Source organism: Streptomyces sp. 35G-GA-8, from assembly GCF_023534745.1.
Lineage (GTDB): Bacteria > Actinomycetota > Actinomycetes > Streptomycetales > Streptomycetaceae > Streptomyces.
The window spans coordinates 113,702-158,250 of record NZ_JAMHJQ010000018.1; the positions used below are offsets into that span (position 1 = coordinate 113,702).

The 44,549-nt window shown below is 70.9% G+C and carries 42 protein-coding genes and 1 tRNA gene (1 of these 43 cut by a window edge); 19 read left to right on the top strand and 24 right to left on the bottom strand.

Going from position 1 to position 44,549, the window contains the following annotated elements:
* On the bottom strand, nt 1-258 hold the 5' portion of the coding sequence (locus M1203_RS32945; protein WP_374404577.1) for a response regulator. Its footprint begins 225 nt before the window's first position; the window shows 258 of its 483 coding nt (coding positions 1-258); it begins with the start codon at nt 256-258; the stop codon falls past the left edge of the window.
* A gap of 138 nt (nt 259-396) precedes the next feature.
* On the opposite strand from M1203_RS32945, the gene M1203_RS32950 reads away from it, so the two are divergent.
* Both M1203_RS32950 and M1203_RS32955 read left to right on the top strand, forming a co-directional pair.
* Nucleotides 397-831 carry a hypothetical protein gene (locus tag M1203_RS32950; protein WP_249953506.1) on the top strand — a complete coding sequence of 145 codons (435 nt, stop codon included), beginning with the start codon at nt 397-399 and terminating at the stop codon, nt 829-831.
* Between the two features lie 132 nt (nt 832-963).
* Nucleotides 964-1,620 carry a response regulator transcription factor gene (locus M1203_RS32955; RefSeq protein WP_249953507.1) on the top strand — a complete coding sequence of 219 codons (657 nt, stop codon included), beginning with the start codon at nt 964-966 and terminating at the stop codon, nt 1,618-1,620.
* Here the strand turns inward: M1203_RS32955 and M1203_RS32960 are convergent.
* From M1203_RS32960 to M1203_RS33010, 11 genes are all read right to left on the bottom strand, one after another.
* Nucleotides 1,587-2,924 (bottom strand): hypothetical protein, encoded by a 1,338-nt coding sequence (locus M1203_RS32960; RefSeq protein WP_249953508.1) that lies wholly within the window; start codon nt 2,922-2,924, stop codon nt 1,587-1,589. The genes M1203_RS32955 and M1203_RS32960 overlap by 34 nt on opposite strands.
* Nucleotides 2,917-4,110: a sensor histidine kinase gene (locus M1203_RS32965; RefSeq protein WP_249953509.1), complete on the bottom strand. Its 1,194-nt coding sequence runs from the start codon at nt 4,108-4,110 to the stop codon at nt 2,917-2,919. Before M1203_RS32965 ends, M1203_RS32960 begins: the two co-directional genes overlap by 8 nt.
* 218 nt (nt 4,111-4,328) lie before the next feature.
* Nucleotides 4,329-6,410 (bottom strand): AfsR/SARP family transcriptional regulator, encoded by a 2,082-nt coding sequence (locus tag M1203_RS32970; protein WP_249953510.1) that lies wholly within the window; start codon nt 6,408-6,410, stop codon nt 4,329-4,331.
* A 312-nt stretch (nt 6,411-6,722) separates the two neighbouring features.
* Nucleotides 6,723-8,525: an ABC transporter ATP-binding protein gene (locus tag M1203_RS32975; protein WP_249953511.1), complete on the bottom strand. Its 1,803-nt coding sequence runs from the start codon at nt 8,523-8,525 to the stop codon at nt 6,723-6,725.
* On the bottom strand, nt 8,525-10,411 hold the full coding sequence (locus M1203_RS32980; protein ID WP_249953512.1) for an ABC transporter ATP-binding protein: 1,887 nt from the start codon (nt 10,409-10,411) through the stop codon (nt 8,525-8,527). Before M1203_RS32980 ends, M1203_RS32975 begins: the two co-directional genes overlap by 1 nt.
* Before the next feature lie 112 nt (nt 10,412-10,523).
* Entirely contained in the window at nt 10,524-10,646 is a 123-nt protein-coding gene (locus tag M1203_RS32985; RefSeq protein ID WP_249953513.1) for a keywimysin-related RiPP, read from the bottom strand.
* A 44-nt stretch (nt 10,647-10,690) separates the two neighbouring features.
* Entirely contained in the window at nt 10,691-10,819 is a 129-nt protein-coding gene (locus tag M1203_RS32990; protein ID WP_249953553.1) for a lasso RiPP family leader peptide-containing protein, read from the bottom strand.
* The gene (locus tag M1203_RS32995; RefSeq protein WP_249953514.1) at nt 10,758-11,291 is read right to left on the bottom strand and encodes a lasso peptide biosynthesis B2 protein; all 534 of its coding nucleotides are present in this window, start codon (nt 11,289-11,291) and stop codon (nt 10,758-10,760) included. Before M1203_RS32995 ends, M1203_RS32990 begins: the two co-directional genes overlap by 62 nt.
* A complete protein-coding gene (locus tag M1203_RS33000; RefSeq protein WP_249953515.1) occupies nt 11,288-11,545 on the bottom strand; it encodes a lasso peptide biosynthesis PqqD family chaperone in 258 nt (85 codons plus the stop codon). Before M1203_RS33000 ends, M1203_RS32995 begins: the two co-directional genes overlap by 4 nt.
* Nucleotides 11,526-13,376, bottom strand: coding sequence for an asparagine synthase-related protein (locus M1203_RS33005; RefSeq protein ID WP_249953516.1), 1,851 nt, complete (start codon nt 13,374-13,376; stop codon nt 11,526-11,528). Before M1203_RS33005 ends, M1203_RS33000 begins: the two co-directional genes overlap by 20 nt.
* A gap of 286 nt (nt 13,377-13,662) precedes the next feature.
* Nucleotides 13,663-14,292, bottom strand: a complete 630-nt coding sequence (locus tag M1203_RS33010) for a TetR/AcrR family transcriptional regulator (RefSeq protein WP_249953517.1) — start codon at nt 14,290-14,292, stop codon at nt 13,663-13,665.
* Between the two features lie 120 nt (nt 14,293-14,412).
* On the opposite strand from M1203_RS33010, the gene M1203_RS33015 reads away from it, so the two are divergent.
* Nucleotides 14,413-15,159 carry an SDR family NAD(P)-dependent oxidoreductase gene (locus tag M1203_RS33015; protein ID WP_249953518.1) on the top strand — a complete coding sequence of 249 codons (747 nt, stop codon included), beginning with the start codon at nt 14,413-14,415 and terminating at the stop codon, nt 15,157-15,159.
* A 250-nt stretch (nt 15,160-15,409) separates the two neighbouring features.
* Here the strand turns inward: M1203_RS33015 and M1203_RS33020 are convergent.
* The 3 genes from M1203_RS33020 to M1203_RS33030 form a co-directional block, all read right to left on the bottom strand.
* Nucleotides 15,410-15,481, bottom strand: a tRNA-Arg gene (locus M1203_RS33020).
* 112 nt (nt 15,482-15,593) lie between these two features.
* Nucleotides 15,594-16,226, bottom strand: a complete 633-nt coding sequence (locus tag M1203_RS33025; protein ID WP_249953550.1) for a response regulator transcription factor — start codon at nt 16,224-16,226, stop codon at nt 15,594-15,596.
* Nucleotides 16,227-16,293: 67 nt separating this feature from the next.
* Nucleotides 16,294-17,388, bottom strand: coding sequence for a Ku protein (locus M1203_RS33030; protein ID WP_249953519.1), 1,095 nt, complete (start codon nt 17,386-17,388; stop codon nt 16,294-16,296).
* Nucleotides 17,389-17,438: 50 nt separating this feature from the next.
* Between M1203_RS33030 and ligD the strand changes: the two genes are divergently transcribed.
* Nucleotides 17,439-18,323, top strand: a complete 885-nt coding sequence (ligD, locus tag M1203_RS33035; protein WP_249953520.1) for a non-homologous end-joining DNA ligase — start codon at nt 17,439-17,441, stop codon at nt 18,321-18,323.
* A gap of 39 nt (nt 18,324-18,362) precedes the next feature.
* Here ligD and M1203_RS33040 read toward each other — a convergent pair whose 3' ends face one another.
* Nucleotides 18,363-19,259: a nuclease-related domain-containing protein gene (locus M1203_RS33040; RefSeq protein WP_249953521.1), complete on the bottom strand. Its 897-nt coding sequence runs from the start codon at nt 19,257-19,259 to the stop codon at nt 18,363-18,365.
* 174 nt (nt 19,260-19,433) lie between these two features.
* Here M1203_RS33040 and M1203_RS33045 point away from each other — a divergent pair, with 174 nt between their 5' ends.
* The 4 genes from M1203_RS33045 to M1203_RS33060 all read left to right on the top strand — a co-directional run bounded on the left by M1203_RS33045 (nt 19,434) and on the right by M1203_RS33060 (nt 24,139).
* Complete coding sequence (locus M1203_RS33045; protein WP_249953522.1) at nt 19,434-19,769, top strand: zinc-ribbon domain-containing protein; 336 nt, start codon at nt 19,434-19,436, stop codon at nt 19,767-19,769.
* Nucleotides 19,770-19,891: 122 nt separating this feature from the next.
* Nucleotides 19,892-21,289: an FtsW/RodA/SpoVE family cell cycle protein gene (locus M1203_RS33050; protein WP_249953523.1), complete on the top strand. Its 1,398-nt coding sequence runs from the start codon at nt 19,892-19,894 to the stop codon at nt 21,287-21,289.
* Nucleotides 21,286-22,743 carry a penicillin-binding transpeptidase domain-containing protein gene (locus tag M1203_RS33055; RefSeq protein ID WP_249953524.1) on the top strand — a complete coding sequence of 486 codons (1,458 nt, stop codon included), beginning with the start codon at nt 21,286-21,288 and terminating at the stop codon, nt 22,741-22,743. Before M1203_RS33050 ends, M1203_RS33055 begins: the two co-directional genes overlap by 4 nt.
* A 223-nt stretch (nt 22,744-22,966) precedes the next feature.
* Nucleotides 22,967-24,139 (top strand): amidase, encoded by a 1,173-nt coding sequence (locus tag M1203_RS33060; protein ID WP_249953525.1) that lies wholly within the window; start codon nt 22,967-22,969, stop codon nt 24,137-24,139.
* Here M1203_RS33060 and M1203_RS33065 read toward each other — a convergent pair.
* A complete protein-coding gene (locus M1203_RS33065; RefSeq protein ID WP_374404587.1) occupies nt 24,102-25,001 on the bottom strand; it encodes an ADP-ribosylglycohydrolase family protein in 900 nt (299 codons plus the stop codon). The two genes, M1203_RS33060 and M1203_RS33065, sit on opposite strands and share 38 nt — an antisense overlap.
* Nucleotides 25,002-25,243: 242 nt before the next feature.
* Between M1203_RS33065 and M1203_RS33070 the strand changes: the two genes are divergently transcribed.
* The 4 genes from M1203_RS33070 to M1203_RS33085 all read left to right on the top strand — a co-directional run bounded on the left by M1203_RS33070 (nt 25,244) and on the right by M1203_RS33085 (nt 28,679).
* On the top strand, nt 25,244-26,179 hold the full coding sequence (locus M1203_RS33070; RefSeq protein ID WP_249953527.1) for a diiron oxygenase: 936 nt from the start codon (nt 25,244-25,246) through the stop codon (nt 26,177-26,179).
* 39 nt (nt 26,180-26,218) lie between these two features.
* On the top strand, nt 26,219-26,977 hold the full coding sequence (locus M1203_RS33075; protein WP_249953528.1) for a TetR/AcrR family transcriptional regulator: 759 nt from the start codon (nt 26,219-26,221) through the stop codon (nt 26,975-26,977).
* 14 nt (nt 26,978-26,991) lie between these two features.
* Nucleotides 26,992-27,294, top strand: a complete 303-nt coding sequence (locus M1203_RS33080; RefSeq protein ID WP_249953529.1) for a hypothetical protein — start codon at nt 26,992-26,994, stop codon at nt 27,292-27,294.
* 110 nt (nt 27,295-27,404) lie between these two features.
* Nucleotides 27,405-28,679 (top strand): C40 family peptidase, encoded by a 1,275-nt coding sequence (locus tag M1203_RS33085; protein ID WP_249953530.1) that lies wholly within the window; start codon nt 27,405-27,407, stop codon nt 28,677-28,679.
* Nucleotides 28,680-28,729: 50 nt separating this feature from the next.
* On the opposite strand, the gene M1203_RS33090 is transcribed toward M1203_RS33085, so the two are convergent.
* From M1203_RS33090 to M1203_RS33110, 5 genes are all read right to left on the bottom strand, one after another.
* A complete protein-coding gene (locus M1203_RS33090; protein ID WP_249953531.1) occupies nt 28,730-29,968 on the bottom strand; it encodes a styrene monooxygenase/indole monooxygenase family protein in 1,239 nt (412 codons plus the stop codon).
* A gap of 106 nt (nt 29,969-30,074) precedes the next feature.
* Entirely contained in the window at nt 30,075-30,731 is a 657-nt protein-coding gene (locus M1203_RS33095) for an ATP/GTP-binding protein (RefSeq protein ID WP_374404600.1), read from the bottom strand.
* A gap of 4 nt (nt 30,732-30,735) precedes the next feature.
* The gene (locus M1203_RS33100; protein WP_249953532.1) at nt 30,736-31,149 is read right to left on the bottom strand and encodes a DUF742 domain-containing protein; all 414 of its coding nucleotides are present in this window, start codon (nt 31,147-31,149) and stop codon (nt 30,736-30,738) included.
* Nucleotides 31,146-31,628: a roadblock/LC7 domain-containing protein gene (locus M1203_RS33105; RefSeq protein ID WP_249953533.1), complete on the bottom strand. Its 483-nt coding sequence runs from the start codon at nt 31,626-31,628 to the stop codon at nt 31,146-31,148. The genes M1203_RS33100 and M1203_RS33105 overlap by 4 nt, the downstream gene beginning before the upstream one ends.
* Complete coding sequence (locus M1203_RS33110) at nt 31,625-34,714, bottom strand: nitrate- and nitrite sensing domain-containing protein (RefSeq protein WP_249953534.1); 3,090 nt, start codon at nt 34,712-34,714, stop codon at nt 31,625-31,627. The genes M1203_RS33105 and M1203_RS33110 overlap by 4 nt, the downstream gene beginning before the upstream one ends.
* 417 nt (nt 34,715-35,131) lie before the next feature.
* Between M1203_RS33110 and M1203_RS33115 the strand changes: the two genes are divergently transcribed.
* Nucleotides 35,132-35,914, top strand: coding sequence for a protein phosphatase 2C domain-containing protein (locus tag M1203_RS33115; protein ID WP_249953535.1), 783 nt, complete (start codon nt 35,132-35,134; stop codon nt 35,912-35,914).
* A gap of 58 nt (nt 35,915-35,972) precedes the next feature.
* Here M1203_RS33115 and M1203_RS33120 read toward each other — a convergent pair whose 3' ends face one another.
* A complete protein-coding gene (locus M1203_RS33120) occupies nt 35,973-36,467 on the bottom strand; it encodes a MarR family transcriptional regulator (RefSeq protein WP_283959283.1) in 495 nt (164 codons plus the stop codon).
* A gap of 215 nt (nt 36,468-36,682) precedes the next feature.
* On the opposite strand from M1203_RS33120, the gene M1203_RS33125 reads away from it, so the two are divergent.
* Nucleotides 36,683-37,534: a lysozyme gene (locus M1203_RS33125; RefSeq protein WP_249953537.1), complete on the top strand. Its 852-nt coding sequence runs from the start codon at nt 36,683-36,685 to the stop codon at nt 37,532-37,534.
* A gap of 144 nt (nt 37,535-37,678) precedes the next feature.
* On the opposite strand, the gene lon is transcribed toward M1203_RS33125, so the two are convergent.
* A complete protein-coding gene (lon, locus tag M1203_RS33130; protein ID WP_249953538.1) occupies nt 37,679-40,090 on the bottom strand; it encodes an endopeptidase La in 2,412 nt (803 codons plus the stop codon).
* 163 nt (nt 40,091-40,253) lie between these two features.
* Between lon and M1203_RS33135 the strand changes: the two genes are divergently transcribed.
* The 5 genes from M1203_RS33135 to M1203_RS33155 all read left to right on the top strand — a co-directional run.
* Nucleotides 40,254-40,964 (top strand): flavin reductase family protein, encoded by a 711-nt coding sequence (locus M1203_RS33135; RefSeq protein ID WP_249953539.1) that lies wholly within the window; start codon nt 40,254-40,256, stop codon nt 40,962-40,964.
* A gap of 126 nt (nt 40,965-41,090) precedes the next feature.
* Nucleotides 41,091-41,795 carry a spermidine synthase gene (locus M1203_RS33140; protein ID WP_249953540.1) on the top strand — a complete coding sequence of 235 codons (705 nt, stop codon included), beginning with the start codon at nt 41,091-41,093 and terminating at the stop codon, nt 41,793-41,795.
* Between the two features lie 103 nt (nt 41,796-41,898).
* Nucleotides 41,899-42,636, top strand: coding sequence for a response regulator transcription factor (locus M1203_RS33145; protein ID WP_030355662.1), 738 nt, complete (start codon nt 41,899-41,901; stop codon nt 42,634-42,636).
* A 221-nt stretch (nt 42,637-42,857) separates the two neighbouring features.
* Nucleotides 42,858-43,913 carry a HAMP domain-containing sensor histidine kinase gene (locus M1203_RS33150; protein ID WP_249953552.1) on the top strand — a complete coding sequence of 352 codons (1,056 nt, stop codon included), beginning with the start codon at nt 42,858-42,860 and terminating at the stop codon, nt 43,911-43,913.
* Between the two features lie 269 nt (nt 43,914-44,182).
* The coding region (locus M1203_RS33155) for a hypothetical protein (RefSeq protein ID WP_249953541.1) at nt 44,183-44,549 on the top strand (367 nt) is incomplete at its 3' end.

Sequence of the window (44,549 nt, forward strand, 5' to 3'; positions counted from 1 at the left end):
CCGCTGGGCGGTGCGGACCCCGTCGAGGCGCGGCATCACCACATCGAGGGTGATGACATCGGGCATGACGTCGTGTACTACTTCCAGGCACTCGGCACCATCGGCCGCGGTCACGACCTCGAACCCCTCAAGTTCGAGATTGACCCTGATCAGCTGCCTGATGACCCTGTTGTCGTCGACAACGAGCACCCGGCCGGACTCGCCCGACACCACTTGAGAGTAGGTCCGAACGCGCTGCCGCGTCCGGGTTTTCCCCACTTCCACCTCGTGCGGGGGACACCGGCACGGCGCCCGAGCGGGCATCCAGGTCTTGGCCGGCTTGGCCACGTCTTGACCTGACCATGAACAGCGGCCGACCGGCCCACGGATCGTGGTGCCCCGCCATAGGCTCTGGGTATGGAGCAGAGCGAAGTCGTTCTCAGGGCCATCGGCATTCTCACGCAGTCCGCCGAGTGGATCAGAACCGCCAACCGGGACTCGGACGGAAACGTCGGAGCGGAGGGCGGCGCGGAGGACGGCGAGCGGGCCTCCGGCGAGGGAGGCTCCGGCGAGCGGGCCTCCGGCGACGGGGGCTCCGGCGAGGGGCAGATCGGATCGCTGCTCGCGGAGGTCTTCCCGTCGTTCACGGTCTCCCCGGAGTCCACCCCGCTCGAAGCGGCGCACGCGGTGACCGCCGCCGCGCTGCCCCCGATGATGCAGCTGATCGGGGCGTTCACCTACGTGTTCGCGCAGCTGGCCGAGGTCCATGACAGCGGCCGTACGGACATCACCTCGGAGGAGCTGCTACGGGAGCTCGCGCTGCGGATGTCCCGCTCGAACGACGCGGTGTAGACGACCGGGGCGGTGCGCAGCGGGGCGCCGAGGCGGGAAGACCTGCTCGTCACCAGTGGTCAGACACTGTGGGCCCGGGTAACGCCTGGCGAACCCATGGCGGAACGCCCGCGGTTGGGGAGAGGATGAGGCATGCCGGAAAACGAACCCGTGAGCGTGGCGTTGATCGACGATCATCCCGTGGTGCTCGCCGGGATCGAATCCTGGTACGCCGCGTCGGAACGGCCGATCACCGTCACGGCCAAGGGCCCCGACCTCTCCGTCGCCATGAGCGGGCCCGGCCTGGCGGCGGATGTGGTGGTGCTCGACCTCCAGCTCTCCCAGGGGGTACCCGCGTACCCCGAGCTGAAGCAACTGGTCGCGCGGGAGCGCCAGGTGATCATCTACACCATGCAGGAGAGCCAGGAGACGGCCCTCACCTGTCTGGATCTGGGCGCGTTCACCTATCTGACGAAGGCCGAGGGCGAGCGGCATCTCATGGCCGCCACCCTGGCCGCCGCCGACTGCCGGCCCTATACGCCGCCCGCGCTCGCCGGTGCTTTCGGCAGCGATGCCAGAAAGGGGCGCCCCGCGCTGACCCCGCGTGAGGTGGAGGTGCTGCTTGAGTGGTTCCAGTCGGAGTCGAAGGCCATGGTCGGCGAGAGCCTGGGCATCTCCGTACGTACGGTGAACACCTATCTGGAACGGGTACGGATCAAGTACGCCAACGCGGGGCGGCCCGCGACGACCAAGGCGAATCTGGTCGCCAGGGCCATTCAGGACGGGCTGACCTCGCTGGACGAGCTCTGAACGCCCCGGGTGCTGGGGGTGCTCTGGGTGCTGTGGGTGCTGTGGGTGCCTTCGCCGGTCTGGGTGCCCTGGGCGTTCGGGACGTTGCGCGTACGGGTGTCCCCGGCGGGAGACGGCGCGAGCAGCGTGTACGAGGCCTCGACGAGAAGCCGGCCCTCGCTGTGCACCGTCCGTACGCGGACACCGCGCTCGGTCGGTTCCGGGATGTCCGTCTCGGGCGCGTCCGTCACCACGCTGACCCGTACCTGCCCGCCGCCGCGCACGACGGTGGCTCGCGCGCTGCGCTCAGCGGTCGCGAGCGCGGCGAGTACGGGCTCGGTCAGCGCGCGGCGCAGATGCCGGGGCACCGGAGCGGACACGCCCCGTACGGCGAGCTGCACATCGACCCCATGGCGTTCCGCCACCCCGATACCGGCCCGTAGTTCATGGAGCAGCGGGTCCGAGGCGTGGTCCCGTTCGGCGAAGAGGCGTCGCAGCCGGGCGGCCTCGAAGGCGCATCGGCGGCGTACCCGCTCGTCCCCGGGGTCGAGCGTTCCGTCGGCCAGCCCGGTCAGCAGCGGCAGCACCGAGCGGCCGAGATCGCGGTAGCGCGACCGCTGGTCGGCGTGGACCTGGGCGGAGACCGCCGCCTCGGTACGTACCCGCTCCTGCTCCCGTGCCGTGGCACCGGCGGTCGTCGCGCAGCCCCGCAGCAGCTTGGCCATCACGGCGGCGGCGATCTGGAACGCGCAGATGGCCAGGGCGCTGACGGCCATCCCGGCCGCGGCCTGCCGGGACGGGATCCCGGCGAGCGTCAATTGTCCGAGTGTCACGACGACATGGATGCCGAGGAAGAGCAGCGTCGCGTTCAGACCGGCGTCGAACAGCAGCAGGACACCGAACCAGCCGATCTCCAGAAACGTCCAGTGCGGTGTGGCGAGGTAGTGGTCGCCCGGCAGTTGGCTGGTGGCGACAACGGCCGCCACGAGCGAGCACACCAGCCCCGCCGCGACCCAGGGGCGCGGTCTGCGCCGGCCGGCCACCCCGAGGAGCGCGTCGACCACGATGATGAGCGTCAGCAGTCCGAACGCGGTGAGCTGCACCCAGGCGTGCCGGTAACCGTCGAGGTTGGCCAGCAGGGCGGGGAGCGCCAGCCCGAAGTGGACCGCGGAGAGAATGGCGAGCCCCGCCAGCCGTAGCGCGCCGAGCATGCCGGCGGCGATACGGTCCGTCAGCGGATCGGACGCCGGTGGTTCGCCGTCGAGGGGATCGGGCGGCCGTGCGGCGAGCGGCTGTGGACCGGGAGACCGAGGATCGTCAGACATGGGGCCACTCCAGGCGTACGGCGGTGCCGTGGCCCGGCCGGGAGTCGACCGTCGCCCTGCCCCCGACGGCGGCCATGCGCTCGACCACCGAGCGGGCCAGCCCCTGACAGTGCGGCGGAACCCGCGTCACATCGAATCCGGCGCCGTCGTCGCTGATGACGACTGTGACGGTGTCACCCTCCCGGCTCGCGGTCACCGTCGCGGAGTTGACGCCCGCGTGGCGCGATACGTTGCGCAGCGCCTCGCCGAGGCTGCCGCGCAGCGCCGCGACGGCCGGGCGCCACATCAGGTCGAGGGTGCCGTCGAACTCGGTGCGTACGACGAGCGGGTGGTCGCCGACCTCCGCGAGCAGTTCCCGCGCCACATCCGTCTCACCGGACGTGGCCCGCTCGGACGCGAGGCGCCGCAGGTCCTTGGCGGCCTGGGTGCGCAGTATTTCCGGCCGGAGGGACTGGCCGTGGGCCGAGACCATCAGCATGGTGGCGCACGCGGTGTCGTGCAGGGTCGCGAGATGTTCGCGCTCCGCCGAGCGCTGCGCCTGTGCCACTTCGTGCCGGCGCCGGGCGGCGGCGGCCTTCGTACCGACCGCGTCGGCGGCCCTGCTCGCGCGCAGCACCAGCCGGTAGAGCCCCTGGGCGAGCAGGCTCTGCACCAGCACCCAGCTGACATTGGGCACCGCGTAGTCCCAGCCGTCGGGACGGTCGAGCATGGCACCTGCCAGATCCACGGCGGCCAGCAGCAGCGCCGTCGCCAGCGCGAGCCCCGCCGGATACATCATCTGGTACCCGACCGCCACGATGCTGACGACCACCAGCAGCCAGGTGTTGCCGTACCTGGTCTGGCTGTCCGGAATCGTCAGATCCTGGGAGAGGCAGAGACCGGTCAGCACCACCACGTCGGCGGCGAGCAGCCGACGGGGGTGGGCCCCTGTCATCCCCAGCCGGTAGTGCAGAACGCTCCAGCCGAGCACGACGCAGGAGATGGCCGAGGCGACGGCCATCCGGTCGGCGGGCATCGCCGGAACGGCCAGCACCGCGCAGGAGCAGACCACCACCAGTCGGATGCGGTACGCGTAGCGGTACGCGAACCGTACGAACTCCCGCTCCGCGGGCCCCGGGCGCCGGGCGACATCCGTTCTCCCGGCGCGTTCGGGCGGGGCCTGGGAGTCATCCGGCTCATGTGCCACTCGGTGCCCCACCTGTCGCTGTCCCGCGTCGGTTTGTCGGTCGATTGACCGTCACACGTCGAGGTGCTCCAGCGATAGCGTTTCTTTGGTCACTGTGCGGACGCTTCCGGACGGGGCGGAAGCGGTCCCACCGACCGTGCGCACACCTGCCTCATGGGGGTGGGCAGGGGCGCGCGGGACATGTCCGGCGGGGCCGGGGGCCCCGCCGGACAGTGGTGTCAGGGCACGGGGACGGGGACGGGTACAGGAGCGGGTACGCGCACAGCCCCTGGACCGGTCAGTCCCCGTACGGTCAGGGCCGATACGGGCAGGGCCGATACGGGCAACACGCCGGCAAGCGTCCGCGGGACGCGGATCAGACAGCCCGCCGGAAGCCGGAAGCGATCGGATCCGCACCTCTCCACCAGATGAACCTGTACGAGTTCATCGAGCAGACATAGGGCCTCTTCCCGGGAGACGCCGAGCAGCCCAGCCGCCTCAGCCGGTCCGATCTCCTTCTCCGCGGCGTCCGGGGCCGGGGCCGTGATCGTGGCCGGGGCCGTGATGGCGGCCGGGGCCGCGAGGGGCCGCGCGCTCGCCGCCGCCGCCGCCGCGAACACCCCGTACAGCCCGGCCGCCGCTTCGGTCAGCCCCTTCAGTGACCAGGAGAGCACGGTGTCCAGGTCGGTGCCGTCCTCGCTCAGCCGGAACGCGTTGAGCGGCTCCTCACCACGGATCTCCGTCACCAGTCGCCGCAGGCTCACCTCCGGCTGGCGCGCGGCCCGCTCGGCGAGAATGCGCAGGGCGAGCGGCAGACCACCGCAGAGCGCGGCGAGTTCGTCCAGCGCGGCGCGTTCCGCCGGTTCAGAGCGGTCCGGTCCGGTGCGTTCGGCCGGTCCCGTGCGTTCGGCCGGACGCCGGGCGCCGAGGAGCCGGTTGAGCAGATCGGCGGATCGTTCGTGGTCGAACGGGGCGAGCGTCAGACGCCGGGCGCCGTTCCTGACGACCAGACCACGCAATTGGTTGCGGCTGGTGACCAGCGCGGTGCCCGCCGGTCCTGGCAGCAGTGGTCTGATCTGCTCGGGGCACATCACATTGTCCAGGAGCAGCAGCGTACGGCGGCCGGCCAGTTCGCTGCGCAACAGCGCGCTGCGCTCACCAACGCTGCCGGGCACCTCGTTGTCGGCCACCCCGAGCCCGATCAGCAGGGCGCGCAGGGCATCCGCCGGGCTCAGCGGATCGCGGGTGCTGAACCCTTCGAGATCCAGATAGATCTGGCCGCCGGGATAGCGCTCCTGCCGCCCGTTGGCCCAGTGGATCGCGAGCGCCGTCTTGCCGACCCCGGCGGGGCCGTCGAGCAGCAGCACATTGCCCGTACAGCCCGGCACATCGCGCCGCATGTCCGGGAGCTGCCGGTCGAGCGCGGCGAGTTCATCCACCCGGCCGGTGAACGGAACGTCGCCCGCCGGAAGCTGGCGCGGCACATACCGGCTCGGCCCGCCCGTCCGCAACCCGACCGGGACCCGGGTCCTGACCCCGGCCCGGCCCGCCGACGCGGTGAGACCGGGGCTCGCGACCAGCATCTGCTGGTGCAATTCGCGTAGTTCGGGGCCGGGATCGACACCGAGCCGGTCGCCCAGCAGGCGCCGGCAGCGCTCGTACTCGCGCAGCGCCTCGGCCGAACGCCCGGTCCGGTAGAGCGCCAGCATCAGCTGTGCCCAGAACCTCTCCTGTAGCGGATCCAGAGCCAGTGTCTGCCGCAGCAGCGGAATATGGTCGCCCGGGTCCTCCAGCTCCAGCCCGATGGCGATCCTGCGGTGTACGGCCAGGAGCCTCGCCTCTTCCAGGGAGGGGAGAACGTCGCGGTGCAGCGTAGGACCGTGGATCCCGGAGAGAGCCGGGCCGCGCCAGAGGGCGAGCGCGCTGTCGAGCGCCGCGGCCTCGGCGTCCGGCCCGGCCGTGACGGCCACCGCCGCCGCGTGTTCGGTCCGTTCGCGGAACTCGGTGCTGTCCACGGAGACCAGCTCACGGCTCAGCCGGTATCCGCCCCGCTGCGCTTCGATGACGGACTCTTCGGTGCCGCGGGCCTCGTCCAGCACGCGGCGCAGGCGTTTGATGTAGCTGCGGATGGTTGTCCGCGCGGATGCCGGAGGGTCGATCCCCCAGAGGCATTCGGCGATGTGGTCCACCGGCACGATCTGCCCGTGGTGCAGTGCCAGCGCGGCCAGCAGTGTCTGCTGCCGGCCGGCCGAGACGGTGAGTCGTGCGGTCCCGTGCGTCACTTCAAATGCGCCGAGCAGGCGCACATCGATCCTGTGCACTCGGTATTCCCCCTTGTGTGTGCGCCCGGCGTGTGCCGCCGTCCGCACGTCGTCTGCCTGACGGCCGAGCCGGGGTCAGCGGCTCCGCCATCCAGGACACAACGAAATTTACCGTTTGCGATCCGGAGAGTGTGACGGCCATTCGACCCACATGGCGCATAGTGGCCATACCCGCATGGAAGCGGCTCCTTGGGATAGCCGTCCCGGATGGCATGTCACATCCCCTATCCCGAGCAACGTCCCGTATCCCGAGCAACGCCTCACGCCGGCCCCGCCGGCCCTCTGCCTTCCGACGCTTCAGGCCCGGGCGCTTCAGATGAGCGGGCGGGGGATGGCGGCGGGCTCCGGGCTCTCTCCGGCGGAGGACCAGTAGCCGATCAGCTCGGCGTACTCGGCCGACATCCCCAGGAGTTCATCATGGCTGCCCACGGTCAGTGAGTCCTGCCCGACGACGGCGATCCGCTCGGCGCGCAGAGCCGAGGTGATGCGGTGGGCCACCACGATCAGCGTGCCGGGCCGGGCTATGAACGCGTCCTCGACCCGTTCCTCTCCCACCCGGTCCAGATGACAGGTCGCCTCGTCCAGGATCACGACCCACGCCTCGCTGACGTACACCCGTGCCAGCGTGATCAGTTGACGCTCCCCCTGGGAGAGCAGCCCGGGTGAGCCGATCACCGCGTCGTAACCGCCCAGCCGACGCACCGTCTCCCCCAGCCCCAGCGCCACGGCCGCCGCGTCCAGTTCGCTGTCCGACACGTCGGGGCGCAGGAGGGCGAGGTTCTCACGGAGCGTGCCGGCGAAGACGTACGACTCCTGCGGTACGAGGGCGACCCGTCGGCGCAGTTCCTCCTCGGCCAGCGCCGCCACCGGTATCCCGCCCATCGTCACCTCTCCGCGACGCGCCTGTTCCAAGCCGCCGGCCAGACAGGCCAGGGTGGACTTGCCGATACCGCTCGGCCCGACGATCGCCAGATGCGAGCCATCAGGGATATCCAGGCTGATACGGGAGAAAAGCGGCTCGGCGCGCGGCCCGTAGGCGAAGTGGACATCCCGCAGCGCGATATCGGTGCCCGTGACGATGCCGGCTCCGGCGCCCGCCCCCGGGAACGAGCCGGTGCCGGAGGGCGGGCGGGGCGGGACGTCGATGAAGTCGGTGAGCCTGCGCAGCGTGACGGAGAGTTGAAGCCCCATGTTCGACACCGTCTGCACCATGGCACGCAGCGCCGGCTCAATTCCCTGGAGCAGATAGACCATGGCCCCGACCAGCGCGCCGGGGGTCAGTACGGCCGAGGAGACGAGCCAGGACGAGGAGAGAAGGATGATCGCGAATGGCAGTCGGGTGCCCACCGCGACCACGGCGATACGCCCCGCGCCCGCACGGGCACTGGCCACGGCCGCCGCGGCTTCGGCGTCCACCCCCGCGCCCGCTGTCCGCCCTGCCGTCTCCCAGGCGCCGCATGTCACGACGTCCCGGATTCCGGTCAGTTGCGGACCGGCCCGTCGCGCCAGTTCCTCCTGCGCCCGGAGCAGAGCGACATGGCGTCGCCGGAGCACCCGGGAGAGCAGAGCCGTCAACACGACGGCGGTGAGCACCGCCCCGCCCGTGATCAGCGCGAGCAGCGGATCCAGGGCGAACAGACCGATCATGGCCGCCACCATGGCCAGCGCGACCCCGCGCAGGGAGAGCAGCAGCCCACCGGAGATCTGACGGACTGTCTCCACCTGGCGGGTGAGCCGGGCGACGGTGGAGACATCGGCCGTCGCCCCGCCGGAGTAACCCGCCCCGCTTTCCGGGTAGACGGCGCGGTGCAGTCCGGCGTGGACCACCCGGCTGATGAGCGCGTCCCGCAGCGACTCGACTATGGCAGCCGTGTGCGGCATGGCCTGTCTGGTCCCGAGCGTCCCGATCACCATCGTGACGCCGTACGCGAGCAGGAGCGCCAGCCCGTACGGGGCCCGGCCGGCCAGGAAGCCGCGGTCAAGGGCCGCCGCCACCAGAGTCCCGGAGAGCAGCACCGGCAGCGTCTCGACGAGCGACCAGGCGGCGAGCGCGCCGAGATTCCGGCGATGGGCTCGCACAACGGGCCGCACGAGCCGCAGGGACTCCGACGCCATCACATCGCCCCCGAACGTTCTCGGCCGATGTCACGCGCCGGGCCGCCCGCCGGGCCATGTGCCACGCCGCCCGCCCCGTACGACCCGTCTGACCTGCCCGCTCCGTCCGCCGCGTCCGCCGTGTGCGCCGTGTCCGCCCCGTCCGCCGCGTCCGCCGTGTCCGAACCGGGCTGGTCCGTTCCTGCCCGGTCCTGGTCCCCCCGGTCCCCGCCGGTGCCGAAGACGGCCCGGTAGGCGGGGTCGGTCCCCAGCTTCCGGTGCGGGCCCACCGCGCGGACGCGGCCCCCGTCCAGCCACGCGACCAGGTCGGCGCTGGCGGCGGTGGTGATCCGATGGGCCACCACGACGCGGGTGGTGCCGCGCAGGGACTCGTCCATGGCCCGGCCGATCTCGTTCTCGGTCGCCGTGTCCACGCTGGACATCGCGTCATCGAAGATCACGACCCGGGCGCGCCCGCAGACCGCGCGCGCCAGCCCGAGCCGCTGCCACTCCCCGCCCGACAGACGCAGTTCGGCGAGAGGTGTCTGATAGGCGAGAGGCAGTCGACTGATGAAGCCGTCGGCGTGGGCCGCCCGCGCCGCTTCCCGTACGGCGGTCGCGGTCACCGGCCGGTCGCCGTATCCGATCAGATCGGCCACAGTCTCACCCAGCGGATGAGGGCGCTCGAAGGCGTACGCGATGGCGTCGCGGACCTCGCCCCGGTCCGTCTCGGCCAGGTCGGCACCGTCCAGTCGTACCTCTCCCCCGTCCGGTGGCAGCGCCGCCCCGGCGACCAGCGCCAGCGTGGTCTTGCCCGACCCCGAGGCCCCGACCACCGCCAGGGTGGAGCCGGCGGGGATGTCGAGCGTCAGCCCGTCGAGTACGAGCCTGTCGTCGGCCCGTACGGTGATGTCGCGCAGCGCGAGAGCGCCCTCTCCCGGCGGCAGTGGCCGATCCCCTCGGCGGGGCAGCGGCGCGGCGAACACCTCCCGAAGCCGCTCGGCCGAACCACGCGCCCTCCCCAGCTCGGCGAAGATGCCGACCTGGGACAGCAGCCGCATCGCGTACGTCAAGTAGAGCTGCGCCGCCAGCATCTGGCCGGGGGTCAGCCTCCCGGCCACCACCCCGTAGCCGGCCGTGGCCAGCACACCGATCTGCAGCCCGGGTGAGAGCAGTGACAGATACCAGCCGGCTCGGCGCTGCGCCTCCCAGAAGCCCGTTCCGGCGGCGTGGAGCCGGGGCACCGGGCGGAGCACGCGCTCCACCTCCCGGTCGAGGGTGGCGGACGCGCGGATGGTGCGGGCCCCGCCGACGGCGTCGACGAAGCGGTCGGACAACTCTCCGAGGGCTTGCTGGTATTGGCCGGTGAGCGTGGTGGTCCTGCGGATGAGCATCCGTGCGAGCAGCCAGACGGCGGGCACGCCGAGGGCGAAGACGAGCACGAGTCGCCAGTCGATGAGGAAGAGCGCGACCAGCCCGCCGCAGGCGGTCAGCGCGGCGAAGACCGCGTTGAGAAGATTCAGCCCCGCGCCGCCGGCCTCCGCCGTGCTCTCCAGCGAGCGGCTGAGCAGATCACCCGGCGTGAACCGATTCCGGGCGGACAGTCCAAGGCGGAAGATCCGGGAGAACGTGTCATGCCGCAGCCGTGCGGTGGCCGTGGCCCTCATCTTGGCCTCGGCGATCTGCCCGGCGATCTCGGCGACCGTCATCGTCAGCAGCAGGGCGCACACCAGCAGAAACGGGACCCTGTCGCCGGTCTGCCCGAGGACCACGTCGATCGCGTCGGACAGTACGAGCGGCAGCAGCAGACCGGCGGCGCTCTGGAACAGGTGGAGCGCCGCCACCACGGCGAACAGTCCTTTGTTCCGCCCTACCGTTCCGGCCAGCAGTCGGTCACTCTCGCGCACCTGTCCCTCCCTCCCGTTGCTCTGTCCTGTCCGTCGTCGCCACCAGGCGCGGCGAGATGCCCTCGCGAACGCTCGCCGCACCTGGTGATCCGTTGACGCCGACGACCGATGATCAGTCGTTCTGGTTCTGGAAGAAGAAGTAGGCCTCGTTCGCTCCGTTACGGAAGAAGCCCGTCTCCTCGGTGAATTCCCCGAGCTCGATCAGCGCGGGAACCTCGTACATTTCCTTCTCCATGGTGGTCACCTCCCTCCCCCGTTTTCCGGTCACACCATGGGCGATTACTGCCAGGTGTCGAAGAACCAGGCAATCTCGTCCCCGTTGCGGATACCGAAAACTCCGGTCTCCTCACCGAACGAACCGAGCTCCATCACGACGGGAGCCTCGTAGCTCTCCTTCTCCATCTCCATGGTTGTCACCCCCTCCCCGCTTTCCGTGTTCCTTTCCTGGCGAGGGAAGTTCGCCAGAAGCCTCGATGGTGATGAGCCGGGTGTAGTAACCGGCTTCCGTGGCCTCGTCGACCATGCGGCCCTCCGCCTCCACCCAGGCGTGCGCGGCGAAGGGGGGCGCCTTGAGGACGCCTACGCACCAGGTCGGCCAGACCGAGCGGGTACGGCACAGGAGGGCCGTGGCGATCGACCGCACAAGACAGGCGCGGGCACCGCAGCAGCGCGGGCTGACCGTGAGAACGGTGTCGCGTGCGAGTCCGGCCTCCGCAGCCGTCGCCGGCCGCGCTCCCCGTCGTACCCGTATCAGTACGGCCCTGATGTGCCGGGGCTGCCGACGGGCGAGAACTCGGGCCGCACCGACCACCGCGCGGGTCACCAGCCGCTGCCCAAGGGACACCGTCACCGCGTCGGCCGGCAGTACGGGGATGCTCATCGCTTCACCAGCCCGGCGGAACGCAGCGAGTCCAACAGGGCGTCGATGTCCTTCCGCGCACGCGCCTCGCCGACGTCGTATCTGCCGGTGAGCGCGGTGACCGCGTCATCGACCGAGGCTCCCTGCGCGAGGGTGGAGAGCACGAGCCCCGCGGAGGAACTGAGCTGCCAGTAACGGCCGGTGCGCTCGTCCAGTACGACCACTCCGTATTCGGTCTCTGTCGTGGAGACATGGTCATGCAGCCGCAGTCCCATGAACCGACTCCTCCCTGTCATGGCGGCGGTCGCCCGCCGGCTGATTCCTGGCGAACACCGCGCAATTGACGGTGGCGTCGAGGAACGCGTCCCGCGTCCCCATGTGCTGTGGTGACTCACCGGCGGCGAGTGCGTCGAAGTCGATGACGCCACGTGTGGTCAGCGGCGACTGCTCACAGAGTTCGAGAAGGGTGGGCCAGTGATCCCGCAACCCGCGCGCCGCTTGGACGCTCCCGCCCATCTTCGAGCCGCGCCGAAGAAACTCGTCGGGCAGCAATCCGCGCATCGCCGCCTTGATCAGGGGCTTGAATTCCATAGGCGAGTCGCGTTCCTCGTGGCGTACCGCGAAACACGCCTCCACCACTCGGTCATCGAAGAACGGTGCCTCGAAGGGCATTTCGAGGGTGGCCGCGTACTGCTGGGTGCCACGGATGATCCTGCTGCCGTCCCGCACCATGGCCAGCTCGGCGTGCAGCGCCCGGTCGGCCCCGAGCGGTTCTGCCGTCGCGGCCAGCTCCCCCAGCCTGGCCAGCAGCGCCGTCGCGGCGTCCCCGCTCAGCCAGCGCGGCAGCGCGACGGGCTGGTCCCACTCCATGCGCAGGTCCGACTTCACCTCGCGGACGCGCCGGGCCTCCCTCACGGTCCGCCGTAGCCATGCGCGATAGCTCTCGGAGTCCAGCAGCTCGCGCAGGACGGGGATCAGCGGACGGTCATCGAGCGCTCGGGTGGTTCTGACCCGCCGTAGGGCCGCCAGCGGACGTCGCCGGAAGAGCGCGTGGTCCCACACCGGCAGACCGTGCAGCAGATGGTCGCCGCCCAGACCATTGAGGTAGGTCGTGGCACCTCGCGCGATCGCCGCCTCGATGCTGTAGCGGATACGGGGCGCGGTCAGATACGCCTGCGACGGCTCGTCCAGCCGCTCCCGCACATCGCCCATGCCCTCGAAGAACTGCGGCATGTCATCGAGACGGCCCACGTCGTGCCGGACGTTCGGCATGCTCGGCAACGCACGACGCGCCCAGATCAGGTCCTCCATGCCGCCCGGGTCGTCGTTGTACATCGTCGTCGCGACGATCTCGGCCGGTCCCCTCGCCGCGAGACGGCAGAGCGGCGTCGAATCGAGACCTCCGGACAGATCGCAGTGCACCGTCCCGCCGGCCCGCGTCCTGACGTCCACAGCGGCTTCGAGCGCCCCCCGCAACCGCTCGGCACCTTCCCGCCTGGACAACTCGGGCGCGGGCCTGCGCCACCAGACGACCGTACGTACCCGCCGTCCCCCCTCCTCCACGAGCAGCGCCGACCCGGGCGGTACGGCCTCGACCTCCCGCCACATCGGTTCCTCGGCCAGCGGATGCGGCAGCACCCGCAAGAGCCTGATGGCCAACGCGGTGTCGTCAAGGGCGAACCCGCCGAGCCCGGCCAGGACATCCGCCCGGTCGGACACCACGCGCACCCCGTCGATCACCGCGTGGAACACCCGTCGCAGCCCGCTCGCGGACCCCTGCACCCGCAGCCGCTCCCCCTCGGCGGCCACCAGATGGAAGCTGCCGGCCAGGGAGTGCCCGAGCCCATCCAGCAACCGGACACCCCCCGGCCGCCCCAGCTGCCCCCGCAGCCCCTCCTCCGTGGCGGAGGATCCCCCGACAACGGCGACCCGCACGGCCCCCGCCTCCGCCACCACCCGCTGCCGCTCCGGCCCGCGAGCCAGCAGCAGCGGTCGGCCCGACGCATGACGGCAGATCAGCTGAGCATCCGAACCCACCCGTCGGGCCACGCGCTCGCCCCCCGCGCAGTCCGGAAGCGCGATGAAATACCAGCCATCACTGTTCACTTGCCCTCCTGCCGTCCAAGTCGCCGTTTTGCCGATGACTTCATGTTGGACGGTGGCCGTGGCAATGGAGTGGCACTCCCGTGGCAGATCAGTGCCACCCCCCTGACCTGCAAAAACGCCCGCCACCCGCGACCCGGTGTCAGGCGGGTACGGGCAGGCGGGCGTGGGCGTACGGGAGGTGAGGGGCCCGGGCTAAGGGGTCGGGTCCGGTCGCTCGGGCGGCCTCCGCGGCGTGCCCGGCGGAACGCCGGAATCCTTGCCCTCGCGGGAGCCTTCTCAGGCGTGTTCAGCGGGCGGGCGCGTGCGAAGACCGCTGGGCGGTCACGGCCTCCCATGCCCACATCGCGCGTTCCGCGAGCATCTCCAGGTCCTCGCGCGATGCGCCGTCGCGGGCCTGGACGGACATGCCCTGGAGTACGGCGGTATAGAAGGAGGCGACGGCGTAGGTGTCGGTGCCGGGGGCCAGATCCCCGTCCCGCACACCCTGTTCCAGTCGTTCGGCCAGTTCTTCGATGCCGGCCTTGCGCAGCCGGGCGAGATGGTCACGGACCGGTGCGTTGGACTCCGAGCAGTTCGTGGCGGCCAGCACGATCATGCAGCCGCCGGGCGTGTCCGCCTCGGTGTACGCGTACGCCCTCGCGCGGAGCACGGCGTTCACGGCGGCGCGCGCGGTGGGCTCCTCGGTGAGCGCACCGGCCACGGCTTGGCCGGCGTTGGTCGTGTACAGCGCCACCGCCTCGCGGAACAGCTCCTCCTTGGAGCCGAACGCCGCGTACAGGCTGGGCGAAGCGATCCCCATGGCCGAGGTGAGGTCGGCCATGGACGTCGCCTCGTAACCGGAGGCCCAGAACACCTTCATCGCCTGTTCCAGAGCCGTGTCCCGGTCGAACCCTCTGGGGCGTCCACGCGTGGTCACCTTCCCCACCTCATCCTCTCCCCGGCCTTTCTGTGTCGTTCGTTCAATATATGCCTTGACCTGCCGGGTGCCTCCCTGCGAGTCTTTCTGTGTCGATCGACACAGAAATCAGGGGATGGCATGAGCGAGTTGGCGGGGAAAGCTGCGCTGATCACGGGCGGCAGCAGGGGCATCGGGGCGGCAGTCGCCCGACGGCTGGCCCGTGAGGGTGCGGATGTGGCGTTCACGTACGTCAGCGCCGCAGGAGAGGCGAAGGCCGCCGATGTGGTGGCCGACATCAAGGAGATCGGACGGCGCGCGCTGGCGATCCGTGCCGACGCGGCGGACGACGGCGCCGTCGCGGACGCGGTGCGGCGGACGGCAGACGAATTCGGCCGGCTGGACATCCTCGTCAACAACGCGGGGATATTCACCAACGGGCCGATCGAGGACGTCACTCCGGAAGAGGTCGACCGCACCCTGGCCATCCATGTCCGCTCGGTGTTCCTCGCCTCGCAGACCGCCGTAGGGTTCCTGCCACGTGGCGGACGCATCATCAGCATCGGCAGCAATCTCGCCGACCACGTGCCCTTTCCGGGCATCACGCTGTACGCGATGAGCAAGGCGGCGCTGAGCGGCTTCACCAGAGGACTGGCACGCGAACTGGGCCCACGCGGCATCACCGCCAACGTCGTGCACCCCGGATCGACCGACACGGACATGAACCCGGCCGACGGTCCTGGCGCCAACACCCGAAGGGACCTGACCGCATTGGGCCGCTACCTCGACCCGGATGACGTCGCGGCCACGGTCGCGTTCCTCGCCGGCCCCGGCGGCCACAACATCACGGGCACGGCACTGACCGTAGACGCGGGCACGAACGCGTAACGACACCGCGCAAGGGACCGGAGGGGCCGGGAGACGCAGGGACTGGGGGGCGGGGGGGCGGGCGCCGCGGCGGGGGCCGAGGACGTGAGCGTCCGCCTCCCGCTGATGGCGCGCGAACGACGGGCCGGCGCCGACGAACGGCGACGGTCCGTTGCCGCGCGCCTGGTCGACGCGACGGGTTCGGACCCACAACAGGACACAAGAAAGGCCCTGACCGACATTTCTGCTGGTCAGAGCCTCTGTTCCGGAGTGCCCCCGGCAGGATTCGAACCTGCGCACACGGCTCCGGAGGCCGTTGCTCTATCCCCTGAGCTACGGGGGCGAGTCGCCGTGGTGCTTGGCGACGAAGGAAACCCTACCAGCTTCCGCGGGGTGGCCGTGAACAGGTATTTCCGGGTCCGGCGGGGTGAGGTGGGGTGGGGTGGGGGCGGGGGTCAGGCTCGGAGGTACGTGAGGACCGCCAGGACGCGGCGGTGGGTGTCGTCCGCCGGGGGGAGGTTCAGTTTGGCGAGGATGTTGCCGATGTGTTTGCCCACGGCCGCCTCGGAGACGACGAGTTGGCGGGCTATCGCCGCGTTGGACTTGCCCTCGGCCACCAGGGCCAGGACTTCGTGCTCGCGGGGGGTCAGGTGTTCCAGGGGGTCCCTGCGGCGGCGGAGCAGTTGGCGGACCACTTCCGGGTCGACGACCGTGCCGCCGGAGGCCACGGACTGGAGGGCGGCTTCGAAGTCCTCCACCTGGCCCACGCGGTCCTTGAGGAGGTAGCCGACGCCGGAGCCGTCGCCCGAGTCGAGGAGTTCGGCGGCGTAGGCACGCTGGACGTACTGGCTGAGGACGAGCACCGGGAGGGAGGGCTGCCGTTCGCGGAGGCGGACGGCCGCGTGGAGGCCCTCGTCCTGGAAGCCCGGGGGCATCCGTACGTCGGTGACCACGATGTCCGGGGTGTGCTCCGCCACCGCCGTCAGCAGGGCGGGCGCGTCGCCCACCGCCGCGGCGACCTTGTGGCCGAAGCGGTCCAGCAGGGCTGTCAGGCCTTCTCGGAGCAGCACGCTGTCCTCGGCCAGCACGATACGCAGCGTTCGGTCCACTCGCGCAGTGTGCCATCCGGAGCGAGGGCCGCGCCGGGGACGCCGGTCAGGCCGAGGCGCGCTTCCGGGCGCCGGAGGCCGTCTTCGACGCCGTCGCGGCCGTTTTCGAAGCCGTCGCGGCCGTTTTCGACGTCGACTTGGCCGCCGTCTTCCCGGCCGTCTTCGACGACGCCGATTTCGACGCGGTCTTCCTCGCTGTCGTCTTCCGCGCTGTCGTCTTCTTCGCCGCCGCTTTCTTCGCCGCCGGCTTGGGCTCGGTCCCCGCCGGCCTGGGCCCGGTCCCCGCCGCCTTCTTCGCCGTCGCCCTCTTCGCCGTCTTCTTCGCCGGGAGCTGGGTCACCTCCGCGACCTCGCCGCCCTCCGCCCGGCCCTCCTTCGCAGCGCGCACGCTGTTCTCCAGCGCCGCCATCAGGTCGAGGACCTTCCCTCCCCCGCCCGCCGCCGGCTCCCGCTCGGGTGTCGGCACACCTTCCGCCTTCGCGGCGATCATTTCCTCGACCGCCTCCCGGTAGTCGTCGTGCAGCGAGTCGAGATCGACCGAGCCGAGCGTGTCCATCAGGGCGTCGGCCAGGTCGAGTTCGGCCTCCCTTACGGTGACGTCGGTCTCCGGCGCGACGCCCTCAGGGACGCGGATCTCGTCGGGCCAGAGCAGGCCGTGCATCGCGATCACATCGCCGACCACCCGCAGCATCCCGAGCCGCTCCCGCCCCCGCAGGGCGAACTTGGCGACGGCCACCTTCTTGCTGCGCTTCAGCGCCTCGCGCAGCAAGGTGTACGGCTTGGCCGCGGGCACGCCGCCCGCGGAGAGGTAGTACGCCGTGTCCATCTGGAGCGGATCGATCGAGTCCGCCGGGACGAACGCGACGATCTCGATCGTCTTCGCCGTCGGCAGCGGCAGCGCGGCCAGATCGTCGTCGGTGATCGGGATCATGGACCCGTCGGCGTCCTCGTACGCCTTGCCGATCTCCGGCGTCGACACCTCCTCGCCGTCCAGCTCGCAGACCTTCCGGTAGCGGATACGGCCGCCGTCGGCCTTGTGGATCTGCCGGAAGGAGATCGAGTGGTTCTCGGTGGCGTTGACCAGTTTGATCGGGATGCTGACCAGCCCGAAGGAGATCGCGCCGTTCCATATGGATCGCACGTTCCATCCCTTTCATCCGAAATTCACGAAATATATGGGATTCTCATCGTATGACGCCGATCACAGAGGTGGAGGGGCGACGCCTGGCGCTCAGCAATCTGGACAAGGTCCTGTACACCGCCACCGGCACCACCAAAGGCGAGCTCCTGCACTACTACGCCCGTACAGCGGCCCCGCTGCTGACGCATCTCGCCGACCGCCCCGTCTCCTTCCTGCGCTATCCGGACGGGCCCGACGGGCCGCGCTTCTTCACCAAGAACCCGCCGCCCGGTACGCCCGACTGGGTACGGATCGCCGATGTGCCCAGAAGGACGGCCGACACCGGCAGACAGGTGGTGGTGGAGGATCTGCCGTCGCTGATCTGGGCGGCGAACCTGGTCGTGGAGTTCCATACGCATCAGTGGCGCGCCATCGCGCCCGAGCACGCCGACCGGCTCGTACTCGATCTGGACCCCGGGACGCCCGCCACCGCCGTGGAGTGCTGCGCGGTGGCGCTCTGGCTGCGCGAGCGGCTGGGTACGGACGGGCTGGAGGCGTACGTGAAGACCTCGGGGTCGAAGGGCCTGCATGTCCTCGTGCCCCTGGAGCGCGCTCCGTCAGCCGATGTCTCGGCGTACGCGAAGGCTCTGGCCGTCGAGGCGGAGGCGGCGATGCCGGAGCTTGTGGTGCACCGGATGCGGCGCTCGTTGCGGCCCGGGAAGGTCTTCGTCGACCACAGCCAGAACGCCGCCGCGAAGACCACCGCCGCGCCCTACACGCTGCGCGCCAAGGCGGAGCCGACCGTCTCCACGCCCGTGACCTGGGACGAGGTCGCCGACTGTACGGACGCCGATCAACTGGTCTTCCGGCTTGGGGACATCGAGGGGCGGCTGGAACGGTACGGGGACCTCCTCGGCCCGCTCACCGACCCGGCCCGCGCCGCCCCGCTGCCCTGAGGCCGGCAGAATCCAAAAGATCCACACGACAGGCCCTGGCTAGACGCGCAGCCAGCTGTGGCGGTCGCGCGCCGTCGCGTACAGGGACTCGATGTCCGCCGGTTTCAGTACGCCCCCGAGCGACGCCAGCGCCGCGATCTCCGTGTCGCGCAGGATCCGTACGTCCCGTGGCGTCGGCAGCGCGTCCAGGCGTACGGGTTCGACCACCGCGAGTACGGGGCGCACCTCCGCCGCCAGGGCGCGCGAGGCGCGTTCCGCGGCGCGGCGGGCCCAGCGGAGGTGGGGCGCGGGCGCGGCGCGCCCCACGCGGACCATCGGGTCGGCGACCGTGACCCGGCGCTTCCGGGCCGGGAGTGTCCGTACGGCCAGGACCCCGGCCGGGCCGATCGCCAGATGGTCGATCCGGGCGGCGCCGGGGAGCGGTATCGAGTGCAGTACCCGCCAGCCCGCGTCTTCCAGCCGGTCGAGCCGGTCGCCGACGGTCTCCTGAGCGAGCAGTTCCGCCTGCCGGGGGTCCTGGCGCTCCCATCGGCGCCGCAGGAGAAACGAAGAAGCCCCGGACGACCGGCCGGCCCCGGAGGATTCGGGCAACCGGCCGGACCCGGCGTCCCTCAGCGCATCCCCCAGCGCGTCCCCCAGAGCACCCAGCTCCGCGTGCAGCCCCTCGCCCGGACGGTTCGGGGCCAGATCGTCATCGGGGTGGAGCGAGAGCCGGTCGAGATCGGCCGGCGTCGGCACCCTGGGCGGCCCCACGGCCACCTCGCCGGTGAGATACGGCGCCAGCGCGGACAGCACCTCCTCGCGCCCCGCCCCGGAGAGCACACTCACCCGGCCAATGTCCTTGTCGTACCAAGCGACGGTCGTACCGTCCCGCAGCGTGACGTACAGCCGGTCGCGGCCCTGCCCGCGCATCGGCGTGACGCGTAATCGGCTCATGCCCCACCACCCCCACGACCATGGGAACAGCACCCGGGCCACGGGGCAATAGCCCTCGGCCCCCGGCCCGGCGTCCCTCCCGGACCATTCCGGTCCCCTGTCGCGGGCCAGTTGTCACCGACGTGCGGCAGACTCTCCCTCAGCACGCGCCGGCCTCCCCAAAGGATCTGACTCATGATCATCTTCGGCACCAAGGGCTACCTCTACCAACTGGCGATACTGACGCTGGTCTGTGGCCAGTGCGGCAATCCGTCCGCGCACACGCTCCGCAAGCGCGTCAGCAAATTCACGCTGTTCTTCGTGCCGCTGTTCCCGTTCTCCACCAAGTTCGCGACCCAGTGCACGTTCTGCGGCGCGGAGCGGCAGGTGACCAAGGAGCAGGCCGACCAGCTCATGGCCCAGGGCACCGGGCAGCCGAGCGGGCAGGGTCAGGGCTATGGGCAGGGCGGCGGTCAGGCGTACGGGCAGCCGCAGCCGCCGCAGCAGCAGCGGAACCCCTATCAGCAGTGAGCCCCCCTCCCCGCACACAGATCAGTCCGGCAGGTGAGTCCGAGCCCGGCAGGTGAGTTCACCGTGCGTTATGTCCCTACATAAGCGGACATAACGCACTTTGCCTTGCTACGTTTCGACGCATGACCGCAACGACGGCGGACGCTCCCCTGCCCGGACTTCGCCACCCCAAGCGCCGGGGTGTCGAATTCTCGCTCCTCGTCTGCGCCGTCCTCATCTCCGTCTTCGGCTACATCGCCGTCGGTCTCGGCAGGAACCACGCCGTACCCCCCGACGCCGCCGGATACGGCGCCGGTCTGGGCATGCTCGCCCTCCTCGCGCATATCGCCGTCCGGCTGCGCGCCCCGTACGCGGATCCCCTCCTGCTGCCCATCGCCGTCCTGCTCAACGGTCTCGGACTGGTCCTGATCTACCGCCTCGATCTGGAGACTCCGGGCGACAAGGCCGCGCCCACCCAGCTGGTCTGGTCCACATTCGGTGTCGCGCTGTTCATCGCGGTCGTCGTGTTCCTGCGCGACCACCGGCTGCTCCAGCGCTACGCCTATCTCTCGGTCGCCACCGCCCTGGTGCTGATGATCGTGCCGATCTTCTTCCCCGCCGTGAACGGGGCCAAGATCTGGATCCGGCTCGGCGGACTCTCCTTCCAGCCCGGCGAATTCGCCAAGATCCTGCTCGCGGTCTTCTTCGCCGCGTACCTCGCCGCCAACCGCAACGCCCTCGCCTACACCGGCCGCAAGGTCTGGCGGCTCCAACTGCCCACCGGCCGCGTGCTCGGCCCGATCGTGGCGATCTGGCTGCTCAGCGTCTTCGTCCTGGTCATCGAACGCGATCTGGGCACCTCACTGCTCTTCTTCGGGCTCTTCGTGATCCTGCTCTATGTCGCGACCGGACGCACCGGCTGGATCGCCGTCGGCCTGCTGCTCGCCGCGGTCGGCGCGTTCGCCGTCGGCTCGTTGGAACCACATGTCCACAGCCGCGTACAGGACTGGCTCGACCCCTTCGCCTCCATCGCCGCGGGCCGCGGCCCCGGACAGCTCGCCCAGTCCCTCTTCGCGTTCGCCGCGGGCGGGATGCTCGGCACCGGGCTCGGGCTCGGCCGGTCCGTCCTGATCGGGTTCGCCGCCAAGTCCGACTTCATCCTGGCCACGGCCGGCGAGGAACTGGGCCTGGTCGGCCTGACCGCCCTCTTCCTGCTGTACGCCCTGCTGGTCGCCCGCGGATACCGCGCCGCCCTCGCCCTGCTCGACCCCTTCGGCCGGCTGCTCGCCGTCGGGCTCTCCGCGATCCTCGCCCTCCAGGTCTTCGTCATCGCGGGCGGGGTGACGGGGCTGATCCCGCTGACCGGCATGGCGATGCCCTTCCTCGCCCAGGGCGGCTCGTCCGTCGTCACCAACTGGGTGATGGTCGCGCTGCTCATCCGGCTGAGCGATTCGGCCCGCAGCCCACGCCCGGAGGAAGCGGAGCCCGGCGTCATCGCGCCGGCCGAGGAGAACGGGAACGCCTGGAGGGATCAGCGATGACCCGCTACATCAGGCGGACCGCCTTCTTCAGCCTCCTCCTGCTGGTCGCCCTGCTGGTCAACACGGCCAGGATCCAGGTCATCGAGGCGGACTCCCTCAATCACAACCCCGCCAACCGCCGCGCCACCGTCGCCCGTTACTCCCAGCCGCGCGGCGACATCCTCATCGACGGCAGAGCGGTCACCGGCTCCAGGGACAGCGGACAGCAACTGCGTTACGAACGCACGTACACCCAGGGTCCGCTGTACGCGCCCGTCACCGGCTACGCCTCCCAGACGTACGGCACGACGCTGCTGGAGAACGCCGAGGACGACATCCTCTCCGGTACGGACCCGATGCTCGCCCCGTTCCCCTTCTGGAACGAGATCACCCGCGGCCGGCGCCCCGGCGGGCACGTCGCCACCACGATCAAGGCGTCCATGCAGCGGGCCGCCTACGAGGGACTGGCCGGCAGACGCGGCGCGGTGGCCGCCGTCGAGCCGTTCAGCGGCCGGATCCTGGCGCTGGTCAGCAGCCCCTCGTACGACCCCGGACAGCTGTCGGGCACCGGCGGAGCCGTCAATGACGCGTGGGCCCGGCTGACCGGCGCGGACGCCCAGCCCCTGCTCAACCGGGCGATCCGGCAGACCTATCCGCCCGGTTCCGCCTTCAAGATCGTGACGGCGGCGGCAGCGCTGGACTCCGGGACGGTCACCGATGTCGACGCCCCGACCGGCATCCCCGAGCCGTATCTCCTGCCGGGCACGCGGACCGAGCTGCCCAACGAGGCGGACGGATGTGACAAGGCGTCACTGGACTACGCGATCAGATGGTCCTGCAATACGGTCATGGCCGGGCTCGGTGTGAGGACCGGGCTGTCCGCGATGGTGGAGACGGCGCGGAAGTTCGGCTTCAACGACTCCGGGATCACGATCCCCGCGGGGGTCTCCGCGTCCCGCTTCGACACCCGCATGAGCGACGATCAGCTGGCCCTGTCCTCGATCGGGCAGTTCGACACACGGGCCACCCCGCTCCAGATGGCGATGGTCGCGTCGGCGGTCGCGAACGGCGGGGAGCTCAAGTACCCCTTCCTGGTGGACCGGACCACGGACGCGCACGGCGACATCGTCTCCCGTACCGGCGAACGCTCCTACCGGCGGGCGGTGAACCCGACCACGGCCCAGCGGCTGCGCGAACTGATGATCGGGGTCGTCGAGGACGGTACGGGATCGAACGCGGGGATCGACGGGGCGACGGTCGGCGGGAAGACAGGGACGGCGCAGCACGGGGTGGGCAACGCCGGAACGCCCTACGCCTGGTTCATCGCCTGGGCACAGGCGGGCAATTCGAGCCGCCCCGCGGTCGCGGTGGCGGTGGTCGTGGAGGCCGCGGAGGCGAACCGGGCGGATGTCAGCGGCGGGGGCGACGCGGCGCCGATCGCGCGGGCGGTGATGCGGGCGGCGCTGCGAAACTAGTGCCGGGAGGGGCACTAGGGCGTGTCTTCAAAGTAGCGCCGTCCGCCCGCAGGGCGGGCCCGGCGGCGTCCGGTGCGTGCGATCGCAAGGCGGAGGGTCTCCCCCGTACTGGACGTACTGGGGTGACCCGACAACGCGGCGAGCGTGCGTGCCGGACGCCGCCGGGCAGGCGGGACTTTGAAGACACGACCTAGCTCTGTCCGATCGGTGGGGGCTGGGGGGGATGTCTGTGGCGGACAGTGTCGCGGAGGCGCTGGCGCGGATCGAACGGCTCGATCCCGCGCTGTGCGCCTTTATCGAGGTGTGGGACGCGGAGGCCAGGGAACGGGCGCGGACGGTGGACCGCCGGCTGCCGCTCGCCGGCGTGCCGTTCGCGGTGAAGGGGCCGTCCGGCATCCGGTCGTACGCGGCGGGGCGGCTGATCGCGGCGGGCGCGGTGCCGGTCGGGTCGACCGCGGTACCGGGGCCGGGCACGTACTGGCAGACCTGGGGGCAGGGCAGGCACGGCCGTACGGTCAACCCCTACCGCGCGGACCGTACCCCCGGCGGGTCCTCCGCCGGGTCGGCGGTGGCGGTCGCGGCGGGCATGGTGCCGCTCGCGACCGGCAGCGACGGCGCCGGCTCCGTCCGGATCCCGGCGGCCTGGTGCGGGGTGTTCGGGCTGAAGACGACAAACGGGCTGCTGCCGTCCCCGGACCGCACCGGGCTGGCCTCGGCGGGTCTGCTGGCGCGGTCGGCGGCGGAGGCGCGGGCGTATCTGCGGTGCCTGCTCGGCGGTGCCGAGGAGCCGCCACCGGCGTTCCCCGTGCCCGCCGTCTTCTCCCCCGACCTGGGGTACGCGCGGCCGGACCCGGAGGTGGCGGCGGTGGTACGGGCGGCGGTGGACCGGCTGGTGGCGGCGGGCGTCATACGACTTGAGCCGACACGACGGCCGTTCACGCTGCTGGATCCGCGCGAGGCCTGGATGGCGATACGGAGCGACAGGGGAGACGGGAGCGGCAGGGCGCGTACGGCGGCGCACGCGTACGGCGCGCCCCCGCCGGATGCGCGGGTGTCGGACATCCGGGCGGAGAACAACCGGCGGCTCGACGCGTTCTTCGCCCGTACCCCGCTGCTGCTCACCCCCGTCACCCCCAACAGGCCACATGGCCACGAAGGGCCGGGCGAGCTGTACTCCACCGCGCTGACCTGGGCGTTCAATCTGAGCGGGCATCCGGCGGCCAGCATTCCGGCCGGTTTCACGGCGGACGGATGTCCGGTGGGACTGCAACTGGTGGCGGCGCGCGGCGCGGACGCCTCGCTCCCCGAAATCGCCCTGGCCGCCCCGGACCCGGACCCGGGCCCTGCTCCCGCGCCGCCTACGTCAGCGCCTCCCGGCGCTCCCGCCACGCCGTAGGGACCGAGCCCGTTCCGGTGCGGGCCGCGACGATGCCCGCCGTGATCGCGCAGGTCGTGTCGACATCGCCGAAGCCCTCCGCCGTCGACCAGAGCGCGGCGGCCAGATCGTCGCGGTGGCGGGCCGCGGTCCATACCGCGAACGGCACGGTGTCGTCGGCGCGGATCCGCTGGCCGTTGCCGAGCAGATCCGCTGCCTTCCAGGGCTCGGTGGTGAGGGGCAGCTCCGCCGCCCGCGACAGGCCGTCCCGTACCGGACCCTCGGGTGTGGCCTCCGCCACCGCCGCCACGGAGAGTTCGGACCGTACCGACAGCGCCGCCGCCATCGCGATCGCCACCGCGCCCGCGATGCCCTGCGGGTGCGCGTGGGTCACCTCGGCCGAGAGCACGGCCTGTTCGACCACGCGGTCGAGGTCGGCCGCGAACCAGGCGCCCAGCGGCGCCACCCGCATCGCCGCGCCGTTGCCCAGGCTGCCGCCCTCGAACAGCCGGGGGGCCAGGGTGCGCCAGCTCGCCGGCTCCGCCAGCAGGGCCGGCAGCAGCATGTGCATACCGTGCCCGTAGCCCCGCGCCGGATCGGCGTCGTACGTGAGCGCGAAGCAGAGGGCGAGCCGGTCCTGGTCGATGGCGCCTCGTTCGTCGAGGACGCGCTGTATGGCGAGAGCCATCGCGGTGTCGTCCGTCCAGTGCCACTCCAGTTCCGGTGGGGTGATCCTGGCCTTGATCTCCGCGTACGCGCGCTGACGTTCGCGGAAGAGGGGGAACCAGCGTTCGCCGAAGGCGTCGCCCAGGGCGAGCCCTTCGAGACTGCGGCGGGCGGCCGCGCGGTCGGCACCGGGGTGTGGGGCGGTCATACGCGCCATCGTGCCGTGCGGCACGGTGTTACGCGGCTGGTTTTCGCGTATATCAGGGGCGTTGACCGGACTGCCGACGGACTCACCCGCTGGTAGACGCGGAGTCAACAAGTCACGCACAAGGGATTGACGTCCTTGTTGACGAGCGGTCTCATAAGGGTGACCGGCGGTAACCCGACCCGATGTCCGGCCTGTCGACGGGATCCGCCGCGTCACACAGCCCGCAAACCAGCCATGAGGTGCGCTCAGCCATGACGACCGTGTCCGAACGCGACGTACAGCTGCTCCGCGACGCACTCGGCCCGCTCCGGGACCGCGAACAGGTCGCCGAGCGGCTGCTCGAATCCTCCGCCAGGCACTCCTTCGACCCCGACAAGGAACTCGACTGGGACGCACCGGTCGAGGACGGCAAGTGGTTCTGGCCGCCGGAGCTGGTCTCGCTCTACGACACCCCGCTCTGGCGGACGATGTCCGAGGGACAGCGGATGGAGCTGGCCAGGCACGAGGCCGCCTCGCTGGCCTCGCTCGGTATCTGGTTCGAGATCATCCTGATGCAGCTGCTGGTCCGGCACATCTACGACAAGCCCGTGACCAGCAACCACGTCCGCTACGCCCTCACCGAGATCGCGGACGAGTGCCGGCACTCGATGATGTTCGCGCGGCTGATCGGCAAGGGCGGGAGCCCGGGATATCCCGTGCCGCGCTACTACCACAATCTCGCGCGCATCCTGAAGACCGTCTCCACCACCCCCGGTTCGTTCGCCGCCACCCTCCTCGGCGAGGAGATCCTCGACTGGATGCAGCGGCTGACCTTCCCGGACGAGCGGGTCCAGCCCCTCGTGCGCGGGGTGACCCGTATCCATGTCATCGAGGAGGCGCGCCATGTCCGGTACGCCCGCGAGGAGTTGCGCCGCCAGATGGTGACCGCGCCGCGCTGGGAGCGGGAGTTCACCCGGCTCAGCTGTGGTCAGGCCGCCCGGGTCTTCTCGGTGTGCTTCATCAATCCGCGGGTGTACGAGAACGTCGGCCTCGACCGGCGGCAGGCCGTCGCGCAGGTGCGGGAGAGCGGCCACCGCCGGGAGGTGATGCAGTCGGGTGCCAGGCGGCTCACCGACTTCCTGGACGACATCGGTGTACTGCGCGGGCCGGGGCGCAGGCTCTGGAAGTCCTCCGGCCTCCTCGCCTGACCGGCACCCCGGCCGCCGTCCGGCGGTTACGCTGCGGACATGACCGCGCCCGCAACGCCCGCGTACCGAAGGCTCAGTGTCGAGGAGCGCCGTACGCAACTCCTCGACGCGGCCCTCCGCCTCTTCGCCCACCGGGCGCCCGAGGATGTCTCGCTCGACGATGTCGCCGCGGCTGCCGGGGTCTCCCGGCCGCTCGTCTACCGCTACTTCAGCGGCGGCAAGCAGCAGTTGTACGAGGACGCGCTGCGCTCCGCCGCCGACGAGCTGGAACTGTGCTTCACCGAGCCCCCGGTGGGGCCGACGACCGAGCGGCTCGGGCGGGTCCTCGACCGCTATCTCGCCTTCGTCGACCAGCACGACGCCGGGTTCAGCGCGCTGCTGCGGGGCGGCAGCGTCTGTGAGACGTCCCGGACGACCGCGATCGTCGACGAGGTACGGCGTGCCGCGGCCGAACAGATCCTGCTGCACCTCCGGACGGATGGAACGGACGGGACCGGCGAAGCGGGTGCCCCGGCCACCCCCGGCGGGCGCCTGCGGATGCTGGTGCGCACCTGGATCGCCGCCGTCGAATCCGCCTCGCTGATATGGCTGGACGAGGGGAAGCGCCCGCCCGCCGACGAGCTGCGCGACTGGCTGGTCGACCATCTGATCGCGCTGCTGGTGGTCACGGCCGCCACCGACGAGGAGACCGCCGCGGCGGCCGGCGCGCTCGTGGCGTACGAACACCCGGACGGCCCCGTGGGAACGCTGGCCCGCCGGGTGCTGCCCCTGGTGAACGCGGCGGCGCACCTCCCGTAGGCGAGACTGGGGGCGTGAGAAGCGAAGACACCCTCTTTGTCGGCGGGCCGCTGGACGGGCGCGTACTGCCCGTACTGACCGGACCGACCGGGCAGCCGCCCAAGTGGTACGAGGTCCCGGTGCCGGACGCGGACGGCGGACCGCCCACCGTCCTCACCTACCGGCGTGCCCCGGCCGGCTACACCAAGCGGCTCGGGATCCAGCGCGGCTGGAAGTACGAGTACGTGGCCGAGGGCCGCGAGCGGCGGGCGCTGAAGTGGCCCTGGTCGAAGCCCGGCGACGGTACCGAGCGGGGCGACCGTCCCTCACAGGGATGATGCTTTTCCGCCACTGAGCCTATTAATGCACTCTTCACAATCCATATCACCTCATCATCGCGATCATCACCTAGGGCTGGACCACCCGTCCCCTAACCGGAGGTGATGACGTGTCAGGCAAATTGTTGCGGTCCGTCGGTACGGCGGCGCTGGCCACCGCGACAGTCTTCGCGGCGGTGCCGATCGCGTCGGCGTCGCCGATTCCCTCTCCCGCCCCCGCCCCCTCGGCCTCCCCCTCGGCCTCAGCCTCCGCCGGGCTCGGCGATGTCACCGATGACGCCCCGCCCCACACGGTCGCGGAGATGCTGACCCGGCTCCAACAGCTCTACCGCGAGGCCGAGAAGGCCACCGAGGAGTACAACGCCACCGCCGCCGAGCTGACCCGGCAGCGCGCCGAGACCAAGAGGCTGGACTCCGAACTCGTCCGGGCCCGCGCCGCGCTGGCCCTCAGCCGTGTCAACGCCGGCCGGCTGGCCCGCGAGCAGTACGAGGGGCAGAGCGGTCTCTCCGGCTATCTGCGGCTATTGCTCGCCCGCGACCCGCAGAGCGCGCTGGACGAGACGTATCTGCTGGCGCGCGCGGCGCGCGGCAGAGCGGAGACGCTGAACCGGCTGACGGGCGGCGAGCAGCGCGCCCGCGCCCTCGCCACGGCGTCCCGCGAAGCCCTCGACCGACAGCAGGCGCTCGCCACGAAGCAGAAGAGACAGCGTGACATGGTCAGATCCCGGCTCCTGGAGGTCGAGAAGCTGCTCGCCTCCCTCAGCCGCGCTCAGATCACCGCACTGAACGATCTCGAACGGGCCATTACGGACAAGGCCCAACGGGAACTGCTCGCCTCCGGCGCCCTCGGTGACGACGCGACGCGCGGCGCGGGCGGACCCCAGGGCGCGGCCGGTCCGGCCGGCACAGCGGTCCGTAAGGCACCCTCACGGGCGGGTCAGGCGGCCCTGGAGTACGCCGTCGAGCAGATCGGCAAGCCGTACGAGTGGGGCGCCGAGGGGCCCGATTCGTTCGACTGCTCCGGGTTGACCTCGCGGGCCTGGGCGCGCGCCGGCCTCACCATCCCCCGTACCAGCCAGGAGCAGTGGAGCGAACTCCCCAAGGTCTCGCTGCGCGAGCTGCGCCCCGGCGATCTGGTGGTCTACTTCCCGGGTGCCACGCATGTGGCGATCTATCTGGGCGACGGGATGGTGATCCAGGCGCCGCGCCCCGGGACCAATGTCAAGGTCTCCCCCATCGCGGCCAATCCCCTGCTCGGCGCGGTCCGTCCGGACCCGGAGGCCGGGGCGCTCGACCCGGCGGCCTACGAGCCGCCCCCACTGCCCCCGGGCGCCCTGGACGGCTCGGACGCCGGTTATGGCGAGGAAGCCGCACCGGAGGTCTGAACCGGCCCAGGGCCTGGAGTCCGGGGGACGGAGGGCGGGAGGGCCGGGCGTCAGGCGGCGCCCGCCGCCTCCTTCAGAAACGCGTTCGCCTTCTCCGGCTCGTAGAAGAAGTTCTCGAAGTCCGCCGGGTCGTTGAAGCCGTTCGCGAACCGGTCGGCGACCGGCCGCAGCTGGCCCGCCGCGCCGATCAGGTTGAGGACATGCTCCGGCGGGACACCGAGCATCGCGTTCGTCCACTTGGTGACATGCCGGGCGGTGTCCCAGTAGCGGTCGAACGCCGACCGCATCCACGCCTCGTCGAACGGCTGGTCGCCATGGCTCACTATCGAGTCCAGATAGGAGGCGGCGCACTTGGCCGCCGAATTGGAACCCTGGCCGGTGATCGGGTCGTTGGCGACGACGACATCGGCGACGCCGAGCACGAGACCGCCGCCCGGCAGCCGCCCGATCGGTTTGCGCACGGTCGGCGCGTACCGCCCGGACAGGGTGCCGTTGGCGTCCGTCAGCTCGACCTTCGTGGCGCGCGCGTACTCCCAGGGCGTGAAGCGCTCCATCAGCTCCAACGTCAGCGAGAGATGCTCGGCGGGGTCCTTGATGCCCTGGAAGACATCGAGCGGGCCACCGGGAACGCCCTCCCAGAAGAGGATGTCCGCGCGGCCCGAGGTGGTGAGGGTGGGCATCACGAACAGCTCGCCGACGCCCGGCACCAGATTGCAGCGGACCGCGTCGAACTCCGGGTGCTCGGGGCGCGGCCCCAGACCGTGGACATACGAGACGGCGAGCGCGCGCTGCGGCGCGTCGTACGGGGAGCGCGAGGCGTCCCGGCCGAACATCGAGACCAGCTCGCCCTTGCCCGCGGAGACCAGCACCAGGTCGTACGTACGGGAGAAGAAGTCCAGGTCGGAGACTGCCGCGCCATGGATCACCAGTTGGCCGCCGCGCTGCGCGAAGGTCTCCATCCAGCCGGCCATCTTGACCCGCTGGTCGACGGACTGGGCGTAGCCGTCCAGGGTGCCGACCCAGTCCACGGCCCGGGTGGAGTCGGGGGCGGCGACGGAGACGCCGAGCCCCTCGATCCTCGGTGCCTGGGACTCCCAGAAGCCCAGCTGGAGATCGCGCTCGTGCTGGAGCGCGGTGTGGAACATGCACTGCGTGGACATGACCCGGCCGGACCGGATCTCGTCCGCCGTGCGGTTGGACATCAGGGTGATCTCGTACCCCCGCGACTGAAGTCCGAGGGCGAGCTGGAGCCCGGACTGGCCTGCTCCGACGATGAGTATCTTCCGCATGGCGGGTTCTCCGTTTGCGCGCGTAGCGACGACTGACGTGGCCTCAAGTGGCTGATAACTGACGTCGGCTCAGGCTACCGGCCATGTCCTCTCCGGCCGGACCGGGCTACTCCGGAGAGGTTTCCAGCGCATGCCGCACCAGCGCGAGCAGTGACTCGACCGCCGTGATCCGTTTGCGAGCGTCCATGATCAGTACAGGCACGCCCGACGGAATCGTCAAGGCCTCACGCACATCGTCCGGCTCGAACGCCGGTGTTCCCTCGAAGTGGTTGACGGCGACGACATACGGCAGTCCACAGCTCTCGAAGTAGTCGAGCGCCGGGAAGCAGTCGGGCAGCCGTCGGGTATCGGCCAGCACGACGGCGCCGATCGCACCGCGCACGAGGTCGTCCCACATGAACCAGAAGCGCTTCTGGCCCGGGGTACCGAAGAGATACAGGACCAGGTCGTCATCGAGGGTGATACGCCCGTAGTCCATCGCCACGGTCGTGGTGACCTTGTCGGGCGTCGCGCTGAGATCGTCGACCTCGGCGCTGGCCTGGGTCATCAGCGCTTCGGTCTGGAGCGGCGGAATCTCCGAGACCGCCCCGACGAAGGTCGTCTTGCCGACCCCGAAACCGCCCGCGACCACGATCTTGGTGGCGATCGGCGCGCGTGTGCGGTCCAGTTGCCAGGGCCGCAGATCCTCTTCACGTTCGGGCTCGACCTCAGGTGCGGGCCCGACGCCGGTCGGCGATGAGCCGGCGACGCCGAACGCGGCGATGACGTCAGAGGCGGCGGAGTCCACTCAGCACCCTTTCCAGCAGTGCGTGGTCGGGCTGGCCGGTGTCGTGCCCGGTCCCGTACACACGGATCTTTCCCTGGTCGGCGAGGTCGCTGAGCAGCACCCTCACCACCCCCAGCGGCATCTTGAGCAGCGCCGACACCTCGGCGACGGTACGCATGCGCCGGCACAGCTCGACGATGGCCAGCATCTCCGGCATGACGCGTGCCGCGCCCCCGCCGTCCGTCAGTTCCTTGCGCTCGTCGGCCGCTTCGAGGGCGGCGACGAAGGTCTCGACCAGCAGGACATGGCCGAATCGGGTCCGTCCCCCGGTGAGCGAGTACGGACGGACCCGCGCGGGCCTGCGGTCGGCGCCGCGCACGGGCAGCCTCCGGGCCGGATCGGCGGACGGCGTCATGTGGCGCTCTCCATCGATTTACGCAGCTCCTCGCGGAGCTCGGGCGTCAGTACATGTCCGGCCCGGCCCACGAAGAGCGCCATGTGGTAGGCCACCACGCTCATGTCGCAGTCGGGGGTGGCGTGCACCCCGAGCAGCGAGCCGTCGCTGATCGCCATGACGAAGACGCTGCCCTCCTCCATGGCGACCATGGTCTGTTTGACCCCGCCGCCGTCCATCAGCTTCGCCGCTCCGACGGTGAGGCTGCCGATGCCCGAGACGATGGTGGCCAGATCGGCGCTGGAGCCGCGGGGGCCCTCCCTGCGCACGGGGGTGGCCGCCTCGGTGTTCAGCCCCGGGTCGGAGGAGAGCAACAGGAGTCCGTCGGACGAGACGACGGCGACCGAGTGCACCCCTGGCACCTCCTCGACGAGGTTGCTCAACAGCCAGTGCAGGTTGCGGGCTTCGCTGCTCAGTCCGAATGTGCCGGTCGCAGTCAACTGCGTGCCTCCTCGACTGTCTCCCCCGTGTCTCCGGTATGTACCTCGGTCCGTGCCGCGGAGCCCCTGGGCTCCGCGTGCTCAGCCCGGTCAGACTGCTCCGACCTCTCGGTCAGTTCGGCCTCGACGTCGCGCCGGCCTTCCTTGGCCCCCTTGTGGAAGCCGCCGAGTCTGCGGCGCAGCGCTTCGGCGTCCACACTGCCGGTACGCCCGGTGGGCGCGGCGGCAGGCTTGACGATTCTCGGGGTGCGCTTGGGCAGCCCCTTGTCGGTGATGCGTTCCGGTCCTGCCGCGTCGGTCGTCGCGGCAGGATCCGCCTCGGCGGAGCCGGGCTGCCGGGGCAGCCGCATCGCGAAAGTGTCCTGGTCGGGGCCGATGGTCAGCGGCTCACCGTCATGGACACGCTCATGGGAGTCGGGGCCGATGGCGTACGGGCCGACGGCCGTGTCCGGGTCCGGGGTGGTCGTCCCGTACGCGGCCAGGGCGCCGGTGTCGGCCGCACGTTCCCGCTCGGCCGTCCGATCCCGCTCGGCCGGGCTCGCTCCGTGGGCCTCTTCGGCCTCGGCCCGGCGGATCGCCGCCTCGGCGGCGACCACCAGCGGGTCGACTTCCGGGGCCGGGGCTTCGGCGGGAGCGGCGGGCGCGGCGGGCCGCGCCGGGCTCCCGGCGTCCGCCGGCGGTCTGGCCGGCTCGGAGCGGCCGGGAAGGGCATTGGAGTTGGCCTCCGCAGTCGAGCCCGGCAGATTGAGCGCGGGGGCGGCGCCCGCCGCCCGTGCCCGGTGCGGCGAGGCGGCCGGAGACGCCGGCAGCAGCGCCTGCGGCAGTACGACGACCGCGGCCACGCCGCCCTGCTGGTGCTCGCGCAGCTCGACCCGTACGCCATGACGCGCCGCGAGCAGCCCGGCGACGCGCAGCCCGAGTCCCTCGCCCTCCGGGTCGCTCACGAACGGCTTGCGCGGAGTGTCGTCGAGCCCCTCGGGGCCTTGCGGCTCGGCGAGCCGCGCGTTGAGCGCGGTCAGCCGGTCCGCGGACATGCCGATGCCCTGGTCCTGTACGGAGAGCATCACCTCGCCGGTCTCCAGCAGCCAGCCGGAGAGCTGGACCTCCGCGTCCGGCGGCGAGAAGGAGGTGGCGTTCTCCAGCAGCTCGGCGACGAGATGGCTGAGATCGTCCGCGGCGAACCCGGCCACCTGCGCGTGCGGCGGCAGGGACTGGATCGTGATCCGCTCGTACCGCTCGATCTCGCTGACGGCCGCGCGCAGGACGTCCACGAGCGGTACGGGCCCGGTCGAGCCGTGGCCGTGTTCATGGCCGGCGAGCACGAGCAGATTCTCGCTGTGCCTGCGCATGACGGTGGCCATGTGGTCGAGCTTGAAGAGGGTGGCCAGCTGCTCGGGGTCCTGCTCGCGCTCCTCCAGGGCCTCGATCACCCCGAGCTGGCGCTCCACGAGGCCGAGGTTGCGCAGCGAGAGGTTGACGAAGGTGTGGTGCACGGTGTGGCGCAGCCGCTGGAGCTGGGCGGTGAGTTCGGTCGTACGCTCCTGGAGTTCGGCGCGCTGGGCGACGATCTTCTCGCGCGCGCCGATCAGACCGAGCCGTTCCCTGTCCAGCTCCCCGGCGCGGGTGGAGAGGTCGAGCAGCTTGCTGTGCAGGCTGTTGAGGGACCGTACGACCTGCGCGAACTCGTCGTTGCGGCCGGTGAACCTGACCGGGTCCTCGGTCTCCGGCGCCGCCGAGAGGCGGGCCGCTCCGATCCGTACGACCGCGAGCGGCCGGGTGAGCGTACGGGCGACGGCGGTGGAGACCCCGACAGCGATCAGCAGACAGCCGCCGAGCAGCGCGATCCGCAGTTCGAGGCCGGTGACGGCGTCGTCGCGCAGGCCCTCCAGCCGCTCCAGCTGGCTGGTGCCGAGGCCCGACTCGACGCCGCGCATCTGGTCGATCCTGGCGGAGAGCGCGGATTCGACCTTCTCCTGGTCGGCCTCGCGGTCGGAGTCGGAGAGCTGGGGCCGGTCGGTGAGCCGGGTCAGATACCCCTCGGCGGTCTTGATCTCGGGCCCGGTGACGGTGCCGGTGAGCGATTCGCGCGCCTCGGTGTCCGCGCTCTGGTCGAAGTCGGCGAGCGCGCCGAGTTCGCGTACGTGCGCCTTCTGCGCGTCGGCGCTGAGGTCGTCGCGGAGCTGGTCGTTCTTCTTGCTGTCCGCGTCGGTCCCGGACTCGACCGGGAGGCCCGTGATCGGGTCGTACTGCGGCGCGGTGTCGGTGGGGCCCGGCACGGCGAGCGCGGCCAGCAGCAGTCCCCGGGTGGCGGAGGCCTGCTCGACGGCGCGGGAGAGCGCGCCGGGGGCGCGGGTGCCGTCGGCGGCCTCGGCCGGGGTCCGCTCGGCCAGCTCGTCGGCGAGTGCCTGGAGCTTGGCGATGACCTCGGAGTACGCGCGGTAGGCCTCCAGCGCGGAGCCTTCGCCGGTGAGGGCGGTGCGGCGGATGGAGGGGACGGTGGAGAGGTCGCGCAGCAGGCCGGGAGAGGCCGACGCGGTGGCCCGCATCTCGTCGATCTGCCGGTCGACCCGGGTGCTGCGGGTGTCCGAGATCGTGTGCTTGTCCTTGTCGCCCTTGCCGCCGGAGCCGTCGGGCTGCTCGGCGCGGCCGGCGGCGATATAGACGATGACCTCGTCGCGCTCGTCCGCGAGGGAGTGGCTGAGGATCACGGCCTGCCGGTTCAATTCGGCGAGGACGACCAGGTTCTGGGCATCGTTCAGCTCGGTGGAGGCGGTGAGTACGGCGGGGGTGCCTGCCGCGATGACGGTGACCCCCAGGACCGCGACACCGGCTACCAGCCGGTTGCGTACCCGCACTCGGCGTCCTTCCTGAGCCTTGCCGGTATCGGTCGTGACACTCCCGGCCGTGGCGTTCGCGCCCGGCGTCCTGTCGGCCTTCTTCTTGCCGCCCTTGGTGTTCCCGGCCTTGTTCTTCCCGGCTTTCGTGGCCGAAGTGACCGAACTGGTCCCGGGCGTGGTGACCGAGGTGGCCTCGTCCCGCCCGACACCGTTACCCCGAGGCCGCTTCTTCTGCACCGGTGCTCGCATTCTTGACTCGTCCGCCCATGAAGCAGAGGTGACGACCGGTCACTACGTGAGAACCCCCACCCCTGGCACGGCTGTCGACCATTCCAGCGCCCTTGGGAGGAAGGCGCGCATCGGCCGCTCCGCCACCTGAACGAGTGAACAGCAAGAAGGAGTTGACGAACAACTCTTCCCACTGGAGACCCGTCGTGAACATGGCGTGCCGGGTGGACCTTACGCGCGGGCTTTGGCAGGATGCGCGCCCGCAGCTTCCCCGACCCCCTCAATCCGGCCTCCTTCGGGCCTCCGTCCGGCTTCGTCCGGGACTCATTCTGACCGAATGAGAGCGGTTGACCTGGCAGAACGGACCGATCGGCACGACGTGCAGACACCGTGAAGAGTTCATGCGGATAGCCTGGAAAGTCATGCACACTGGTGCGCATGCGTATCGAACTCGCCACCACGCCCGGCGCCGCCGTACGGCCCAATGAGGACTGGACTTCCGTGGTCCTGCCCGCCGAGGGCGAGGGCGGCGTACTGGTCGTGCTGGACGGGGTGACGCCCCCGACCGGGGACGACGGATGTGTGCACGGCGTGCCCTGGTTCACCGCCAGACTGGGCGGCGCGCTCGCCGAACTGTCCGGTTCACGACGGGATATGCCACTGGCAGAGATCCTCGCGGCGTCGATCGCGCGTACGGCGGACGCGCACCGTCAAACCTGTGACCTTTCTCACGTGCGTACGCCACAGGCGACCGTCGTCCTCGCGCGTTGGGGTTCGGACACCGTCGAACATCTGGTGCTCTCCGACTCGACGCTGCTGCTGGAGTCGCCCGACGGCGCGGTGCGCGCGGTGCTCGACGACCGGCTGGACCGCGTCCCGCGCGAGGCGCTGCGCTCGGTGGTCACGGCGGACGCGCTGCGCAACGCGGAGGGCGGCTTCTTCACCGCGGCGGCGGATCCGGCGGTCGCGGAGAAGGCGGTGACGGGCCGTACGCCGGCTTCGGAGGTACGCGCCCTGCTGGCGCTGACCGATGGCGCGGCCCGCTGGGTGGAGGTCTTCCGGGAAGGCGGCTGGGCGGACTGTCTGGCGCTGGTGCGCAAGAACGGCGCGCAGGAGCTGATCGACCGGGTGAGGGCGTCGGAGTCGGCGGACCCGGACGGGGTGGTGTTCCGGCGGGGGAAGGCGAGCGATGACGCGACGGTGACGTACGTGGAGCTCTAGCCGCCGCTGTAGCTGTCGCTGTCGGGGGCTGCCCGTCGGGTGGCGGGCGCCCCCCTGGTCAGCTCTCGGCGCGGGCGTTCAGATGGTGGAGCAGCCTCGCCAGTTCGGCGATCTCGGAGCGGTCCCAGTCGGCCAGCTTCTGTACGTACCGCTCGCGGCGCGCGTCGCGCACCCGCCGGAAACGGGCACGGCCCTCATCGGTGATCCGGACGAGCGAGGCGCGTCCGTCGGCCGGATCGGGCTCGCGCGTCACCAGTCCCAGTTCCTCCAGGGCGCGCAGCTGACGGCTTATCGTCGCCTTGCCGACCCCGAAATAGGCGGCGAGTTCGGTGGCCCGCTGGCAGCTGTTCTCGTCCAGCCGTACGAGCAGTCCATAGGCGGCGGGCTCCAGCTCGGGATGGACCTCCCGTGCCATTTCTCCGGAGCTGGCCCGAGCACGGCGCAGAAACACCGCCAGTTCCCGTTCCAGCGCGAGGAATTCGTGGTCCACACCACTGCCTCCGGCGAGTCCGGGATCTTCCGCCGTATCATTTCCGTGCACGTCAGCACCCATCGCGCGCTTTTCCGCCCCTGAAAGTTTCTTTCGCCGACGACCGTTGCCGCAGCTCCGTCAGTATTTCGCAGGTTTATACCAACGGAAGCAGCGTGGCGCTCTTCCTTCATCAGGCTCTACGTGCGTAGCGTCAATGCTGGCATGTCCATTGCACTACATGTCGACGTGTCCGACCCGTCATGAGATCCCCCCACCGAGGTCTTCGGAGGCACGCAATGCCCGTGCACAGATCCGGAACGACCGGCCGTTCGTTCGCCGCCGCGGCCGGCGCTCTCCTCGCAAGTCTCGCGCTCCTGCTCACCCTCCCGGGTGCGGCGGGCGCCACCACCACCCCGGCCGACCCACCGGCCGGCAGCACCCCCGTACGCGGCTCGGCCCACATGGGCATGGGCGTCATCGAGCACGACGGCCAGGGTCCGCTGCCCCGCGCGGACCGCGTCGTCCAGACAGAAGGCGTGGACGTCTCCGGCCATCAGGGGAACGTCGACTGGGCGTCCCTGTGGAACAGCGGCGTCAAGTGGGCCTACGTCAAGGCCACCGAGGGGAACTACTACAAGAACCCCTACTTCACACAGCAGTACAACGGCTCGTACAACATCGGCATGATCCGGGGCGCGTACCACTTCGGCACGCCGAACGACTCCAGCGGCGCCAACCAGGCCAACTACTTCGTGGACGGCGGGGGCGGCTGGTCGCGCGACGGCAAGACCCTGCCCGGCGTGCTGGACATCGAGTGGAACCCGTACGGCGAGCAGTGCTACGGCAAGACGCCGGCCCAGATGGTCGCCTGGATCCGTGACTTCCTGACCACGTACAAGGCCCGGACCAGCCGCGACGCGGTGATCTACACGGCCACGAGCTGGTGGAAGACCTGCACCGGCAACTACGCGGGCTTCGGCTCCACAAACCCGCTGTGGATCGCCCGCTACAACACCACGGTCGGCGAGCTGCCGGCGGGCTGGGGCTTCCAGACGATCTGGCAGTACACCTCGACGGGCCCGATCGTCGGTGACCACAACAGGTTCAACGGCGCCCTGGACCGCGTCCAGGCCCTGGCGAACGGCTGACCGCACCGCCTCGCGACACCACGCGGTCCCGACCGGAACGGAGGGCCGGTCGGGACCGCGCTGTCATGGGCTCGTTGTCATCAGGAGCCGTCCGCGAAGGCGCGTGCGCGGCTGTCCGCGCAGGTGCCCGCGCGGGTGCCCGCGTCACGCCGCCGCTGAGACCAGGACCTCCGCCGGGGCCAGCGCGATGTCCAGGACCTGGCGGACATCCGTCACCGGGTGGACCTCCAGCTTGTCGAGGATCTCGGCCGGGACATCGTCCAGGTCCGGTTCGTTGCGCTTCGGGATCACGACCGTCGTGATACCCGCGCGGTGCGCCGCCAGCAGCTTCTGCTTCAGGCCGCCGATGGGCAGGACACGTCCGGTCAGCGAGACCTCACCGGTCATGGCGACGTCCGTGCGGACCAGCCGCCCGCTGAGCAGCGAGGCCAGGGCCGTCGTCATCGTGATGCCCGCGCTCGGGCCGTCCTTCGGCACCGCGCCCGCCGGGAAGTGGATGTGTACGCCCCGGTCCTTCAGATCCGCCACCGGCAGCTCCAGTTCGGCGCCGCGCGAGCGGAGGAAGGAGAGCGCGATCTGTGCCGACTCCTTCATCACGTCACCGAGCTGTCCGGTCAGGGTCAGCCCTGAGCCGCCCGTCTCCGGGTCGGCCAGCGACGCCTCGACGTACAGGACGTCACCACCCGCGCCCGTGACCGCGAGACCCGTGGCCACGCCTGGCACCGCCGTGCGGCGCTCGGCCGGGTCCTGGGCGGACTCGGGTACGTGGTGCGGCCGGCCGATCAGCTTGCGCAGATGCCCGGCGCCGAGGGTGAACGGCAGCTCCCGCTCGCCCAGTTCGTGCTCGGCCGCGACCTTGCGGAGCAGCCGCGCTATGGCACGTTCCAGGTTTCGTACGCCGGCCTCACGGGTGTACTCGCCCGCCAGCTTGCGCAGCGCGTCCTCCTCCAGCGTGACCTCGCCGGGCTCCAGGCCCGCGCGCTCCAGCTGCCTGGGCAGCAGGTGGTCCTTGGCGATGACGACCTTCTCGTCCTCCGTGTAGCCGTCGAGCCTGACCAGCTCCATACGGTCGAGCAGCGCCTCCGGGATCGCTTCCAGGACGTTCGCCGTGGCGAGGAACACCACGTCGGACAGGTCGAGTTCGACCTCCAGGTAGTGGTCGCGGAAGGTGTGGTTCTGCGCCGGGTCCAGGACTTCGAGCAGCGCCGCGGCCGGGTCGCCGCGGAAGTCGGAGCCGACCTTGTCGATCTCGTCGAGCAGGACGACCGGGTTCATCGAACCGGCCTCCTTGATGGCCCGGACGATACGGCCCGGCAGCGCGCCGACGTACGTACGCCGGTGGCCGCGGATCTCCGCCTCGTCCCGTACGCCGCCCAGCGCGACCCGGACGAACTTCCGGCCCATGGCGTGCGCGACGCTCTCGCCGAGCGAGGTCTTTCCGACGCCCGGAGGGCCGACGAGGGCCAGTACGGCGCCGCCGCGACGGCCGCCGACGACTCCGAGACCGCGGTCCGCGCGCCGCTTGCGCACGGCCAGGTACTCGGTGATGCGTTCCTTCACGTCCTCCAGGCCGGAGTGCTCGGCGTCGAGCACGGCCTGGGCGCCCCTGATGTCGTACTCGTCCTCCGTGCGCTCGTTCCAGGGCAGTTCGAGGACGGTGTCCAGCCAGGTGCGGATCCAGGAGCCCTCGGGGCTCTGGTCGGACGAGCGCTCCAGCTTGTCGACCTCCTTCAGCGCGGCTTCCCGCACCTTCTCGGGGAGATCGGCGTTCTCGACACGGGTCCGGTAGTCGGCGGACTCGTCGTCGTCGCCCTCGCCGTTGATCTCGCGCAGCTCCTTGCGCACGGCGTCGAGCTGGCGCCGGAGCAGGAACTCGCGCTGCTGCTTGTCGACGCCTTCCTGGACGTCCTTCGCGATGGACTCCGCGACGTCCTGTTCGGCGAGGTGTTCGCGCAGCTGCTCGGTGGCGAGCTTGAGCCGGGCCACCGGATCGGCGGTCTCCAGCAGCGCCACCTTCTGCGCGGTGGTCAGGAACGGTGAGTAACCGGAATTGTCGGCGAGCGTGGACACGTCATCGATCTGCTGGACGCGGTCCACCACCTGCCAGGCGCCGCGCTTCTTGAGCCAGTCGGTGGCGAGCGCCTTGTATTCCTTGATCAGTTCGGTCACGGATCCCGGAAGCGGATCGGGCGCCGTCTCGTCGACGGCGATGCCCTCGATCCAGAGGGCCGCGCCGGGTCCGGTCGTACTGGCGCCGACGCGCACCCGGCCCCGGCCGCGGATCAGTGCGCCGGGGTCTCCGTCGGAGAGCCGGCCGACCTGCTCGACGGTGCCCAGCACACCGGTCCCGGCGTATGTCCCGTCGATGCGCGGTACCAGCAGCACCTTGGGCTTGCCGCCGCCGTCGCCCCCATCACGGGCAGCCGCCTGCGCGGCCTCCACCGCGGCGCGGACTTCGGCGTCGGACAGGTCCAGAGGCACCACCATGCCGGGCAGGACGACCTCGTCGTCGAGCGGCAGCACGGGAAGCGTGAGCGGTGTGGACGTGTCGGCCATGATCTCCCCTTCGGCAGTCAAGTTGAGCTGTACCGACTCAATGCTTATGAGCCCCGGTATGTTCCCCCGGCTTCGTTCGCTCTGAGCGATCACCGGTCTCGGGGCTCTGACCTGCACCGATGCTTCGGCCGCCGCCGAACGGTCCGCGTCTTAGCGTCGATGTATGAACAACTCGACGGACACCCTGACGGATTCCCCGACCGACGATTGCCTGACCGGCCCCCTGGCCGCTCCCGGGACGGACCATGTGGTCATCGAACCCAGCGTTCTCTACTTCGGGACCCCCGTCGTCCTGCTCACCACCGAGAACGACGACGGCTCGGTCAATCTCGCCCCGATCTCCTCGGCCTGGGCGCTCGGGCAGGTGGTGGTGCTGGGGCTCGGTGCCGACGGGCAGACCGCGCACAATCTCAGCGCCGGTTCCGGGCCCCGTCGCGAGCTGGTGATCAGCCTGCCCGCTCCGGACCAGTGGCCCGCCGTGGAACGGCTGGCTCCGCTCACCGGACGCGATCCCGTCCCGGCGAGCAAGCCGCGCGGGTGCCGCTTCGAACCGGACAAGTTCACCGCGTCCGGCCTCACCCCGGCGCCCTCCCAGCTGGTCGGGCCGCCACGCGTCGCCGAGTGCCCGCTCCAACTGGAGGCGTACGCCGACCGGGTCCGGCCCGACGTCTCGGGCGGCTTCCTGATCGTCGAGGCGGTCGTACGGAAGGTGCACGCGGCCCCGGACATCGTCGTGCCGGGCACCGATCACATCGATCCGGGCGCATGGAGTCCGCTCATCTACAACTTCCGCCACTACTTCGGCCTCGGCCCGGAACGCGGCCACACCTACCGGAGCGAAACGGCGGGGGCGACGGCGTCCGCGCGGCGATGACCCTGGCCGGGACCCGTTCGTATGTATGGGTGCGGGTGTATGGGTGCGGGGGAAACGGATTGTCCTGTTCCAGCCCCTGCGAGCAGGATGTCGGGCGGTACCAGCCACCCGACGGAGAGGCCCGGCATGTCCGCACCCGCACCCGATTTCGCGACCGCGTCCGACCTCGGTCCCGTCACGCTCGACCGGCGGGACGGACCCCACGGCGAGATCGTGCTGCGCCGACGCGGTGAACGGCTGGAAATCATCGCCAACGGATGCTTCCTGATGGACACCTCGGACGGCCGCTCCGAGCGGCTGCTCATCGATGCCGCCCTGGCCGCGCTCCCCGAGGAGCGGCACCGGCCGGACGTGCTGGTCGGTGGCCTGGGGGTGGGATTCTCGCTCGCGCACGCCGCCGCCGAGCCCCGCTGGGGCCGGATCGTGGTGGTCGAGCGGGAGCGGGCCGTCATCGACTGGCACCGGGACGGGCCGCTGCGGCGGATCTCCGGCGCGGCGCTGGCCGATCCGCGCGCTGTGATCCTGCACACCGATCTTGTGGAGTACCTGCGGACGACCACGGACCGTTACGACGCCCTCTGCCTGGACATCGACAACGGCCCCGAGTGGACCGTCACCGAGGACAACGAAAGCCTGTATTCGCCGGACGGACTGGCCGCCTGCCGTGCGCGGCTGAATCCGGGCGGTGTCCTCGCCGTATGGTCGGCGAATCCCTCCCCCGCCTTTGCCGAAGCGTTGGGGAATGCCGGATTCAGCGGGGTAAGGGCGGAAGAGATCCAAGTTGCCCGAGGCGTACCCGACGTGGTCCATCTCGCCGTTCGCACTGCGTAGCCGGGAGGCTCCCGCTGCCTCTACGCTGCTCCACACACACCGATCTACATCTACATGCAGATCGCGGATCAAGGATCGCGGAACGCGTACCAGGGGCGGGGCGATGGAGCAGACACACACCAGCCACAACGGAGTCGCGGCGACGCCCGGCGCCCAGCGCCGGGTGCTGGTGGTCGAGGACGACGCGACGATCGTCGACGCCATCGCCGCACGGCTGCGGGCCGAGGGTTTTCTGGTGCAGACGGCGCTGGACGGACCGGCGGCCGTGGACGCGGCCGAGGCCTGGCAGCCGGACCTGATGGTCCTCGACGTCATGCTGCCGGGCTTCGACGGCCTGGAGGTCTGCCGTCGCGTCCAGGCGCAGCGGCCGGTCCCGGTGCTGATGCTGACGGCGCGCGACGACGAGACCGACATGCTGGTCGGCCTCGGGGTCGGTGCCGACGACTACATGACCAAGCCGTTCTCGATGCGGGAACTGGCCGCGCGGGTGCATGTGCTGCTGCGCCGGGTGGAGCGGGCGGCGCTCGCCGCGGTGACCCCGCGCAGCGGCATCCTGCGGCTGGGCGAGCTGGAGATCGACCACGCGCAGCGCCGGGTGCGGGTGCGCGGTGACGATGTCCATCTGACGCCCACCGAGTTCGATCTGCTGGTCTGTCTGGCGAACACGCCGCGCGCGGTGCTCTCCCGGGAGCAGCTGCTCGCCGAGGTGTGGGACTGGGCGGACGCGTCGGGGACCCGTACGGTCGACAGCCATATCAAGGCGCTGCGGCGGAAGATCGGCGCCGAGCGGATCCGTACCGTCCATGGCGTCGGCTACGCGCTGGAGACCCCCGCTCCATGACCCCGCCGGGTGAGGGCCACGCCGCCGACGGGGACAGAGCCGCGGCCGGCCGCGGCGACGGACCGGGCGCTCCGTCGTCCACCACCGCCTCCCCCCGGAAGCCCGGGAGGCCCCGGAAGCCCGGGAGGCCCGGGAGCGGCGCGGGCCGCTACACCCGTCGCGTCCAACGCCCGCCCGCCCTGGAATTCCGCCCCGCCCCCCGCGGCCTCGACGGCTCCGGGCTGCGGCCCTTCTCCATCAAGGCCAAGCTCGGCACCCTCGTCGTCATCTCCGTCTTCATCACCACCGGGCTGTTGATGGTGGCCCTGCGCACGGAGACCGAGCTGCGTTTCATCACGGTCTTCTCGATGATCGCCACGCTGCTCATCACCCAGTTCGTGGCGCACGGTCTGACCGCGCCGCTCGATGAGATGAACACGGTCGCGAAGGGCATCTCGCACGGCGACTACACCCGTCGGGTCAGTGGCGCGGACCGCCGGGACGAGCTGGGCGACCTCGCCTCCACGATCAATCGCATGGCCGACGACCTGGAGGCCGAGGACCGGCACCGCAAGGAGCTGATCGCCAATGTCTCGCACGAGCTGCGCACGCCCATCGCGGCCCTGCGCGCCGTGCTGGAGAACGTCGTGGACGGGGTCTCGCCCGCCGACCCCGAGACCATGCTCACGGCCCTGCGGCAGACCGAGCGGCTGGGCCGGCTGACGGAGACGCTGCTCGATCTGTCCCGGTTGGACAACGGGGTTGTACCGCTTCGGTCACAGCGCTTCGAGGTCTGGCCGTATCTCTCCGGGGTGCTCAAGGAGGCCAATCTGGCCTCGTCCCGGCGCGGGCCGATCTCCGGTTCCGGCCATCACACCCGTACGGACGTACATCTCCACCTGGACGTCTCACCGCCCGAACTGACCGCGCACGCGGACGCGGAGCGGCTGCACCAGGTCGTCGCCAACCTCATCGACAACGCGGTCAAGCACAGCCCCCCGCACGGCCGGGTCACCGTACGGGCCCGGCGCGGACCCGGCCCCGAGTCACTGGACCTGGAGGTGCAGGACGAGGGGCCCGGGATCCCTGAGCAGGAGCGGCACCGCGTCTTCGAACGGTTCAACCGCGGCAGCGCGCAGTACCCGCACGGCCCTGGCAGCGACGGCGGTACGGGCCTGGGTCTGGCGATCGCCCGCTGGGCCGTGGAGCTGCACGGCGGGCGGATAGGGGTGGCCGAATCCGTCCGTGGATGCCTGATACGGGTCACTCTGCCGGGAACACCGCGACCCCGTCATTGACGTAGAGTTCGAAGCGAAAGCGCACGATCTCCGGACACGGAGTCGGGGACGGGCGAGCAACCAGCCGTGTACCGGCCGTACCGGAGCGTCACGCGTTCCCGGCACAGCCGAAACCTGGCTTGTTTCCCGCCAATTCTTACGCTGAAACTCGCCGTCCGATGTGACTTGCACGACGATGGCACACCTGGCCTGCACCTCCTGGCCTGGTAGGCGTAGCCTTGATTCCCGCTGTCCATCACCTTGTGAAGCGGAAGAGGGCGGTTCACGCCGTGTCGTCTCAGTCCCCCAGTAACGCGAGCATCTCGACCGACGAAGACGGGCAGGGCAAGCACCCTGCCGCGGCCTTCGGTGCCAATGAGTGGCTTGTCGACGAGATCTACCAGCAGTACCTCCAGGATCCGAATTCGGTCGACCGTGCCTGGTGGGACTTCTTCGCCGACTACAAGCCGGGCACCCCCGGTACGGCGGACACGTCCGGCAAGGCCGACGAGGCCACGGCGACCGCAGCCGCGGGGGCTGCGGTGCCCACGCCCCAGGCGACCGCCCCTGCTCCCGCCGCACCGGCCGCGCCCGCCGCCCCGGCCGCGGCCCCCGTCGCGCCGGCCAAGCCCGCTGTCGCCGCCCCGGCGCCCGCGC

Excerpts from the sequence above, each read along its gene's own strand:
- M1203_RS32950 (WP_249953506.1), top strand. The coding sequence starts at position 397 with ATGGAGCAGAGCGAAGTCGTTCTCAGGGCCATCGGCATTCTCACGCAG.
- M1203_RS32955 (WP_249953507.1), top strand. The coding sequence starts at position 964 with ATGCCGGAAAACGAACCCGTGAGCGTGGCGTTGATCGACGATCATCCC.
- M1203_RS32960 (WP_249953508.1), bottom strand. The coding sequence starts at position 2,924 with ATGTCTGACGATCCTCGGTCTCCCGGTCCACAGCCGCTCGCCGCACGG.
- M1203_RS32975 (WP_249953511.1), bottom strand. The coding sequence starts at position 8,525 with ATGGCGTCGGAGTCCCTGCGGCTCGTGCGGCCCGTTGTGCGAGCCCAT.
- M1203_RS32985 (WP_249953513.1), bottom strand. The coding sequence starts at position 10,646 with ATGGAGAAGGAAATGTACGAGGTTCCCGCGCTGATCGAGCTCGGGGAA.
- M1203_RS32990 (WP_249953553.1), bottom strand. The coding sequence starts at position 10,819 with ATGGAGATGGAGAAGGAGAGCTACGAGGCTCCCGTCGTGATGGAGCTC.
- M1203_RS32995 (WP_249953514.1), bottom strand. The coding sequence starts at position 11,291 with ATGAGCATCCCCGTACTGCCGGCCGACGCGGTGACGGTGTCCCTTGGG.
- M1203_RS33000 (WP_249953515.1), bottom strand. The coding sequence starts at position 11,545 with ATGGGACTGCGGCTGCATGACCATGTCTCCACGACAGAGACCGAATAC.
- M1203_RS33015 (WP_249953518.1), top strand. The coding sequence starts at position 14,413 with ATGAGCGAGTTGGCGGGGAAAGCTGCGCTGATCACGGGCGGCAGCAGG.
- ligD (WP_249953520.1), top strand. The coding sequence starts at position 17,439 with ATGACGCCGATCACAGAGGTGGAGGGGCGACGCCTGGCGCTCAGCAAT.
- M1203_RS33040 (WP_249953521.1), bottom strand. The coding sequence starts at position 19,259 with ATGAGCCGATTACGCGTCACGCCGATGCGCGGGCAGGGCCGCGACCGG.
- M1203_RS33045 (WP_249953522.1), top strand. The coding sequence starts at position 19,434 with ATGATCATCTTCGGCACCAAGGGCTACCTCTACCAACTGGCGATACTG.
- M1203_RS33050 (WP_249953523.1), top strand. The coding sequence starts at position 19,892 with ATGACCGCAACGACGGCGGACGCTCCCCTGCCCGGACTTCGCCACCCC.
- M1203_RS33055 (WP_249953524.1), top strand. The coding sequence starts at position 21,286 with ATGACCCGCTACATCAGGCGGACCGCCTTCTTCAGCCTCCTCCTGCTG.
- M1203_RS33060 (WP_249953525.1), top strand. The coding sequence starts at position 22,967 with ATGTCTGTGGCGGACAGTGTCGCGGAGGCGCTGGCGCGGATCGAACGG.
- M1203_RS33065 (WP_374404587.1), bottom strand. The coding sequence starts at position 25,001 with ATGGCGCGTATGACCGCCCCACACCCCGGTGCCGACCGCGCGGCCGCC.
- M1203_RS33070 (WP_249953527.1), top strand. The coding sequence starts at position 25,244 with ATGACGACCGTGTCCGAACGCGACGTACAGCTGCTCCGCGACGCACTC.
- M1203_RS33075 (WP_249953528.1), top strand. The coding sequence starts at position 26,219 with ATGACCGCGCCCGCAACGCCCGCGTACCGAAGGCTCAGTGTCGAGGAG.
- M1203_RS33090 (WP_249953531.1), bottom strand. The coding sequence starts at position 29,968 with ATGCGGAAGATACTCATCGTCGGAGCAGGCCAGTCCGGGCTCCAGCTC.
- M1203_RS33100 (WP_249953532.1), bottom strand. The coding sequence starts at position 31,149 with ATGACGCCGTCCGCCGATCCGGCCCGGAGGCTGCCCGTGCGCGGCGCC.
- M1203_RS33110 (WP_249953534.1), bottom strand. The coding sequence starts at position 34,714 with ATGCGAGCACCGGTGCAGAAGAAGCGGCCTCGGGGTAACGGTGTCGGG.
- M1203_RS33115 (WP_249953535.1), top strand. The coding sequence starts at position 35,132 with ATGCGTATCGAACTCGCCACCACGCCCGGCGCCGCCGTACGGCCCAAT.
- M1203_RS33120 (WP_283959283.1), bottom strand. The coding sequence starts at position 36,467 with ATGGGTGCTGACGTGCACGGAAATGATACGGCGGAAGATCCCGGACTC.
- M1203_RS33125 (WP_249953537.1), top strand. The coding sequence starts at position 36,683 with ATGCCCGTGCACAGATCCGGAACGACCGGCCGTTCGTTCGCCGCCGCG.
- lon (WP_249953538.1), bottom strand. The coding sequence starts at position 40,090 with ATGGCCGACACGTCCACACCGCTCACGCTTCCCGTGCTGCCGCTCGAC.
- M1203_RS33135 (WP_249953539.1), top strand. The coding sequence starts at position 40,254 with ATGAACAACTCGACGGACACCCTGACGGATTCCCCGACCGACGATTGC.
- M1203_RS33140 (WP_249953540.1), top strand. The coding sequence starts at position 41,091 with ATGTCCGCACCCGCACCCGATTTCGCGACCGCGTCCGACCTCGGTCCC.
- M1203_RS33145 (WP_030355662.1), top strand. The coding sequence starts at position 41,899 with ATGGAGCAGACACACACCAGCCACAACGGAGTCGCGGCGACGCCCGGC.